At 62.1% G+C, this 57,671-nt stretch carries 43 protein-coding genes (1 of these 43 running past the window's edge); 6 read left to right on the top strand and 37 right to left on the bottom strand.

Annotated elements, in window-relative coordinates; genetic code table 11:
* Together BC443_RS14540 and BC443_RS14535 are read right to left on the bottom strand one after the other, a co-directional pair.
* Positions 1-100, bottom strand: the 5' end (the start) of a protein-coding gene (locus BC443_RS14540; protein ID WP_071232558.1) for a S4 domain-containing protein. The gene continues 293 nt to the left of window position 1, outside the view; only the first 100 of its 393 coding nucleotides appear in the window; its start codon is at positions 98-100; its stop codon lies off the left edge, out of view.
* 47 nt (positions 101-147) lie between these two features.
* Positions 148-807 carry an HAD-IA family hydrolase gene (locus BC443_RS14535; RefSeq protein WP_071232557.1) on the bottom strand — a complete coding sequence of 220 codons (660 nt, stop codon included), beginning with the start codon at positions 805-807 and terminating at the stop codon, positions 148-150.
* 141 nt (positions 808-948) lie between these two features.
* Between BC443_RS14535 and nudE the strand changes: the two genes are divergently transcribed.
* A complete protein-coding gene (gene nudE / locus BC443_RS14530; RefSeq protein ID WP_071232556.1) occupies positions 949-1,542 on the top strand; it encodes an ADP compounds hydrolase NudE in 594 nt (197 codons plus the stop codon).
* A gap of 141 nt (positions 1,543-1,683) precedes the next feature.
* Here nudE and BC443_RS14525 read toward each other — a convergent pair whose 3' ends face one another.
* Complete coding sequence (locus BC443_RS14525; RefSeq protein ID WP_071232555.1) at positions 1,684-2,049, bottom strand: hypothetical protein; 366 nt, start codon at positions 2,047-2,049, stop codon at positions 1,684-1,686.
* Positions 2,050-2,158: 109 nt separating this feature from the next.
* Entirely contained in the window at positions 2,159-3,109 is a 951-nt protein-coding gene (locus BC443_RS14520; RefSeq protein WP_071232554.1) for a LysR family transcriptional regulator, read from the bottom strand.
* Between the two features lie 210 nt (positions 3,110-3,319).
* Between BC443_RS14520 and BC443_RS14515 the strand changes: the two genes are divergently transcribed.
* Positions 3,320-4,921: an altronate dehydratase family protein gene (locus BC443_RS14515; RefSeq protein ID WP_071232553.1), complete on the top strand. Its 1,602-nt coding sequence runs from the start codon at positions 3,320-3,322 to the stop codon at positions 4,919-4,921.
* A gap of 89 nt (positions 4,922-5,010) precedes the next feature.
* Here the strand turns inward: BC443_RS14515 and BC443_RS14510 are convergent, their stop codons facing one another.
* Both BC443_RS14510 and BC443_RS14505 read right to left on the bottom strand, forming a co-directional pair.
* On the bottom strand, positions 5,011-6,060 hold the full coding sequence (locus tag BC443_RS14510; RefSeq protein ID WP_071232552.1) for an oxidoreductase: 1,050 nt from the start codon (positions 6,058-6,060) through the stop codon (positions 5,011-5,013).
* 251 nt (positions 6,061-6,311) lie between these two features.
* Positions 6,312-7,571 (bottom strand): acyltransferase, encoded by a 1,260-nt coding sequence (locus BC443_RS14505; RefSeq protein WP_071232551.1) that lies wholly within the window; start codon positions 7,569-7,571, stop codon positions 6,312-6,314.
* A gap of 454 nt (positions 7,572-8,025) precedes the next feature.
* On the opposite strand from BC443_RS14505, the gene BC443_RS14500 reads away from it, so the two are divergent.
* Together BC443_RS14500 and BC443_RS14495 are read left to right on the top strand one after the other, a co-directional pair.
* The gene (locus tag BC443_RS14500) at positions 8,026-8,793 is read left to right on the top strand and encodes an SDR family NAD(P)-dependent oxidoreductase (protein ID WP_071232550.1); all 768 of its coding nucleotides are present in this window, start codon (positions 8,026-8,028) and stop codon (positions 8,791-8,793) included.
* A gap of 179 nt (positions 8,794-8,972) precedes the next feature.
* The gene (locus tag BC443_RS14495) at positions 8,973-9,896 is read left to right on the top strand and encodes a DMT family transporter (protein ID WP_071232549.1); all 924 of its coding nucleotides are present in this window, start codon (positions 8,973-8,975) and stop codon (positions 9,894-9,896) included.
* A 43-nt stretch (positions 9,897-9,939) separates the two neighbouring features.
* Here the strand turns inward: BC443_RS14495 and BC443_RS14490 are convergent, their stop codons facing one another.
* The 11 genes from BC443_RS14490 to nrdR all read right to left on the bottom strand — a co-directional run bounded on the left by BC443_RS14490 (position 9,940) and on the right by nrdR (position 20,875).
* The gene (locus BC443_RS14490) at positions 9,940-10,557 is read right to left on the bottom strand and encodes a LysE family translocator (RefSeq protein WP_071232548.1); all 618 of its coding nucleotides are present in this window, start codon (positions 10,555-10,557) and stop codon (positions 9,940-9,942) included.
* A 103-nt stretch (positions 10,558-10,660) separates the two neighbouring features.
* Positions 10,661-10,870, bottom strand: coding sequence for a hypothetical protein (locus BC443_RS14485; protein WP_071232547.1), 210 nt, complete (start codon positions 10,868-10,870; stop codon positions 10,661-10,663).
* A gap of 224 nt (positions 10,871-11,094) precedes the next feature.
* Entirely contained in the window at positions 11,095-13,524 is a 2,430-nt protein-coding gene (lon, locus tag BC443_RS14480) for an endopeptidase La (RefSeq protein WP_071232546.1), read from the bottom strand.
* A gap of 142 nt (positions 13,525-13,666) precedes the next feature.
* Positions 13,667-14,992 carry a DUF945 family protein gene (locus BC443_RS14475; protein WP_071232545.1) on the bottom strand — a complete coding sequence of 442 codons (1,326 nt, stop codon included), beginning with the start codon at positions 14,990-14,992 and terminating at the stop codon, positions 13,667-13,669.
* A 220-nt stretch (positions 14,993-15,212) separates the two neighbouring features.
* Positions 15,213-15,686, bottom strand: a complete 474-nt coding sequence (locus BC443_RS14470; RefSeq protein WP_071232544.1) for a phosphatidylglycerophosphatase A — start codon at positions 15,684-15,686, stop codon at positions 15,213-15,215.
* Complete coding sequence (gene thiL / locus BC443_RS14465) at positions 15,683-16,654, bottom strand: thiamine-phosphate kinase (protein WP_071232543.1); 972 nt, start codon at positions 16,652-16,654, stop codon at positions 15,683-15,685. Before thiL ends, BC443_RS14470 begins: the two co-directional genes overlap by 4 nt.
* A 1-nt stretch (position 16,655) precedes the next feature.
* Positions 16,656-17,156, bottom strand: coding sequence for a transcription antitermination factor NusB (nusB, locus tag BC443_RS14460; protein WP_071232542.1), 501 nt, complete (start codon positions 17,154-17,156; stop codon positions 16,656-16,658).
* Positions 17,153-17,635, bottom strand: coding sequence for a 6,7-dimethyl-8-ribityllumazine synthase (gene ribE / locus BC443_RS14455; protein ID WP_071232541.1), 483 nt, complete (start codon positions 17,633-17,635; stop codon positions 17,153-17,155). The genes nusB and ribE overlap by 4 nt, the downstream gene beginning before the upstream one ends.
* A gap of 186 nt (positions 17,636-17,821) precedes the next feature.
* Complete coding sequence (ribBA, locus tag BC443_RS14450; protein WP_071232653.1) at positions 17,822-18,955, bottom strand: bifunctional 3,4-dihydroxy-2-butanone-4-phosphate synthase/GTP cyclohydrolase II; 1,134 nt, start codon at positions 18,953-18,955, stop codon at positions 17,822-17,824.
* 157 nt (positions 18,956-19,112) lie between these two features.
* Positions 19,113-20,237 carry a bifunctional diaminohydroxyphosphoribosylaminopyrimidine deaminase/5-amino-6-(5-phosphoribosylamino)uracil reductase RibD gene (ribD, locus tag BC443_RS14445; RefSeq protein ID WP_071232540.1) on the bottom strand — a complete coding sequence of 375 codons (1,125 nt, stop codon included), beginning with the start codon at positions 20,235-20,237 and terminating at the stop codon, positions 19,113-19,115.
* A 149-nt stretch (positions 20,238-20,386) separates the two neighbouring features.
* The gene (gene nrdR, locus BC443_RS14440; protein ID WP_071232539.1) at positions 20,387-20,875 is read right to left on the bottom strand and encodes a transcriptional regulator NrdR; all 489 of its coding nucleotides are present in this window, start codon (positions 20,873-20,875) and stop codon (positions 20,387-20,389) included.
* Positions 20,876-21,144: 269 nt separating this feature from the next.
* Here nrdR and BC443_RS19145 point away from each other — a divergent pair, with 269 nt between their 5' ends.
* On the top strand, positions 21,145-23,055 hold the full coding sequence (locus BC443_RS19145; RefSeq protein WP_247643296.1) for a sugar phosphorylase: 1,911 nt from the start codon (positions 21,145-21,147) through the stop codon (positions 23,053-23,055).
* A 111-nt stretch (positions 23,056-23,166) separates the two neighbouring features.
* Here the strand turns inward: BC443_RS19145 and BC443_RS14425 are convergent, their stop codons facing one another.
* From BC443_RS14425 to BC443_RS14340, 18 genes are all read right to left on the bottom strand, one after another.
* The gene (locus BC443_RS14425; protein WP_071232538.1) at positions 23,167-24,387 is read right to left on the bottom strand and encodes a glycosyl transferase; all 1,221 of its coding nucleotides are present in this window, start codon (positions 24,385-24,387) and stop codon (positions 23,167-23,169) included.
* A 160-nt stretch (positions 24,388-24,547) separates the two neighbouring features.
* A complete protein-coding gene (locus BC443_RS14420; RefSeq protein ID WP_083387429.1) occupies positions 24,548-25,393 on the bottom strand; it encodes an HAD-IIB family hydrolase in 846 nt (281 codons plus the stop codon).
* Positions 25,394-25,597: 204 nt separating this feature from the next.
* Positions 25,598-26,557, bottom strand: coding sequence for a 2-dehydro-3-deoxygalactonokinase (locus tag BC443_RS14415; protein ID WP_083387428.1), 960 nt, complete (start codon positions 26,555-26,557; stop codon positions 25,598-25,600).
* Positions 26,554-27,240 carry a 2-dehydro-3-deoxy-6-phosphogalactonate aldolase gene (locus BC443_RS14410; protein WP_071232537.1) on the bottom strand — a complete coding sequence of 229 codons (687 nt, stop codon included), beginning with the start codon at positions 27,238-27,240 and terminating at the stop codon, positions 26,554-26,556. Before BC443_RS14410 ends, BC443_RS14415 begins: the two co-directional genes overlap by 4 nt.
* A gap of 286 nt (positions 27,241-27,526) precedes the next feature.
* Positions 27,527-28,675, bottom strand: coding sequence for a galactonate dehydratase (gene dgoD, locus BC443_RS14405; RefSeq protein WP_071232536.1), 1,149 nt, complete (start codon positions 28,673-28,675; stop codon positions 27,527-27,529).
* A 102-nt stretch (positions 28,676-28,777) separates the two neighbouring features.
* Positions 28,778-30,082, bottom strand: a complete 1,305-nt coding sequence (locus BC443_RS14400) for a TRAP transporter large permease subunit (protein WP_071232535.1) — start codon at positions 30,080-30,082, stop codon at positions 28,778-28,780.
* A complete protein-coding gene (locus BC443_RS14395) occupies positions 30,082-30,717 on the bottom strand; it encodes a TRAP transporter small permease (RefSeq protein WP_071232534.1) in 636 nt (211 codons plus the stop codon). Before BC443_RS14395 ends, BC443_RS14400 begins: the two co-directional genes overlap by 1 nt.
* Positions 30,718-30,793: 76 nt before the next feature.
* Positions 30,794-31,813, bottom strand: a complete 1,020-nt coding sequence (locus tag BC443_RS14390) for a TRAP transporter substrate-binding protein (RefSeq protein ID WP_071232533.1) — start codon at positions 31,811-31,813, stop codon at positions 30,794-30,796.
* Positions 31,814-31,835: 22 nt separating this feature from the next.
* On the bottom strand, positions 31,836-32,615 hold the full coding sequence (locus BC443_RS14385; RefSeq protein ID WP_071232532.1) for an FCD domain-containing protein: 780 nt from the start codon (positions 32,613-32,615) through the stop codon (positions 31,836-31,838).
* 327 nt (positions 32,616-32,942) lie between these two features.
* Positions 32,943-34,331 carry an undecaprenyl-phosphate glucose phosphotransferase gene (locus tag BC443_RS14380; RefSeq protein WP_071232531.1) on the bottom strand — a complete coding sequence of 463 codons (1,389 nt, stop codon included), beginning with the start codon at positions 34,329-34,331 and terminating at the stop codon, positions 32,943-32,945.
* Positions 34,332-34,516: 185 nt separating this feature from the next.
* Positions 34,517-39,544, bottom strand: coding sequence for a cadherin domain-containing protein (locus tag BC443_RS14375; protein ID WP_071232530.1), 5,028 nt, complete (start codon positions 39,542-39,544; stop codon positions 34,517-34,519).
* A 314-nt stretch (positions 39,545-39,858) separates the two neighbouring features.
* A complete protein-coding gene (locus tag BC443_RS14370) occupies positions 39,859-41,394 on the bottom strand; it encodes a class I SAM-dependent methyltransferase (protein ID WP_071232529.1) in 1,536 nt (511 codons plus the stop codon).
* 22 nt (positions 41,395-41,416) lie between these two features.
* Complete coding sequence (locus BC443_RS14365; RefSeq protein WP_139284333.1) at positions 41,417-42,367, bottom strand: hypothetical protein; 951 nt, start codon at positions 42,365-42,367, stop codon at positions 41,417-41,419.
* A gap of 263 nt (positions 42,368-42,630) precedes the next feature.
* Positions 42,631-43,008: a GtrA family protein gene (locus BC443_RS14360; RefSeq protein ID WP_071232527.1), complete on the bottom strand. Its 378-nt coding sequence runs from the start codon at positions 43,006-43,008 to the stop codon at positions 42,631-42,633.
* The gene (locus tag BC443_RS14355; protein WP_071232526.1) at positions 43,005-44,036 is read right to left on the bottom strand and encodes a glycosyltransferase family 2 protein; all 1,032 of its coding nucleotides are present in this window, start codon (positions 44,034-44,036) and stop codon (positions 43,005-43,007) included. The genes BC443_RS14360 and BC443_RS14355 overlap by 4 nt, the downstream gene beginning before the upstream one ends.
* Before the next feature lie 109 nt (positions 44,037-44,145).
* A complete protein-coding gene (locus BC443_RS14350; RefSeq protein ID WP_139284332.1) occupies positions 44,146-45,771 on the bottom strand; it encodes a hypothetical protein in 1,626 nt (541 codons plus the stop codon).
* 93 nt (positions 45,772-45,864) lie between these two features.
* Entirely contained in the window at positions 45,865-47,592 is a 1,728-nt protein-coding gene (locus BC443_RS14345; RefSeq protein ID WP_071232524.1) for a DUF6311 domain-containing protein, read from the bottom strand.
* 4 nt (positions 47,593-47,596) lie between these two features.
* A complete protein-coding gene (locus tag BC443_RS14340) occupies positions 47,597-49,315 on the bottom strand; it encodes a DUF6311 domain-containing protein (protein WP_071232523.1) in 1,719 nt (572 codons plus the stop codon).
* A gap of 356 nt (positions 49,316-49,671) precedes the next feature.
* Between BC443_RS14340 and BC443_RS14335 the strand changes: the two genes are divergently transcribed.
* Positions 49,672-50,805, top strand: coding sequence for a DUF4214 domain-containing protein (locus BC443_RS14335; RefSeq protein WP_071232522.1), 1,134 nt, complete (start codon positions 49,672-49,674; stop codon positions 50,803-50,805).
* A 77-nt stretch (positions 50,806-50,882) separates the two neighbouring features.
* On the opposite strand, the gene BC443_RS14330 is transcribed toward BC443_RS14335, so the two are convergent.
* Together BC443_RS14330 and BC443_RS14325 are read right to left on the bottom strand one after the other, a co-directional pair.
* Positions 50,883-52,871, bottom strand: a complete 1,989-nt coding sequence (locus tag BC443_RS14330; protein ID WP_071232521.1) for a DUF4214 domain-containing protein — start codon at positions 52,869-52,871, stop codon at positions 50,883-50,885.
* Between the two features lie 477 nt (positions 52,872-53,348).
* Positions 53,349-57,344, bottom strand: coding sequence for a DUF4214 domain-containing protein (locus BC443_RS14325; protein ID WP_071232520.1), 3,996 nt, complete (start codon positions 57,342-57,344; stop codon positions 53,349-53,351).
* Positions 57,345-57,671: the final 327 nt, after the last annotated feature.

The raw sequence follows: 57,671 nt of genomic DNA, 5'->3' as shown, positions 1-57,671 counted from the left end.
AGCGGACCTTGCCGCCTTCGATCGCTTTCTTGGCCAGCTGGCGCGTCTTGAAGAATCGCGCCGCCCACAACCATTTATCGATACGAACCGTTTCACTCATGGATCTGTCACCTCGACCTGCGTAGATGGGGGTCGCTGTCCATGGCTTCAAGCCGGCGTTTCGGGCAGCAGTGACGCGAAGCGATCGACGACGGTGAATGCCGGATGCGAACTACCGGGCTTGCGGCTGTCGGGCTGATGGATGCCCAGCAGGTGGCGAATGCCGTAATCCCGGGCGCACGCCAGCACGTCGGCATTGTCATCGACGAACAGGCTGCGTGCGGGGTCGAACGGATGCAAGGCCTGCATCGCGTCCCAGAACGCCGGCTGCTCCTTGGGCGCCCCCACGTCCGCGGAAGAGACGATACGGTCGACATAGCGGTCCAGGCCGGTCAACGGCAGCTTGAGCCCGAGACTCTCGCGGTCGGCGTTGGTCGCCAGCACGACATCCACCGGCGCGGCCTTGAGCCACTCCATGAATGCCAGCGCGTCGGCGCGCCAGCCGATCAGGTGCGCAACCTCGCGTTTGAGCGCGACGATATCCAGCGACAGTTCGCGACTCCAGTGCGCCAGGCTGTACCAGTCCAGCGTTCCGCGGGACTCGAGAATCCGAGTCTCCAGCGCGGTGCGATGCGAGTCGTCGAGACGATGCAGCTCGACGTAGCGACGCGGCAGATGCTCCAGCCAGAAATGGCTATCGAAGTGCAGATCGAGCAACGTACCGTCCATATCCAGAAAAACGGTATCGATGGCATTCCAGTCGATCATTGGGCGATACCTCGGCAATCGGACGGAAAGGGAATCCCGTTGGGTGTCGTCATTGTCGCTTAGGCGAAGAATGGACATTTCCCACACGGGCAGGCGTCGATTATTGTACCCAGTGCAACCCGCCCGATGCACGGAGGCCCCATGGCGCCGACAGACTCTCCCTCGTTACCCTTGACCAAGCCGACGATTCTCGAGCGGCGCCATATGGCCCAGAGCGAACTGTTTGCGATCGAATCACTCGATTTGCGCTTCGCCAATGGCGAGCAGCGAACATTCGAACGTTTGAAAGGCAAGGGACGCGGTGCGGTGATGGTGGTGGCGATACCGGACCCCGATCATGTACTGCTGATCCGCGAATACGCAGCGGGTTTCGATGAATATATGCTCACCCTGCCCAAGGGATTGGTCGACCCGGGCGAAGACATCATCACGGCCGCCAATCGGGAACTCATGGAAGAGTGCGGCTTCGGCGCCAACCGCATCGAGCCGCTGGTAGAGCTGTCGCTGGCACCCAACTACATGAATCACCGCATGCAGGTGATGCTGGCCAGCGATCTCTACGAAAGGCGGCTGGAGGGAGACGAGCCCGAACCATTGATCGTCGAAACGCACGCCATCGACGACATAACCGGCTTGCTGGCTCGCGACGATTTCCACGAAGGGCGCGCCGTCGCAGCACTTTTCATCGCCCGAGAGAAGCTGCGCAGCGAACGCGAGTCCGACAACTGGTGGTGAGGACATCGCCGCAGCCGCGAGCGGTCCATCTCTCCGGTCTCCCGACACATAACAAGAAAACGACCCCCGCCCCGCTGAGCGGGACGAGGGTCGAACAGTAATACTAGTTTCGAACGCTTCTATCGCGAAGCGATAATCCTATCAGTCGGGATTCACATCCTGCGCGGAGTCGATGCCGTGGTTACCTTCCATATCGTCTTCCATCGGCCCTTGCGCAGCGGAAGTATCCTGGGCGGTACCGCCTTCGGCCTTCAGGCTGCCCGGCTGGGTATTGGCAGAACCCGTCTGAGCATTGTCGTCGTCAGGCAGGTTGTTCTCCGACGGCAGCGAACCATTCGTCTCGCCGGCAGCGGAACCTCCCTGAACCTTGGTGGGCGAAGAGCCACCAGACTGGGTATTGGCCGAACCCGTTTCCGGGCTGACGCTTGGCGCCTGCTCCTGAGCGAAGGCGCCAGCAGTCGGCAGAGCAATCAAGGCGGCAAAAATGGCTGCGTTAAGCTTTTTCATGTGAATCCTCCATAATTCATCCTGGCTCGCAACACGATCCCGGCAACCGTTGCCAATGCTGCCCGTGTCACAAGAGCTTACCCTAAGCAATCTATACAAAACCTAGACATTAATCCGGCACTTGGCAAATGTTGGCGGCCACTTTCCTCTCGTTGTCATAACATTCGATAAATCGCCGGGCTGCCGGCGACAGCTCCCGATCACGACGCCAGAGCAGCTCGAAAGCGGGATTGCGCGTTTTGAAAAGATAGTTCACCCGCGCCACGTGACCCCGCGCCACCTGCTCCCGCGCGATACGTTCCGGCAGCAGCGCCAGCACCCCATCGTCCCGTTCCAGCATGGCCAGGATGGCGTAGGTCGACGAGATCTCGATCGACTGTACCGGCTGCGAGAGGCCCGCCGCGACGAACTCCTGCTCCAGCATCCTCGGCATGCTGACGGGATAAACGATCCATGCCTGCCTGGCCAGGGCGATGAAATCGGGCGCTTCGACCTTCACCAGCGGGTGCGCAGGATTGGCGACCACCCAGAGCGGTTCGGGAAAATACCCGTGGCAATGGTAATCGCCCGGACGCCGCCCGAAGTTGGAACGACACAGGGCGACATCGATCCGCCCCTGATCGAGCAGGCGCAGCAGCCCCTCGCTGGTATCCTCGATCACCTGCAACGACAGCGAAGGCTGCTCGGCGCGCACCTTGACGACGGCCTCGACTATCGCCGCGATGGCGCCCATCGTTCCCCCCACCGCCAGATGCCCGCCGAAGCCCTGCTGGATACCGATCATCTCCTCGCGCAGATGCGCCACATCGGTCTGGATCAGCCTCGCGTAGCGCACCACGCAGCGCCCCAGATCGTTGGCTTCCAATCCCCGTGCGCTGCGCAGGAACAATGGCGCGCCCAGCGTCGACTCGATCTCGTTCAGCGCCCGTGTCGCGCCGGGCTGGGAAATCGCCACCTGCTCGGCGGCCTTGTGAATGGAGCCGCACTCGTCGAGCGCCATCAGCAGGCGCAGCTGGCGCAAGCGCAGACGCGACATCAGGGTTTCCAGCGTCGGGGGCATCGACGACTCCTCTCGCTTGCGACGCGATCAAGAATTGAGACTTTGGGCGAATGCACGATCGTTATCACTCGATCAGCAACTCTCAGTGGTGGAGCGCACCGTGACCGGATAGGGTGTGGCTACCGAATCATAATAAATAACTGATTAGAAAAGGCTTTGAGCCGAAGCCGCATAGACCAAAGTGGCACAAGCCGCCCGAGGAGCCAACTCATGGCACTGATCGAACACACCACCGAGGCCCCCGCCTCGATCATCCGCTTGCACGAACGCGATGATGTCGTCATCGCACGCACGCCATTGCCCAAGGGTACCGAAGTCCTGCCGGACGTCATCCTGACAGATGCCGTGCCTGCCGCCCACAAGATCGCCATTCGCGCCCTGAACAGCGGGGACATGATTCGCCGCTACGGTCAGATCATCGGCTGCGCCACCCGCCCCATCGCGCCCGGCGATCATGTCCACGTCCATAACCTCAGCATCGGCGACCTGGAAGGCGCCGGTCAGGAACAGGGCGATGTGGAGGGCTATTCGAAGGGCTATTCGAAAGACTATGCCATCGGCAGCGAGGTCACGCCCGTCGAGCGGATCTCCCCGGCGGCCACCTTCATGGGGATTCAACGAGCGGATGGCCGTGTCGCCACGCGCAATTACATCGGCATTCTCACCTCGGTCAACTGCTCCGCCACGGTCGCTCACGCCATCGCCGACCATTTCCGGCGCGACGTTCATCCCGCGGCGATGGCGCCCTACCCCAACGTGGATGGCGTGGTCGCACTGACTCACGGCGTAGGCTGCGCGGTGGCCGCGGATGGCGAAGCGCTGGAGATGCTGCGGCGTACGCTCGCCGGCTACGCGCGCCACGTCAACTTCGCTGCCGTGCTGGTCATCGGCCTCGGCTGCGAGACCAATCAGATCGACGCGCTGATCGAGTCCCAGGGGCTGAAGCCCGGCCCCAGGCTGCATCCCTTTACTATCCAGCAGATCGGCGGCACCACCAAAGCGATCGCCGAGGGCATCCGCCATATCGAGCAACTGCTGAACGAAGCCAACCAGGTCGAACGGACACCCTGCTCGGTCGAACATCTGCGGGTCGCGCTGCAGTGCGGTGGCTCCGACGGCTACTCCGGCATCACCGCCAACCCTGCCTTGGGCGCCGCCGTGGACCGGCTGATCGCCCACGGCGGGAGTGCGGTGCTGGCCGAAACACCGGAAGTCTACGGCGCCGAACACCTGCTGACGCGCCGGGCGGTCACCCCCGCCGTGGCCCACAAGCTGATCGAGCGTATCCACTGGTGGGAGGAGTTCTGCCGGGTTCGCGGCGCTTCGCTCGACAACAACCCGTCGGCCGGCAACAAGGCCGGCGGCCTGACCACGATTCTCGAGAAGTCGCTGGGCGCGGTGGCCAAGGCCGGCACCACACCGCTGGTCGAGGTTCTCGAGTACGCCGAACCCATGCGCGAACGCGGCCTGGCCTTCATGGACTCCCCCGGCTTCGATCCGGTATCGGTTACCGGCCAGGTCGCCAGCGGCTGCAACCTCATCGCCTTCACCACCGGCCGCGGCAGCGCCTTCGGCTGCGCGCCGGTCCCCTCCATGAAGCTTTCCACCAACAGCGCGCTGTGGCGCCATCAATCGGACGACATGGATATCAACTGCGGGGCACTGATCGACGGTGAGATCGAGATGGAACAGCTGGGCGAGCAGATATTTCAGCGCTTTCTGACGCTGGCCTCCGGCGAGCGCAGCCGCAGCGAACGTCATGGCTACGGCCAACAGGAGTTCGTGCCCTGGCAGATCGGCGTCATTACCTGAGATGCAAGTCCGTCGAGAGCAAACGACCCGAGCCAGCAGATGCTGGCTCGGGTCGTTTCGGATACACCACAACCATTTCGAAGGGCGCGTTACGTCAGGCTGACGAACTGCCCCGACTCGGCGCTCTGGATGCCGGCCTCCAGCACCCGTATCACCTCCAGCGCGGCTTCCGCCGTCACAGGAAGCGGCGAGCCGTTGCGAATGGCATCGCGAACGCCGGCGTAGTAGGCCAGGTAGTCCCCGGGCAGGGTCGGCACCTCGTGCAGTTCCGGCTGAATGCCCTCGCGTACCTGGCCGATCGTCATCATGCCGTGACGCCAATCCTCTCCCCAGTGCGGCGAGGGCAAGCGGTCGCCGCGCTTGAGCATGTCCTCCTGCGGGTCGAGGCCGTGCTTGACGTAGCTGGCCCGCGTGCCGTGTATCGTGAAGCGCGCTCCCGGCGCCGACACCAGCGTACCGCCATGCAGGATCACCCGGCATTCCCGGTAACGCAGGATCGCATGGAAGTAGTCGTCGACCTTGGCCCCCTCGCGCTGGCAGGCCAGGTCGAGCGAGATCGCCTCCGGCGTACCGAACAGCACCAGGGCCTGATCGAGCAGGTGGGAGCCGAGATCGAACCAGGCGCCGGCGCCGGGGGCAGGGTCTTCACGCCAGCGCTGCGCGACATCCGGGCGGAAGCGATCGAAATGCGACTCGAAATGCACGATTCGGCCCAGCGACTGGCTGTCGATGAGATTGCGCACAGTCAGGAAATCCGAGTCCCAGCGCCGGTTGTGAAAGACCGACAGCAAGCGCTTGGTCTTGGCGGCCTGATCGCACAGCTTGCGAGCTTCATCCAGCGTCACGGTGAACGGCTTGTCGACGACGACGTGTTTGCCTGCAGCCAGCGCCTCGCTGACCAGCGAGTAGTGCGTCGCATTCGGCGTGGGAATGACGACCAGATCGATATCGTCGCGAGCGAACAGCGCCTGCGGCGTTGGTTCTACCGGCACGCTCGGCCAGTCGGCATGAACCTTGTCGGCGTCCCGGCTCGCCACGGCAACCAGTGAAAGCCCGTCCTGCGCGGTGATCAAAGGCGCGTGGAACCGTTTGCTGGCCATGCCATAGCCGACCAACCCCACACGGATGCATCCCTTCATGCTGCGTCCCTTAGAGATGAATTTCTGATGGCTTCGCTGAAAAACCCAGCGAGGCGTGAGTGTTTCTTAGGGTATCGCATCCACGAAAGTAATGATTTACCCCAAACGGTGGAGTTGGCTCACAGGATTCAACGCTCGCCGACTCTCCTCCCTGAGGACATCGCCAGTGGCCGAAGTAGTGCTGAACAAACTAGCTCTGAAAGAAGGGGCTCTGAAAGAAGTGGCGCTGAAAACAGAGACAGCGTGAGGCCTCAAGCCTTGGCGGTCGCCAATGGCGGCCGTCGCTGCTGCCAAGCCGTGGGCAATCTCGCCTCCAGCCAATGGCGTATCGGCGCCACCACGAAGCGCTGCATCAGAAGCGCCAGGACGACGATCAGCGCCAGATGAAACGCCATCGTCCACAGCGGAATCGCGAACTTGAGCGCCAAGTTGCTGCTATCGGCGATCCAGCTTTCGTGCCATCGCTGCAGCAGCCAGCGCGTTCCTCTCGCCATCGGGCCGATCAGCGGCGTGTGCAATGCGAAGATACACAGTGCCGACTCTCCCAACCGCTGCGCCCAGGCCCGTATCGTCGCGCTGCTCGGCGCAGCGAATGCACAAACGCTGAGTAGCACCAGTGCCTGGAATGGCAGTAGCAATCCGTTGTGGGTCAAGTAATACAGATGCAGGCCATCCATCTTGAGCAACCAGACTCCGATCGGCACACCGCACAAACCGAGCGCCAGCAGCGGGTAGCGGAAGCGCCGAAACAGCGAGCTCACCGGTTCCGATTGCCAGGCCCGGTAGAGCAGGATGCCGGCCAGGAACTCCGGAAGCCGAAACAGCGGGTTGCGGTGGAGAATGCCCACCGTCACATAGTCGAACGAGCCTGCCAGCGTCGCCACGAGTGGCCCCAAGGCGTAGAGCCCCCAGACGCCCAGCAGCACCAGCCCCCAGCGCTGAACCCGCATCAGCCTCGGCGCCAGCCACGGGAAGCAGGCATAGAAGAAGAGTAACGCGGAGATTGACCAGGACGCGCCGTTCAGCCACAGGAAACGCGGCTCCCAGGCCTGCAGCAGCGTGAGCTGCAGTGCGATATGGCCCAACGCACTCGGCCAGGATAGACGCTCCGAAAACGCGGCTCGCGCTTCATCGCTCAGCGGGTAATAGGGGTGCGAGTTGAAGTAGACGTAAACCCCTTCCGGACGAATGGGGTACTGCAGCAACAGCAGCCCGATCGACAGCAGCATCGTCAGCACATGAATCGGGTAGAGATTGCACAGCCGCTTGGCAACGAAGGCCGGGCCGTGCATCTTCATCTCCCCCGCATGGTCCAGCGCCACGTGGGCGAGCAGGAAGCCGGACAGCATGAAGAACGTGCTGGTGGCGAAGAAGCCCATGCCGACGAAACTTCTCACCATGTCGGGCATGTCGCTGTAGATGCCGCCGAAGTGATAGGCGACCATCCACAGCGCCATCAGGAAGCGAAGCCACTCCAGCCCGTAATATCGTTGCCGCTTGATCGTGGACATGACGCCATCTCCTTTCACATCGATCGCCGGATCGTGTCTGACGCCCCGAGCGACCCAATAAGACCCAAGAGGCAACCTGTACATGAGTGATATCGCGGCGAGCGGCGATGAAGCAGCCAGCCAGTCGAGTCGATAGCGAGGAATCAGCGGAAAAAGCGGTACCGGGATCGGTCGAACCGCAGTCATCGGGGAGTGCCCCGCTATCGTCGCCAAAGCGTAACCAAACGGCAACGGAAATCATCAGACTGTGTCGTCAATCACGGGGTTTTACACAAAGCCTTGGTCCTTGTCGGCAGAAGGCGACAGGCTTCTCGCGACTCGACCTGACAACTCCCGGCAAAGATGCGCTAAGCTCTGTCTGAAAACGCGACCGACCCGATCGTCGCTCAGGACATCATCTCTGTCTCTTCGCTCGGCGTCGGCGCTTCTCACCTATTCCGGATCAGGAGCCAGCATGAGTCACAATCCCCCCGTCGCTTTCATTACCGGTGCCACCTCAGGGTTCGGGCGTGCCTGCGCCCATCGCTTTGCCGAGGCGGGCTGGGCCCTGGTGCTGACCGGCCGCCGGCAGGAGCGTCTGGAAGCGGTCAAGCAGCAGCTGGAAGATCAGGTCCCGGTTCATGTCGCCACGCTGGACGTGCGCGAGCGCGACGCCGTCGCCCAAGTGGTCGAGGCACTGCCGCCAGCGTTCAAGGCCGTCAAGGTGCTGGTGAACAATGCCGGGCTGGCGCTGGGTGCCGGCCCGGCCCAGGAAGCGAATCTGGACGACTGGCAGACCGTCATCGACACCAACATCACCGGCCTGGTCAACGTGACGCGTACGCTGCTGCCGACGCTGATCGAGGTCGGCCGCGGCGCCGCCATCATCAACATCAGTTCCACCGCCGCGCTATGGCCCTATCCGGGCAGCCACGTCTACGGCGCGTCCAAGGCGTTCGTCAACCAGTTCTCCTACAACCTGCGCTGCGATCTCAAGGGCACCGGCGTTCGCGTCACCGACATCGCGCCCGGCATGGCAGAAACCGAGTTCACCCTGGTGCGGATGAAAGGCGACCAGAGCGCCCACGACAAGCTCTATGGCGGCGTGGAGCCGATCCAGCCGGAAGATGTCGCCGAACAGGTCTTTCTCGCCGCGACGCTGCCGCCGCACCTCAACATCAACCGGCTCGAGCTCATGCCCGTTTGCCAGTCGTGGGGCGGGCTCTCGATAGATCGGGACTGACTGACGGCGACGACAAACCGGCAAGCCCCGACGTCGCTGGCAATATTACGGCGGTCGGGGCACTCTCGAAGACGGGTAACGCCCGCCACCGGGTGCCATATCCACAATCACGGCCTCTCCACGATTACAGCCATCTCCACAATCACAGCTATCTTCATAATCACAACAATGAGATCGACATGTCTGACGTTTCTCCCGCTGCCGCGACGACCGCTCACGAGCGGCCACCTCTGTGGCTGACCGCCGCCCCCGGCCTGTTCCTTCTGTTGTGGTCGCTGGGATTCCCGGTCGCGAAGATCGGCACCCTTCACGTGGACCCGTTGCTGTTTCTGGGTCTACGGTTCGTGCTCGTGCTGGCGATCATGCTGCCGATCTGGCTGTGGCTGCGCCCGCCGATGCCGGCCCGGCCGAGCGCCTGGGGCCATCAGGCGGTGGTCGGGTTCCTGATCCAGACCGTCTACTTCGGCTGCTGCTACAGTGCTTTCGCCCTCGGCAGTTCCGCCGGCGTCGTGGCACTGATCGTGTCGCTGCAGCCGATCCTGGTCGCCCTCGCCGCCCCGGCGATGGTGGGAGAAACCATCGGCACGCGACGCTGGCTCGGTTTCGGGCTGGGTTTCGTCGGCGCCGTGGTGGTGATTCTCGGTCGTTCGACGGTGGAAGGCGTCACGCTCAGTGGCCTGCTGCTGACCATCGCCGCCCTGCTCGGGATGAGCGGCGCGACACTCTACGAAAAGCGCTACGGCCAGCCGCTGCATCCGGTCAGCGCCAACCTGATTCAATACGCCACCGGCCTGATCACGACACTGCCACTGATCCTGCTGTTCGGGCATTTCACGCTCGACTGGGACGGCGCGCTCGCCGGATCGCTGGCCTACCTGGTCATCGGCAATTCCCTGATCGCCATCTCGCTGCTGTTGGCGATGATCCGACGTGGCGAAGCCTCGCGGGTATCGGCACTTTTCTACCTGGTGCCGCCCTGCGCCGCGCTGTTCTCCTGGTGGCTGATCGACGAGCCCATGCCGCCGATCTCGTGGCTGGGCATGGGCATCGCCGCCGCCGGTGTCGCCCTGGTCAGCCGCAAGCCCCGCAACCGGCAAGCGTAAGGGCGGTGGCGGCATTCGGCGCCTGGCGGTCAGCGCCTGGCAATCAACTCTTGGCGATCAGCAGCGCCCCGGCGCCGATCATCAACGACCCGGCACCCCGATTGAGGCGCCGCTGGGCGTGGGAGGAGCGAAAGATCCGCCGCGCCCGCGCCGCGCCGGCCGCGACCAGGCAGAGCCCGCCCATCAGGCCAACGACGGTCAGCGCCACCAGCAGCGTCAGCGAAGAACCACCGAGCCGATCCAGATCGACGAAGGTCGGCAGGAACGCGATATAGAACAGGATCACCTTGGGGTTGGAGGCGGAGATCAGAAAGCCCTGCATCATGCCGGCAAGCGCCCCGCCGCTGGCGCCGGCCGCGGGCATCTCGTCGTCCTGCGTCGGGCTCGTCCACAGCTTCCAGCCGAGATAGAACAGATAGAGCGCGCCCAGAACCCGGATCACGCCGAAGACTTCTCCCCAATGCTCGGCGAGGGTCGCCAGGCCGAAGGTGGCGAGCAGCAGGTAGAGCACGTCACTCAGCGTCATGCCCACCGTCAGCGAGAGGCAGCGGCGGAAGCCGGCATTCATGCCGGTGGCGATCAGGGCGAACACGCCCGGGCCGGGCGTGATGGCGAACAGGAAGATCGCCAGAAGATAGGTAACGGCACTTTCGAATGTCATGTGGGTTCACAGGTCCGAGGTCGACGAGCGTCGATTGTCTACCTCGAAAAAGCGGCAGCGCAAGTGCGCTGCCGCTCGGGGTCGTTGCCGCGAACCGGTAGGCTCAGCAATTGCCCTTCTTGGCCTGACCCGGCGGGCAGAAGTCACCGTCGCCGTGACCATGGCCGTGATCGCCATCGCCGATGATGACCGGCGGTTCCGGATCGATCCGCGCCGGGTGATAACTGCAGGCGCTCAACAGCACCATCGCCAGCAGCCCCCAGATCGCCGCGATCATGTAGCGCGGCCGCTGTTTCTTCTCGCTCTTGGACACACCTTGCTCCTTGTTTTCATGCCGGTCGATGTCACGCCGGCCTCGTCGATCAGCGTAACACGAAGCTAGCCTCCAGCATCTCAGAGCCAGTTTATGATCTCGCGAGCTAGGATCAAACTAGGCGAAAACGACTGAGGAAACGGAGTTTACATAGGGGTAAATGAGTATTCCGAAGTCGTTTTCAACAACGTTTGGCCGACGCGCAGCAGATTGTAAACAGGCTCTCAGCGGCCGAACACGACCTTGGCCACATCCGGATAAACCCTGGCGAAGTGCACGGTCATCCCTTTCTTGAGGTAGGCCGGCAGCTCGTCGTAGTCGCGCTTGTTGGCCTCCGGCAGGATCAGCTCGAAGATATCGCTGCGGCGCGCGGCGATCACCTTCTCGCGGATACCGCCCACCGGCAGTACCTGGCCGGTCAGCGTCAGCTCGCCGGTCATCGCCAGCGGGCGATCGATGCTCTGGTTCCGGGCCAATGACATCAGCGCCGTGGTCATGGTGACGCCGGCAGACGGCCCGTCCTTCGGCGTCGCGCCCTCGGGAACATGGAGGTGAATGAACGCCTCGTTGAAGAAGTCCGCATCGGCCCCGTACTCGCCCAGATGCCCCAGCGTGTAGCTGTAGGCGATGTTGGCGGACTCCTGCATCACCTCGCCCAGCTTGCCGGTGAGCTTGAAGCCGCGGGTCAATGCGTGAACCTTGGTCGCCTCGATGGGCAAGGTGGCGCCGCCCATCGCCGTCCAGGCCAGGCCAGTGACCACGCCGACGCCCTTGAGCACCTTCTCCTTGCGGAACAGCGGCGCGCCAAGGAACTCTTCCAGGTTGTTGACCGAGACCTTGACCGTCTCCTGCTTCTCCTCGAGCATCTTGACCGCCGCCTTGCGCACGATCCGGTGGAGCTGCTTTTCCAGCTGGCGCACGCCGGCTTCTCGGGCATAGCCCTCGATCACCTGCTTGAGCGCGGCATCGGTCAGGTTGATGCGCTTCTTGGGAATGCGGTCACGCTCCAGCAGCTTCGGCCACAGATGATGCTTGGCGATCGCCATCTTCTCTTCGGCGATATAGCCCGAAAGCCGGATCTGCTCCATGCGGTCGAGCAGCGGCCCCGGAATGGTATCGAGCTGGTTGGCCGTACACACGAACAGCACCTTGGAGAGATCCAGGCGCACGTCGAGGTAATGATCGAGAAAGTCGACGTTCTGCTCCGGGTCCAGCACCTCGAGCAGCGCCGAGGCGGGATCGCCCTGGAACGACTGCCCCATCTTGTCGATCTCGTCGAGCATGATCACCGGGTTCTCGACCTCGACCTCCTTGAGCGCCTGCACCAGCTTGCCTGGCATGGCGCCGATGTAGGTGCGGCGGTGCCCCTTGATCTCGGCCTCGTCGCGCATGCCGCCCACCGAGAAGCGGTAGAACTTGCGCCCCAGGGCATCGGCGATCGAGCGTCCGACCGAGGTCTTGCCCACCCCGGGCGGGCCGACCAGCAGCACGATGGAGCCGCCGACATCGCCCTTGAACGACCCTTCGGCCAGGAACTCGATGATCCGTTCCTTGACGTCGGTGAGACCGTCGTGGTCACGGTCCAGCACGCCGCGGGCGCGCTTGAGATCGAGCTGGTCCTCCGAGGTAATGCCCCAGGGCAGCGAAGTCAGCCAGTCGAGATAGTTGCGCGTGGTGCCGTACTCAGGCGAGCCGGTTTCCAGCACCGACAGCTTGCCCAGCTCGTCGTCGATACGCTCCTGAACCCGCTCCGGCACTTCCAGATTCTCGAGCCGGCCGCGGAAGGTATCGACGTCGCTCTCGCGGTCGTCCTTGGAGATGCCCAGCTCTTTCTGGATCACCTTGAGCTGCTCGCGCAGGAAGAATTCGCGCTGGCGCTCCTGCATCTGCGAGTTGACCTGCTCGCTGATCTGGTTCTGCAGCTGCGCGACCTCGATCTCCTTGCGCAGCAACGGCAGCACCTTCTGCATGCGATCCATGATCGGCAGCGTCTCGAGCACGCCCTGCAGCTCGCGACCCTTGGCCGAGGTAATGGCGGCGGCGAAGTCGGTCAGCGGGCCCGGCTCGTGGGGGCTGAAGCGGTTGAGGTAGCTCTTCAGTTCCTCGCCGTAGAGCGGGTTGATCGGCAGCAGTTCCTTGATGCCGTTTATCAGCGACATCGCATAGGCGCGGGCTTCTTCGGCCTCGGCATCGACCGGCTCGCGCGGATAGGAGACCTCGACCAGATACGGCGGGGTCTTCGACAGCCAGCGCTGGATGCGGAAGCGACGCATGCCCTGGGCGATGAACTGGATCTGCTGCTCTTCGTTCTGGGCGCGGTGAACCTTCACCGCGGTACCGATCTCGGGGAAGCTGCCCGGGTTGAGTTCCTCGACCCCGACATCACCGACGAATGCCACCCCCACCATGTGGTGCGGCGTGTTGGCGACCCGTTTCATGGTCTCTTCCCAGCGCTGGCGCTGAATGATCAGCGGCTGCACCTGGGCCGGGAAGAACGGACGATTATGGATGGGGAGGAGATAGATTCGCTCCGGCAGATAATCGCCGGAGGGAACGACGGCGCCACTGGCCGATGAATGTGACATCTGATCATTGCCAGGTGTCTCCTGGCTGGCTTCGAAATAGTCCGCGGAATCCCGGTTATGATCGCTCATTATTCACCCTGAGTTCGTGGCCAGTGCTGGCCGAATGACCTAGGGATGCGGGCGCCGGGGCGGGAGTTCAAGTCGATGAAGGGAGATTGGTTCAGAAAACCGTGCCAGGCGCGAGAGCCTGGCACGGCCGGACCTTCGGATATCAGCCCGGATCGACCAGCAGCGGCACCAGCGGTATCTGCTGGCCATTGATGTCGAGCACGCCATCCGTCAGTTCGAGCTGCAGAGGGTCGCTGGTCAACGGCAGGCCCAGGAACATCATCAATAGCGCCGGCGCACCCTCCAGGGTCAGTCGCCCTTCCAGCCGCCGAACGACTTCGCGCTGAAGCGTATCGGCCGCCATCGTATCGAGATTCCAGTCTTCGATGCCCGCACCGTCGACGCCGAGCTCGCCACTGCCGCGCATGTTCATGCCCAGCACCGGGCTATTGGCGGTCAGGCTATCCAGCGAAAGATGCGGCGAGCCCGCCAGCAGCGCCTGGATCGACGGCTGCAAGGGCTGCAGCGCTGCCCGGATCCTGGCATCGTCCTCGCTATCGATGGCAGTCTGGATATCGGCCAGATGCTCGTCCAGCGCCGCTACCAGCGCTCGGTAGGCGTCGCCATCGACATGGTCCAGCGTCAGCGCGAAGCCGCCGTCGAAAATCGACTGGTCCTGCACCTGGGTCTCGCCCACGTTCGCCTGTAGCTGCATCACCAGCCGCTCGGCGTCGAGGTTGGCTTCCACGGCGTAGCGGAGATCCCGGGTGACCACGCTCGGATTGCCCTCGGGCGTGACCGTGGTGGTCGGGATGTTCAGCGACATCGCCTGCTTGAAGGCCTGGTCGTCGCCTTCGAACGTGCCGGACAGCGTGGTCCCTTCGATCAGGATATCGGTCTGGTCATCGGCCATTCGCAGTCGCGGCGCGTCTCCCTGAACGGTGACCTTGCCGTCGGCCTGCTCGAGATCGAGCGTCATGCCGTCGAAATCCAGCTGCATGTCGCGGGCCGTGGTGATCTCTCCAGCCGGGTCCTGCGTCGGCACGCTGACGGTCTGCGAGAAGCCCGGCAGCATGAAGTGCGCTTCCAGCTTCTGCTCGCGGGTCAGGAAACGTCCGGTCCAGGTCATCGGGCCTTCGCTCGCGAGCACATCGCCGAACAGCGTCTCGCCGCCACTGCCCCGTACCTGCGCTTCACCGTTCAGCGTCGTCTCGAGCAGGCCGTGCCCCGCCTGATACGGCACCTCGACGGCGACCGGGTCGGCATTCTGGGCCACCGCCACGTAACGCGCTTCGATGCGGCCGCTGGAATGGAACCAGCCACTGTCGACGTCATCGCGCGTGACCTGCCAATCGGGACTGGCATCGAGCCGCGTGACCAGCTTTTCGATCTCGCTATCGAAGCGCTGGCTCGAATAAGCCTGAGCGCCCAGATAGCCGCCCCCCGCCAACACGATCACCACCGCCCCGGCGATCAATCCTTTACGCATGTGTTGCTCCTGACGCTGAAATTAGGTGCTGTCCGGAAGTCGACGAGCAAAGGCCAGTCCCAGGCCCGCTCCCTACGGGCCAACGCACTTCCCGCATGCCTGTGGATCGCAAGGCAAAAGCCAACGAATAGAGAGAAGTTTACGGGATACGAAGGGGCCGTGGCTCGTGGCTCGTGGCTCGTGGCTCGTGGCTCGTGGCTCGTGGCTCGTGGCTCGTGGCTCAATGCAGCCAGAACCACAGATGCATCGTGCTCCAGGCGTACACCCCGGCGAGGATATCGTCGAACATGATGCCGATGCCCCCGGCGACACGGCGGTCGACCCAGCGAATCGGCCAGGGTTTGAGGATGTCGAAGACGCGGAATACCACGAAGCCCCACAGCGCGGCCTCCCAGGAGAACGGCACTGCTGCCATGGTCAGCCAGTAGCCGACGAATTCGTCCCAGACGATCCCGGAATGGTCGTGGACGCCGAGATCGCGGGAGGTCGTCTCGCAGAGCCAGATGCCGACCAGCGTCGCCACGCCCAGCAGCCCCATGTAGATCGTCAGCGGCAGCCCCGACAGCAGCCAGTAGAACGGGATCGCGGCCAGGGTACCGAAGGTCCCCGGCGCGAACGGCACGGCGCCGCTGCCCAGCCCGAACGCCAGGAAATGCGTCGGCCGACGCCATACACTCGTGGGCGCCCGGTTCATGAGGCGGTCTCCGGAAAGTGGTCCCACCCGCTGCGCTCGAGGTAGCGCGGAGGAATGCCCTGAATGCCTTCGCCCTCGATGATCCGCCCGATCGGCGTCAGCGGCAGATGTAGCGGAGCCAGGCGGCGCTGGGCTTCGGCAAGATCCGACTCCGCCAGCGTCACCAGCAGTTCATAGTCGTCACCGCCGTTGAGTACCCGCCCCCGGATCTCGTCCAGTTCGAGCGTCGCGCGCAGCGGTGTCGCCAGCGGCAACGACTCGAGATCGAGACGCGCCCCCACGCCGGAGGCCACCAGCACGTGCTGCAGGTCCGCCAGCAGGCCATCGGAAACATCGATCGCGCTACTGGCCAGCCCTCTCAGCGCTTCTCCCGCCGCCAGGCGCGGTTCGGGGCGAAGATAGGCCTCGAGCAGCGGATGCCCCGCCTCGCGTTCGCCCTGCTGCCAGCGCGCCAGCCCCGTGATCGCCCGCCCCGGATAGCCGGTTACCGCGACCAGATCCCCCGCCCGCGCCCCGCTGCGTCGTAACGCCTGGCCGGCCGGCAGCTCGCCATGCACCGTCACCCCGATCGTCAGCGCGCCGCGGGTCACGTCGCCGCCGACCAGCTCGCAGCCGCTGCGGGCGGCCAGTTCACGGAAGCCCTCGGCGAACGCCTCGAGCCACTCGGGGTCGGCCGCCGGCAGAGTCAGCGCCATGCAGCACCAGCGCGCCCTGGCACCCATCGCCGCGAGATCGCTCAAGGCGACGGCCAGCGCACGGTGGCCAATGGCCGCCGGCGGCGCGTCATGGGGGAAATGGACATCGACGACGGACGTATCGACGCTGATCGCGAGCTGATGCCCCGGGGTGGGCGCAAGCACCGCACAGTCGTCGCCGTTGCCGACGACGACATCGCTCCGCTCGGCCGCCGCCGGGCGCGACAGATAGCGAGCGATCAGCTCGAATTCGCTCAACGAAGCGCGAGTCATGTCAACGACGGCGAGCAGCGACCTCGGCGCCCCGCAGCCGCGAGGCGAGCTTGTCGAGGATGCCGTTGACGTATTTATGACCATCGGTCGCGCCGAATATCTTGGCCAGCTCGACCCCCTCGTTGATGACGGCACGATAGGGCACTTCGGGCCGGCGCGACAATTCGTAGGTCCCGAGACGCAGGATCGCCAGCTCGATGCGATCCAGGTCTTCCAGCCGCCGGTCGAGCAGCGGCGCAATGGTGGCGTCCAGCTCGGCGCGATGGTTGGCCGTGTTGTGCAGCAGATCATGGAACAGCGCCTTGTCGGCGATCTCCATCACCTTGTGCCAGTTTTCGTGATCCTCGAGATCGTCATCGGCGATCTGCGAGCGGAACTCGGCCTCGACGGCAGTGACCGACTTGCCAGTCATCTGCCACTGGTAGAGCCCCTGGACCGCCAGTTCGCGGGCGGCGCGACGCGACTCCTGAGCCGGCGTCGGCTGTCGTGACGGTGAACTCATGCCTCGCCTCCCAGTCGCTTGAATAGAGATACCATTTCCATGGCCGCCATGGCCGCCTCGGTGCCCTTGTTGCCCGCCTTGGTGCCGGCGCGCTCGATGGCCTGATCGATCGAATTGACCGTCAGCACCCCGTTGGCGATGGGGGTCGAGAACTCCAGCTGCAGGCTGCTCAGCGAGGAATTGCAGTTGCCCGCCACGTATTCGAAGTGCGGCGTACCGCCACGAATGACCGCACCCAGCGCGACGACCGCGTCGGGTCGGGACACCTGCAGCACGCGCTTGACCGCCAACGGCAGTTCCCAGGCGCCGGGGACATGAATCAGCTCGATGTTCTCCTCGCTGACGCCGTGGCGCATCAGGCTATCGATGGCGCCTTCCACCAGGCTATCGACGACGTGATGATTGAAACGGCCCACGACGATGGCATAGCGGCCATCGACATCGGTGAACTGGCCTTCCAGTTGAGCGATCGGTTGCATTATCGGGTTCCGGATACACTGCGCCAGAGTCGTCACGAATACGAATCTGGACGCGAAAAAACAGTCTGATTGGCCGGCGCCAGAACCTAGGGCCTAGCGCGCGAAGCCGGCCATCTTACCATGGCCGCGCGGCCTTACCACGCTCGCGACGGTTCCGGCTCGCGACAGTCGGGGCTCGAATCCCGCTCAGGCGTCGCCGCTGACCAGCTCGACCACCTCCAGATCGAAACCGGAGAGCGCCGAGAAACGCCACGGCGAACTCAGCAGACGCATCTTGCCGACGCCGAGCTGGCGCAGGATCTGCGCCCCGGTGCCGATCGACAGGAAGTTCCCCGATCCGTCGGCAGCGCTGGAACGCGGCGCCGGGCGATGCCCCAGCAGGACATCGAGCTGCTGCTTGAAATCCCCCTGAGGGCGCGTCTCGTCGAGCAGCACGAAGACGCCCGCCTCCGCCTGGCCGATCTCGGCCAGCGCGGTGTGAGCCGTCCAGTGGCTTTCCGCGCGACACAGCGCGAGCAGGTCGCGCAGCGTGTCGCCGCCATGCACGCGCACCGTCGTCGGCGTGGCGTGTTCGGGCTCGCCCTTTACCAGCGCCAGATGGTGCCGATCCTGAATGGTGTCGTGGAAGACATGCAGGGTCATCTCGCCGAACGCGGTCTGCACCGGCGTCTGCTCGATCGCCTCGACGGTACGCTCGTTGAGCATGCGATAGTGGATCAGGTCGGCGATGGTGCCGATCTTGATGTCATGCTCGGCGGCGAAGCGTTCGAGTTCCGGCCGGCGCGCCATGCTGCCGTCCTCGTTCATGATCTCGCAGATCACGCCGGTGGCCTCGAAGCCGGCCATGGCGGCCAGGTCGCAGGCCGCCTCGGTGTGGCCGGCACGACGCAGGACGCCACCCGGTTCCGCCATCAGCGGGAAGATATGACCGGGCTGGACGATATCTTCCGGTCGCGCCCCACGCGCCGCCGCGGCACGCACCGTGAGCGCGCGATCCGCCGCGGAGATCCCGGTGGTGACGCCGGTGGCCGCCTCGATCGAGACGGTGAACTTGGTGCCGTAGCCGGAGCCATTGTCGCTGACCATCAGCGGCAGCTTCAGCTGCTGGCAGCGCGCCTTCGACATCGGCTGGCAGATCAGCCCGCGAGCGTGACGCGCCATGAAATTGATATGGTCGGCCTCGACACACTCGGCCGCCATGATGATATCGCCTTCGTTCTCGCGGTCCTCGTCATCCATGAGGATGACCATCCTGCCTTGCCGAATCTCTTCGACCAGGACCTCGATACTGGCCAGCTGGTTCGATTGCGTTGTCGTCATTGCTGATTCATCCACGGAAACCGCCATCTGCTGAAACCATCGTTCAACGAGGCCAGAGAGGCTCGATGCGGCACAGCCTACCTGTCGCGGGACACGGACGCTACTGTCGGATGACAGCGACACGTCCCGGCCATTTCGGTGTGCGCGGCCTGTCCGCTCACCTCAGCTCGCCTCGATCGGACGCCCTGACGGGTCGTGCCGAAATATGCCAATCCTCGCCCACCGCGCGGATATCGTCGATCTCCAGCCGCCGCTGCTGGCTCATCGATACCAATCCCGGCAGGGCGAAGAGCGGCCGCGCCTCGCTGCCCAGCAGCGTCGGCGCCATGAACAGTTCGAGCCGATCGACGCAGTCCGCCTCCAGCAAGGCCCCGGCCAGGGTGGCGCCGGTCTCGATGAGGACTTCGTTGCATGCTTCCCGCGTCGCCAGATAGCGCAGCACGCCCGCGAACTCGACGCGCCCCTCGCCATTGGCCGGCATGAAGATCACCTCGGCGCCCGCCGCTTCGAGCTTGCGTCGGCGCTCGGTCATCTCCGGCTGGATCGTGAAGACCAGCGTCCGCCCCGGCTCGCTCAGGCAGGCCGCCGCCAGCGGCAGCCGCAGCTGGCTGTCGAGGATCACCCGCAACGGCTGGCGCCGGGCAATCGCCTCGGCATCATCCAGCCCCAACTGCCCGGCACGCACCGTCAGCCGGGAATCGTCGAAGATGATCGACTCCACCCCGGAGAGCACCGCGCTGGACGCGGCACGCAGACGCTGCACCTGCTGCCGCGCGGCCGGTCCGGTGATCCACTGGGATTCACCGTTGGCCATTGCCGTGCGCCCGTCGAGGCTCATCGCCATCTTCAGCGTGACCCGCGGCAGCCCGTCGCGCATGCGGCGAATGAAGCCGGGGTTGAGTCGTCGCGCGTCCTCCTCGAGCAGCCCGACCTCGACCTCGATGCCGGCGTCGCGCAGCATCGCGAAGCCTCGCCCGGAGACCTGCGGATTGGGATCTTCCATCGCCGCGACCACCTTCGCCACGCCGGCATCGATCAGCGCCTGGCTGCAAGGGCCGGTGCGCCCGGTATGCGAGCAGGGCTCGAGGGTGACGTATGCCGTCGCGCCACGGGCGGCCTCGCCGGCCATGCGCAGCGCGTTGACCTCGGCATGCGCCTCGCCGGCGCGCGCATGGAACCCTTCACCGACGATGCGGCTCTCCTTGACCAGCACGCAGCCGACCCGCGGGTTGGGATCGCAGGTGTATTGCCCGCGCCAGGCAAGCTGAATCGCCCGCGCCATCCAGACCGCCGGAGTCGAAGACCCGGCGCGGGGGGTGTCAGGGAAATGGGAAACAGACTCGGAACGGGACTGAGGCTCGGAACGGGAAAAGGGCATGGCGGCTCGCTCGAAAAGACGGGGAGTCTGGCAACGAAAACAGCGGCGCCATCTCAGCGAGGGTCGCCGTTGTCCTCCGAAGACGCTGCCGGCTCCTGGGAAAGCCGATCGATCTCGGCACGAAACTCGTCGAGATCCTGGAAACGGCGGTAGACCGAGGCAAAACGAATGTAGGCCACGTGATCGAGACGCTGGAGGGCTTCCATTACCTCTTCCCCCACGGCACGCGCTTCGACTTCCCGATCGCCGCGTGCCCGCAGTCGCTGGCGAATACGTTCGACAGCCGCCTCGAAGGACTCCACGCTGACCGGACGCTTCTCCAGTGCCAACGCCATGCCGGCACGCATCTTCTGCTCGTCGAAGCTCTCCCGGGAGCCATCGGACTTGATGACCCGTGGCATCACCAGTTCGGCGGTTTCGTAGGTCGTGAAGCGCTCGCCGCATCCGGCGCATTGACGACGACGACGCACCTGATCCCCTTCGGCCACCAGGCGGGAGTCGGTCACCTTGGTATCATGCGTACCGCAGAAAGGGCAATGCATCGTCGGAATCTACCTTCAGCGTGGGCGATCTGGACAACCGCCGCTATTGTTTAATGAACAGAATGAAGTACTGAACGTGAAGTACTGAACGTGAAGTACTGAATGCCCCATAGAGTGTAACGGTTTGGTCAACATAGCGGAAATACGCTGAAAATCAGCAGCCGTTTTCATGTTGGCCCATCTTCTGCAAGGATATCGTGACGATCGATCACGACGAGACCTCGATACGCAGGCCACGTACGCCAACCGCTGAGACCAGGAATCCCGCCATGCCGAGCCGTGCCGCGAACTACTCCGCGCTTTCCGAAGCGGATTTCATCGAGCGCGCCAACGCGCGCCTGGAAGAGGTATACGGCCCCCGGCGCGACGAAATCATGCGCCGCCTGATGACGCTGCTGATGCACCAGCGTAGTGCATTGGATACGTCGCCGAAGCCGACATGGAGCGAGCGCGACCAGGTTCTGATCACCTACGGCGATACCATCATCGACGGCGACCGACCGCCGCTGGAAGTGCTGGACGACTTTCTCGCCACGCGTCTCAACGGCACGTTCAGCGGTCTGCATATCCTGCCGTTCTTTCCCTGGAGCAGCGACGACGGCTTCTCGGTGATCCACTATCGCGAAGTGAACCCCAGCCTCGGCGACTGGCAGGACATCCGCCGGCTGGCGTCGCGGGTCGACCTGATGGTCGATCTGGTCATCAATCATGTCTCCCGCGATTCGCTGTGGTTCACTGACTACCTCTCCGGCACGCAGCCGGGGCGCGACTACTTCATCGAGATGGACCCGGAAACGGATCTCTCCATGGTCACGCGGCCGCGCAATTCGCCGTTGCTGGTGCCGGTCTCGACGCGACGGGGCACCCGCTACCTGTGGGCGACCTTCTCCGAGGACCAGATCGATCTCAACTTCGCCAACCCGGACGTGCTGCTGGAGTTCGTCGGCATCCTGCTCTATTACGTCCAACAGGGCGCGCGCATCATCCGTCTCGACGCGGTCACGTACCTATGGAAGGAAGTCGGCACCAACTGCGTCCACCTGCCCCAGACCCATGCCATCGTACGGCTGCTGCGAGCGATTCTGGATTTCATGGCGCCGGGCACGCTGCTGATCACCGAGACCAACGTGCCGCATCACGAAAACATGAGCTACTTTGGTCTCGAAAGGCTGGGTCTCGAAAGGCTGGGTCTCGAAAGGCTGGGTCTCGAAAGGCCGGGTCTTGAAAGGCTGGGTCTCGAAAGGCCGGGCCCCGAACGACTGGATCCCGAACGGTCGGGTCTAGAACGACAGAGCCCCGACCGTCTGGAAGACAAGCGCTCGATGCCCGACGAAGCGCACATGATCTACCAGTTCACGCTGCCGCCCCTGCTCGTGCATACCCTGACCAGCGGCGATGCCACCACCCTGAGCGACTGGGCGCGGAGCCTGCCGACGCTGCCGCCGGGTTGTACCTACTTCAACTTCACCGCCAGCCACGACGGCATCGGGGTCAGGGCGCTCGAGGGGCTGCTGCCGCAGCACGAGCTGGACATCATGCTCGAACTGATGCACCGCTTCGGCGGCTACGTCAGCATGAAGACCAACCCGGACGGCAGCGACTCGCCCTACGAGATCAACATCACCTATTACGACGCCATGAAGGGCACCCGCCGAGGCGCCGATGCCTGGCAAGTCGAACGCTTCCTGTGCAGCCAGAACCTGATGCTGGCGCTGCAAGGCATTCCCGGCGTCTATATTCACAGCCTGACCGCGACGCTCAACGACCACGGCGGCGTCGAACGCAGCGGCAAGCTGCGTTCGATCAATCGCCGCCGCTGGCCCAAGGAGGAACTGGACGAGCTCATCGACAGCCGCAGCACGCCGACCCGCGAGGCGTTCACCTCGCTCAAGCGGCGGCTCAACATCCGTGCCAACGAGCCCTGCTTTCATCCCGAAGCCACCCAGCGCGTGCTCGACACCCCGCCCGGCATCTTTGCCATCGAGCGCGGCCCGCTGGCCAACGGGCGGCGTCTGCTGGCGATCTACAACATCAGCGACAAGCGCCAGCCGCTGGAGATCGCCGAGCTCTGCGAGGGCGAATGGTACGACGTGCTCAAGGATGGCAAGCGCTGGAACCCGCATCCGGAAGAACGCGATATCCTGCGCCCCTACCGCAGCCTGTGGCTGGTGCAGCCCTGACGCGTATCGGGGCGCGGTCGTGAAGGAAACGGCAACAGACCCGACGCGGGCGGTGAATCGAAACGATGGCACCGCCCGCCCAGGCTGCCGTTCGGTCGGCGGCAGCGGCGCCTACACGTCGCCGCTGTTATCCAGCTCCACCGCCTCGTAGAGCCGGTCCTGCAGGTCGGGAATGGCGGCCTGCACCCGGTTCCAGCTGGGGATGAACGGCTTGTCGCGGGGTGATTCGAAGAACGCGGCGCCGGCCTGCATGATGTTGTCGGCGAACAGCTCCACCGCTGCCTCCTCGCTGTGGCGGTCGAGCTTGAGCCCGTTCATCGCCGCGTCGTGATCGTAGGCTTCGATCAGATCCAGCGCCACGCGATAGTAGGTCGCCTTGACGGTACGGAAGCTCTCGACGCTCATCTCCACGCCGAGCGTCGCCAGCTTGCGGTACATCGCCTTGGCGATATCCATGCTCATGCGGTTCAGACCACCCGACGGATCGTCTTCCGACACCGGCTGATGCTTGTGATCGTAGGCATCGGCGATATCGACCTGGCACAGCCGCTTGGTCGAGAAGTTGCGATGCACCTCGGAAAGCACGCCGATTTCCAGCCCCCAGTCGCTGGGAATGCGAATGCCATCGAGCACATCGGCCCGCATCGAGAACTCGCCGGAGATCGGATAGCGGAAACTGTCGAGATAGTCCAGATAAGGCAGCGGCCCGTAGATCATCTTGAACGCCCGGATCAGCGGCGTGACCATCAGCCGCGCCACACGACCGTTGAGCTTGCCGGAGGCGATCCGTGAGTAGTAGCCCTTGCAGAACTCGTAGTGGAATCGCGGGTTCGCCACCGGATAGATCAGCCGCGCCAGCAGGCCGCGATCGTAGGTGACGATATCGCAGTCATGCAGCGCCACCGCCTCGGTCTTGCCGGAAGCGCGCACGTAACCGGAGCAATACCACACATTGCAGCCCTTGCCCGGCTCCAGCGGCGCCAGATTTTCCCCGGCCAGTTCCTGCTGCAGCGCCTGGAGACGCGGGCCATCGTTCCACAGGATGCGGTGATGCTGCGGCAGGCGCGAGAAGAACTCGCGTGCCTTCAAGAACTGCTCGCGATCGGCGCGATCCAGGCCGATGACGATCTCGCTGAGATAAGGCACCTTGCACAGCTCGTCGACGATGTGCGAAAGCGCCGGCCCTTCCAGCTCCGAATACAGCGACGGCAGGATCAACCCCATCGGCCGGCTGCGCGAGAACTGCTTGAGATCGGTTTCCAGCGCCTCCACCGAGCGGCGGGTGAGGTTGTGGAAGTTGGTAACGATACCGTTCTGATAAAAGTCACTCATGAGGAGTCCTCGTGATGTTGTCGTCCTGGCGTCAGTCCCTGACGCCTGCTATCGGACTATCCGTTCAACCTCATTCATCTCGACCCCATTCGTCTCGACCTCGTTCATCTCGACTCGATTCATCTCAACGCCATCCGTTTCAGGGCGAGCCGTTCGCTTATCACCCCAGCGCTTGGGTCAACCAGTGGGATACGCCTTCCGACCACCCCGCCGGTCCCTGGGCCCGGGTCCGATAGACCTGCGAACCTTCCAGCGGCATCGGTTGGCCGTGACTGGCGGCGATGACGACCGCCATGTCGGTGGCCGCCAGCAGCGCCAGATCGTTGGGGCCATCGCCCAGGCCGATCGTCCGCGGGCGATAGCCGCGCAGCGCCTCGAAGCGCGCCACCAGCCAGTCCGACGCCTGGCCCTTGTCGACCGCGCCCATCACGTGCCAGAAGCGTCCGCCGCGGGTCAGGCGCAGGCCGTCGACACGCAGTGTCTCGTGCAATGCCTGCAGTTTGATGTCGTCGTCTTCCCACACCAGCGGCTCGCTGCCTTCTCGGGCCATGGCCTGCTCGGCACCGGCGGCGCTGAGGCCGGTCAGCGCCTGAACTTCGGCCAGATCCATTTCGCCCATGCGCCGAAAGCGCAGATCGTGACGTTCACGGACCACGTCCAGGCGCCGCCGTATATAGTCGACGTCCATGCTCGGCGTCTTGACCACCAGGCCATCCGGCGAGGCAGGATCACGATCCAGCCGGGCGTGCTGCCAGGAAGGCGGCAGCCCGATCACCGCGCCGTTTTCGGCAATGAACGGGGTCTGTTCGAGCCCCAGTTCCTGGCGCAGCGCCAACAGTTCGGCGCGCGTCTTGCTGGTGGTGGGAATGACCGGAATCGCCTGCTGCTCGAGACGCGAGAGCCAGGCCGAGGCCGGCTGCCAGTCGTAGGTGTCGTGATCCAGCAGCGACCCATCGAGATCGGTAAACACCAGCATGGGTGGCTTGTTCAGAGCCGGCTGTGTCATGGCATCACCCGCATCGCTTCACCTCGTCATGTCGTACGCGATCGGCTGCTTGTCAGCAGACGTATAGGTGAAGGTAGCACGGATCATGCCAAACACGACGGCCCGGGATATTCGTGAATATCCCGGGCCGTCGTCATCGATTTCGTGGTACCGGAACGCGCAGCAATGCACCATGATGGTGCGCCGTCGCGTACGTGCGCGCCGTTATCGCCCGGCGTGGCGTGCAGCGACCGCCATTACCCCGGCCAGCGTGGCCCGGTCGCTGTCGACCGCCTCGACACGGATGCCGGCGGCTTCCAGCGCGAGGGTATAGCTCTCGCGCAGCGAATCGGCGCCGACCAGCCGCACGGTATCGAGCCCGGGGCGAGCCTTTCGCATGGCGTGTACCTCTTCCCCGATCAGCACGCCGGAGAGGAAGCTGCCCACCTGCCCTGCTTCGAGCCCGGCATAGAGATGCCGGCTGCGCGCCTCGAACAGCGCATGCATCACGCCGCCGGGGCAACCCGCCCGGGAAACGCCCAGCCGGAACGCCGACTCGTCGAACGGCGCCTCGTCGCGGGCCGGCTCCCCCGGCAAGGTGTGGAAGCGCACGGCGTGATAGAGCTCGCCGGTCATTACCGTGGTGAACTCGGTCATTCGACCGCCCTCGAGCCGCGCCCACTTGCTGTGGGTGCCCGGTAGGCAGCAATCGCCGCTGTCGACGCCCGCCAGCGCCAGCGCGCCGAACGCCTGGACCTCTTCGCCGCGCATCACGTCGACATGCTCCGGCGTCACCTGCTTGACGCCCGGCACGATCCAGACGTTATCGAGCCCGGGCGCGGCGACCACGTTGTCCGCCAGGTCGGCGGCCGTGGCCGGCAGCTCCAGCTGCGGCGCCTCGAACCAGCCCCGCGCCGAACCCACCATCCCGGCCAGATAGACCGGGACTGTTTCAGCGCCCGAAGCCGCGCCCTCGGCGCCCGAAGCCGCGCCGCCGCCATTCCGCCAGTCGTCGGTCTGCGACGCGCAGTAGTGGGGGAATTCGCTCTGGCTCAGCGCGCGCAGGCCGGAGGCCGAACGCCGGCTGTCCAGCACCTCGCCGCTGGCCGTGTCGACCAGAAACGCCCGGAAGTTGCTGGTGCCCCAGTCGATGACGATCAGACGATCGGGTGCCGCACCGCTCATGCGTCGGCCTCGCGTTCCAGCTGCTCCGCGTGGCTGGCGACTTCGCGCAGGCGGCGCCACTCCTCGACCAGCTCGGCGGCGATCCGGCCCACCTCGTCGGCGCTGCGTCCCGGCTTGTAGAGATTGCTGCCGAAGCCGAAGCCGGCCACGCCATGAGCATGCCACTCGCTCATGTTGCTCTTGTCGATACCGCCGACCGCCAGCACCGGCAAGCCCTTGGGCAGGATCGCGTTGATGGACTTGAAATAGCCCGTCCCCAGGTCCGCCGCCGGGAACAGCTTGAGCGCCGTCGCTCCCGCCCTGGCTGCCGCCAGCGCCTCGCTCGGCGTCATGCAGCCGATCATCGGCGCCAGGCCGTGCTCGACGCCCGCCCGGATCACTTCAGGGTCGGTGTTGGGCGTGATCAGCAGCGGCGCCTCGAGCGTCGCCAACCGCTCGGCATGAACCGGATCCAGCACCGTGCCGGCGCCAATCACCACGTCGTCCGGGCAACGCCTGGCGATCGCCGCAATGCTGTCCCACGCCCGCGGCGAATTGAGCGGAATCTCGATCAGCTTGAAGCCCGACGCCACCAGCGCATCGAACACCGCATCGATCTCTTCCGGCGTGATCCCGCGCAGAATGGCGACCAGCGGCCGCTCGCGCAGCGCCGATTCCAGGGCGAACTTGCGTGTCTCGTTCATTTCTCTCTCCTCGTTTCGGCCGGTCTAAATCGCATGATCGAGCGTAGCCAGCAGAGCGCCAGGTACGGAGCGCTCAAAAACCAGCCAAGCCGCGCATTTCTGGGCGCTCTGCGTCGGCGAGCGAAGACGGCTGAGCGCCAAGTACGGTGCGCTCGAGAGCCAGCCGAGCGAGCTGAAGCGCAAGGCGCCCGGCGCACAGAACCCGGAGCATATGGGGTATATGTGAGGAGTTCGCGCACCGGGCAACACTGCGATTCACTCGCGCAGGCGGCTATCGAGCGTGCCGTTACCATTCCGCGATCGAACCATCCTCATGCGTCCACACCGGATTTCTCCAGCGATGGCCGACCTTGGAACGCTCCTCGACGAAGTCCTCGTCGATCTCGACGCCAAGCCCCGGCCCCTGCGGGATCGCGCAGTACCCGTCCTCGATCGCCAGGGCGTTCTTGTCCACCAGGTAATCGAGCACGTCGTTGTCCCGATTGTAGTGGATACCCATGCTCTGCTCCTGGATGAAGGCGTTGTGATTGACCGCATCCACGTGCAGCGAGGCGGCCAGGGTCAACGGCCCCAGCGGGCAGTGCGGCGCTAGCGCCACGTCGAAGCAGGACGCCAGCGTGGCGATCTTCATGCCTTCGCTGATCCCGCCGCAGTGGGAAAGATCGGGCTGGACGATATCGACCATGCCCTCGGCGAGCAGGTCACGGAACTGGTAGCGGGTGTGCAGCCGCTCGCCCGTGGCGATGGGATACCCCAGGCCGCTGGCGATGTGCTTGAGGCTCGGCAGATGTTCCGGCAGCACCGGCTCTTCGACGAACATCGGATGATACGGCTCCAGCTCGCGCAGCAGCGCCTTGGCCATGGGTCGATGCACGCGGCCGTGGAAATCGATGCCGATGCCCACGTCCGGCCCTACCGCATCGCGCGCCTCGGCGACACGGGCCACCGCTTCGTCCACCTTGGCGTGGGAATCGACGATCGCCATCTCGGCGGTGCCGTTCATCTTGAAGGCGGTGAAGCCCTTGTCGACCAGCGCCTTGGCGCCGGCGCCGACATCGCTCGGCTTGTCGCCGCCGGTCCAGGCGTACATGCGCATCCTGTCGCGGCAGGCGCCACCCAGCAGCTGGTGAACCGGCACGCCGAGATCGCGCCCCTTGAGATCCCACAGCGCCTGGTCGATACCGGCAATGGCGCTCATCAGGATCGGCCCGCCGCGATAGAAACCGGCACGGTACATGATGTTCCACAGATGCTCGATGCGGTGCGGATCCTGGCCGATCAGATAGTCGGACAGCTCATGCACCGCCGCTTCGACAGTGGCTGCGCGCCCTTCGACCACGGGCTCGCCCCAGCCGTAGCAACCTTCATCGGTCTCGATCTTGAGAAACAGCCAGCGCGGCGGAACCTGCCAGGTTTTCAAACGGGTAATTTTCACGGATCACCTACACTTTTCGCTCTGGGGTTGAGTCGCTCGGCGCTCCCGGTCATGCCATGACGCCGGGAGCGCCTCGAGCGGAAGTCGGACGTTTACGACACCTTATACCAGCCACATTGCCAGATTCGGCCATACCAGCAGCAGCGCCAGCACGCAGAGCTGAATGGCGATGAACGGCAGCAGGGAAACGAAGATATCCTTCAGGCTGATCGACGGTGGCGCCACGCCCTTGAGGTAGAACGCAGCCGGCCCGAACGGCGGCGTCAGGAACGACACCTGCATGTTGACGGCAAACAGGATGCCGAACCACACCGGATCGTAACCGAGCTGGGTGACGATCGGCACGAAGATCGGCAGCGTCAGCATCGCGACGCCGATCCAGTCGAGGAACATCCCCAGCACCAGCAGGATCAGCATCATCACCAGCATGATCACGATGGGCGCGACATCCAGCCCCATGATCATCTGCGAGATGAAGCGATTGCCGCCCATCAGGTTGTAGACCCCCACCAGCGCAGCAGCCCCGATGCCGATCCAGATGATCATGCCGCAGGTGCTCAGGGTCTGGTTGAGGCTGGCATGCAGTGTCTTGATCGAGAACTCGCCGCGCAGAATGATCGCCACGAACACGCCGAAGACCCCCATGGCCGCCGCTTCGGTGACCGACGCGACACCGCCGTAGATCGTGCCCAGCACCAGAAACGCGATCAGTCCGGGTACCAGGATCGCCTTGAGCGCCTGCCCCCTGGTCTTGATCTCGTTGTTCTCCCGCTCTTCCGCGGTCAGCGGCGGCCCCAGCTTCGGGTTCTTCAGGCACCGCAGCAGCACGTAGAGGATGTAGCTGCCCATCAGCACCAGAGCCGGCGTGATGGCCGCAGTGAACAGATCCGCGATCGACTGGCTGGCGATCAGGCCGTAGATGATCAGCACGATCGACGGCGGCATCATCGTGCCCAGCGAGCCACCGGCACAGACCACACCGATGGAAAGATGCTTGTCATAGCCCAGGCGCAGCATCTGCGGCAGCGCCAGAATCCCCAGCAGCACGATCTCGCCGCCGATGATCCCCGACAGCGCCGCGAGGAAGAACGCCACGACCACGGTCTGGATCGCCACGCCGCCAGGCAGACGCCCGGCAAAGACCCGCATGGCGTTGAACAGATCCTTGGCGATGCCGGATCGATCCAACAGCGACGCCATCAGCACGAACATGGGCACCGCGACCAGCGAATACTCGGTAATGAAACTGTAGACGCGACTGGTGACCAGCGGCAGCGCCATCGGCCCGAACCAGCCGAACGTGAAGCCGAGCGCCACCAGACCGGTAATGAACGCCAGCGGCAGACCGGTGATCAGAAGCGCGAAGATGGCCCCGACCAGCAGCCAGGTTCCCGTTGCGATATCCATCAGACGTTCTCCCCGCGGTCATGGTTGGCCGCCGGGCGTCGCCCGGTCACGCTCTGGTAGAGATGCCACAGAGCCTGCAGCGTCATCAGCACCAGCGCCGCCAGAATCACCGTCTTCACCAGTGCCGGGAACGGCGGGTTCCACGAGGTTCCCGAACGCTCCAGACGCCAGTCCCCCATGGGGCCATGGGTCGCCGTCCAGCTCATGGTGAAGGCGGCATAGCTCATACCGAGACAAAAGCCCAGCGTGACCAGATCATTGAAGACATCCAGAGCACGCTTCAGGCGCGGGCCGGCGATGTCGTACAGCACGCGAACGCGAATGTGGCGATTGCTCGCCATCGCGACGGGGCCACCGACCGCAAAGGTCAGCGCCACCAGCATCACTACGGATTCATGCACCCAGGAGGTCGGCGAATCGAAGCCGTAACGCATGATCACCTCGAACACGCTGATCGCCATGGCGATGAAGACCAGCCAGGCGGCATAACGGCCGCCCCGACGCACCCAGCGGTCCAGCGGCGTGCGGATCTCGTCGTTGCTTTCCTCTTCCGGAACCTGGTTCTGAATCGGTTCCGGCGGCCCTTCCTGCACCGGCATCGTGACCTCGTCCGTATTACGGGTCGGTTGTGTCATCGTGGGTTCCCTAGAACGCCAGCCGCACATCGCCGCCCCGGGCGAACCGGAGCGGCGATGTCGGCCACGGGCGTCGTTACATCAGGTTGTTGTCTTGCAGGTAGCCCACGACCGAGTCGTAGAATTCCTGAGTGACGTCGTTGCGGCCGGCCCAGTCCTTCCACTCTTCCTGGGCGATGTGACGGAACTTGGCACGCTCTTCATTGGACATGTCGACGAGGTGGATATTGGGATCCTTGCGCGCTTCGCTCACGGCCTCGAGATCCAGCGTCTTCAGCTTGGCGACCATTTCGTAGGCCATCTGATCGACCGAGACTTCCAGAATCGACTTGAGATCGTCCGGCAGGCCATCCCAGATCTGCTTGTTGAGCGAGACGGCGACCATCGGCAGCGAGTGGAAGCCCGGATAGTTGGGATAGTTGGCGAACTCATACAGGCCCTGGGCGTAGTTGGTCGCGAAGACCGTGTAGTCCGCCGCGTCGATTACCCCTTTTTCCAGCGAGGTATACACTTCCGAGCCCGGCAGGTTGACCGGCGTCGCCCCCGCCTTTTCGAAGATGTTGTAGACCATACCTTCCGGCGCACGCACCTTGAGGCCTTTCAGGTCTTCGACCTTCTCGATCGGGCGCGAGGTCGGGAAGGATTCCAGCCCGGTCGCCGCGGCACCGATCAGGTGAACGCCATAGGGCTCGACCAGCTCGTTGTAGATCTGCTCGCCGCCGTGATACTTCATGTAGTCGAGGAACTGGTACGGATCGCTCCAGGCACCGACCAGATTACCGATCATGCCGAAGGCCGGATCCTGGCCCGAGAAATAGCTGGGATCGGTCAGGTGCCCCTGCAGAATGCCGGAACTCACCGCCTGCAGGGTCTGGTTGGCCTGCACCACGGCATTGACCGGCAGGATCTCGATGGCGATACGCCCGTTCGACATCTTCTCGACGTTCTCGGCCCATTCCTTCTTGATCTCGAACTGCGGTTCGCCGGCGGTTTCGGACGTCTGGAAGGTCCATTCATAGTCGGCAGCCTGAGCATTGAGCGCGAACGCGCCAAGCGCAGCGATGGCCAGCCCTTGAAGTGGCATGCGTAAAGTCATTGTGAGTCTCCAGTAGCGTTTGTTATCGCTCGAATGTCGGTGGGGACAGCGTGATCGAAGGCGATCGTTGCATGATGTCCTCCATTCCCAGATCCCGGCCGGTACGTTCCAGCACCGAGAGCGCCGCCTGCTCGGCGGCTTCCGGCTGACGCAGGCGAATCGCCTCCATCATCCGAAAATGGCGCGCCATGCTGTCGTCGAGCTCATCGGCACTGTGGTTGGAACGCTCGACGATCAGGGCAATGGCGGGTCTGAGCACGTGGCTGATCTGTGCCCAGATGAGGTTGTGGGAGGCCGCGAATATCGCCTCGTGGAAGGCCACGTCGTAGTCGTCGTGGCTCTGGCCCTGCCAGCGCAGATCAGCCTGCTCGAGGGCACGGATCATGCCTTCGTAGGCGGTCTCGATGGCGAGCAGATCCGAAGCCGTGGCATGGGTCGCGGCCAGGCCGGCCACGAACGGCTCGACGGCCACGCGAAAGGCGAAGACTTCCCGCTGCAGCCGCGGATTGGGCTGGGCGTAGCGCGCCATCCAGGCACTGACTTGAGGATCGAGCAGATGCCAGGCCGAAAGCTCGCGCACCCGTGTGCCCTGCCCGGAAACCCGCACCAGCAAGCCGACGTTGACCAGTTTCTGCAGCGCGCTTCGCACGGTGCTTCGGCTGACACCGAAGCGCTCGCAGAGGTCGATTTCCCGCGGGATCGTCTCGCCGATCGCGTACTGGCCGCTGAAAACGGCCTCGGCGAGGGCTTCGGCGATGTCCGGTCGCTGACTACGACTCGTGGCGGCCGTGGCATGACTCATGGGGATCCCGCGCTTCCTTGTAGGACTAGGTACAGGTTATGTCCGACATAGGATCAACCAAACGCCGCCAACTTGCCTTTAGACTTTGGTCGGCAGAGACAGGATGGGGGAAGTTCTAGGGCGGAAAAATTACAGGATAGGGAATAGAACAGAAGCGAGATCACCTTCGCCCAAGGCGTCAGGATCGAATGCAGGCAGGCGCCCGTGCCCCAAGGCAATGACGCTCGAGGATCAAGGCGACGTCGTTCGAGGATCAAGGATAAAAAGGAGAGACATGGCTATTGCCAAGAAAAAGTCCACGGCCGCGATGACAGGTGCAACGCCTTGTCAAAACGCATTCGGATGGCAGAATCCTCTGACGACGGTCAGAGCGATGATCCGCAGATCCAGCCAAAGCGACCAGTTGTCGATGTACCAGAGATCGTGTTCCACACGCAGCCGCATCTTTTCAACATCCTCCGTCCCTCCGCGAAGGCCATTGACTTGCGCCCAGCCAGTGATCCCCGGCTTCACCTTGTGACGCTTCATGTAGGACTCGACGACATCCTTGTAATACTCGTTGTGAGCCAGCGCATGGGGCCGTGGCCCGACGATGGACATGCGACCCTGCAATACGTTGTAGAATTGCGGCAGCTCGTCCAGCGATGTACGCCGGAGAAAGGCACCGAATCTGGTCACGCGAGGATCACCCTGCCTGGCCTGGGTCACGGCGCCATCGGCCTCCGTATGCACTTCCATCGAACGGAACTTGTAGACCTTGAAGCGACGGCCGTTGCTGCCCATGCGGTACTGCTTGAAAAGGACCGGCCCGGACGACTGCATTTTCAGGATAACCGCGATGATGGCGCAGGCAGGCAGCGACAAGAGCAGGAACAAGCTACCCAGTACCAGGTCCTCTACCCGCTTCAGGAAGCGCGACGTTTCCCCCATGGAGGTCACGCTCAAATCGAGCGCGAAGTTCCCCGCCACCTCGCTGATACGGTGATTGAGAAGCCGCATATCCTGAAACTCGGGAATGAAACGCACCTCCGCCGTCTGGTGGCGCAGCGCATGCATGATCTCGCGCACCGCCCCTCCCATTTCCAAAGGCAGACAGAGCCACACCTCGCGGGCCCCGGAATCCTGCACCCGGCGGGCAAGACAGCTGAGGAAGGCTGAATCCGGTGCCTCCTTCAAGCGCTGCACCCCGGAAATCGCGAAGCCCTCCCCCGGCGTCTTGCGCATGCTTCTGGCCACCTTGAGCAGGTTCGGGGCAGGCCCCACGAGAAAGACGCCCCGAAGGTTCTTGCCCGATCGCCTCGCGCTTTTGAGCAGCAGCATCACGAGTACGCGAAAGCCGGCCGCCAGCCCCAGCGAGAACAGCAGTGTCATCCCCAGCCACAAGCGCGAATAGCGAACCGAGGCTTCGGCCAGGTAGATGATCGACGTCGCCAACAACGCAACGATGCCCCAAACGGCCACCAGTCGAAACAGAATGTTGGAGAGCCGGGTGGTGCGCCAACGCACGTAAGCGCCAGCGATGAAGTTGGCCATCACGACGAAGATGGCCATGATCATCATCGCCAGCAGAAAACGATCATGTACAGCCAGCGTACCGAACCGGATACAGTGGGCCAGGAAACCCGACAACAGCACAGCGCCGGCATCGATCAAGGGTACGAATATCTGAGCCGGATATCGCTCGGTAATACTTCTCTGTTGTCTCGAAACGCTCATCGTCCGTTCAAGTCATCCAGTGACGGAAATGTCAGCGACTCTATAACAACATAGTGCGCGGCGCGATGACCTGGAACTTAAAGTAAGGGGAAATACTGAAGCGAAGGGAATGCTGGAAGCGAAGGGAATACTGCAAGCGAGGGCTGGCACGCCCTGGTCTTCTCGACGTGCCAGTCCAACCCTTGCTAGCCGATGAAGCTCCACTCGGTCGCGGTCAGGTCATGGGTACTCATCTCCGCCGAGTCCATGAAGCCACCGACCACGTCACGCAGCGATGTCCCGCGCTCCAGTTCGTTCGCCCAGTAGGCCTTGCCCGACACATCCGCGTCGCGTCCGAGCAGGAATTGATAGAGCGTATCCAGTGTGGCATCGATGCCGCTGCCCGACCCATCGAGCTGCTGCCCGGCCTCCGACGAGGTCAGGAACGACATGGCAATATCGGTCTTGCTCATGCCGTCGGTATTCCGCTGCGCCCAGTACTGGATGCCGTCGACATCCGCCTGGCGCCCCAGCACCTGCTGGTAGAGCCCGGCGATCCAGTTCAGGTCGCTGGTGTACTCGACCGTTTCGTTGTCATCGGCGAAGGCGAGCGTTTCGACATTGATCAGGGTATCGACGTCGCTGGGGTCGGCCTTGGACTGGATGGTGATCACGCTGTGATCCTGGGTGACGATGTAATCGTCGCGGTTGCCGTCGTAGCGCGCCGTATCCGTATCACTCCCCCCATGCAGCCGGTCGGCTCCTGCACCGCCGAATACGGTGTCGTTACCGGCTTCGCCATAGATGAGGTCGTCCCCGCCCTTCGAACCCACGGTGTCGTCGCCGCCGCCGCCGTGCAGTTCGTCATCGTCGGCGCCGAGCACGATGGTCTGTGCGGCGTCGTCGGCGATGACCACGTTGTCGCCGTCGCCGCCGCTGAGCGTGGTGGCGCCGATGATGCTGGCGAAGTCGATGTTGTCGAGCTGCAGCTGGTTGCCGCCGGGCAGTGCACTGGTGTCGATGACGAACGCTTCCTGGTGACTGCTACCCGAGGAACTGTCATTGGCGATGCCCGTGATCTGGATGGGCGTGCTCGCCGAGGCGTTGCCGCTGTCACCCAGCACCAGCGTGCGAATATCGAGCAGCGTGCCGTCGGGGCGATTGGTGAGCCACTGGCTGGCCACGCCGGTCTGGTCATTCAGGTTGGTGGGCTGCTTGGCATCGATGCTGTCGATCAGATCGGCCAGCGCCTGCTGGGTATCGACGGCACTGCGCGCGCCCTGGTTGACCAGGCTGACACCGCCCGGCAGCGTCGCGGTCACCTCGTTGGCGTTGCCGGTGTTCTCGACCAGCTTGGCGGTACCGGCCTGACTTCCCGTATTGGTGATCGTCTCGCTCACCGAAGGCTTGCCGGACGGCGTGTTCGGCTGCGGGTCGGAGGGCGTGACCGTGATCGGATCCGGGTCGGGCGTTGGGGGGCGAGTCTCGTTGACGTCGGTTACCGTGATCGCCAGTGTCAGCGGTGTCGTGCCGCCGTGACCATCATTCGCTGTCACCGTGAGATCGTAGATATTGTCCTTGTTTTGATCCTTGGGCGCTTCGAAGTCGGGGGCGCTGGTGAACGTCAACGCCCCGCTGTTGGCATCCAGTGTGAACAGTCCTTTATCGGCGCCGCCAGAAAGCGAATAGGTCAGCGTATCGCCGTCGGCATCGGTGGCGTCCAAGGTGGTCACCGCCTTGGTGTTTTCCTTCACACCTAAAGACGGGGAAGTGGAGAACATCGGCGCGTCGTTGGTATTGGTCACGCTAATCGCCAGCGCCTGTGCGCTGCTGCTCAGCTTACCGTCGCTGGCCGTGAGGGTGACGTCATAAACGTTGTCACCGCCCGCATCCGCCGGCGTCTCGAAGTCCGGCGCGACTTTGAAACTCAACGCACCACTCTTGGCATCGAGAGTGAACTGCGCCGCGTCGGTGCCGCCCAGCGTATAGGTCAGCGTATCGCTTTCGGGATCACTGCCCGAGACCGTATAGACCGTGCCGGTGGTGTTTTCGGCCACGCTCGCCTTGGTATCACTGCCCAGCGTCGGCGCCTCGTTGACGTCGGTGACTGTCACCGATAGCGTTTGAGAGGTTTGGTCCATCCCATCACTAGCTGTGACATCTACTTCATATACACCGTCATGATCGGCATCGGCAGGTAGTTCATAGTTTGGCGCACTCTTGAAACTCAGCGCCCCGCTGTTGGCATCCAGCGTGAACAGCGCCGCGTCGGTGCCACCGGTGATGCTGTAGTGCAGCGTATCACCTTCGGCGTCAGTAGCGGCCAGCGTCGCCACCGTCTTGGTGTTCTCGGCTACGCTCGCCTTGGTCGAGGTGTTGAACACCGGCGCATCGTTGGTATCGGTCACGCTAATCGCCAGCGCCTGTGCGCTGCTGCTCAGGCTGCCATCGCTGGCCGTGAGGATAACGTCATACACGTTGTCGCCGCCGACATCCGCTGGTGCCTCATAGTTCGGCGCACTCTTGAAGCTCAACGCGCCGCTGTTGGCATCGAGAGTGAACTGCGCCGCGTCGGCGCCGCCCAGCGTGTAGGTCAGCGTATCGCTGTCGGGATCATTACCCGAGGCGGTATAGACCTTCCCGGTGGTGTTTTCGGCTACGCTCGCCTTGGTATCACTGCCCAGTGTCGGCGCCTCGTTGATATCGGCGACTGTCACCGCCAGCGTTTGAGAGGTTTGATCCATTCCGTCACTAGCTGTGACATCCACCTCATATACACCATCATGATCGGCATCGGCGGGTAGTTCGTAGTTTGGCGCACTCTGGAAACTCAGCGCGCCACTATTGGCATCCAGCGTGAACAGTCCTTTATCGGCGCCGCCAGAAAGCGAATAGGTCAGCGTACCACCGTCGGTATCGGTGGCCGCCAGTGTCGCCACCGCTGTGGTGTTCTCGGCTACGCTCGCCTTGGTCGACGTGGTGAATACCGGCGCATCGTTGGCATTGGTCACGCTAATCGCCAGCGCCTGTATATTGCTGCCCAGCTTACCGTCGCTGGCCGTGAGGATAACGTCATAGACATTGTCGCCGCCGGTATCCGTCGGCGCCTCATAGTCCGGCGCGACTTTGAAACTCAACGCGCCGCTGTTGGTATCGAGGGTGAACTGCGCCGCATCGGTGCCGCTCAACGTATAGGTCAACGTATCGCCATCAGGATCACTACCCGCGGCGGTATGGACCGTGCCGGTGGTGTTTTCGGCTACGCTCGCCTTGGTAGCGCCACCCAAGGTCGGCGCCTCGTTGACATCGGTGACGCTCATCGCCAGCGTTAGCGGAGTGTCACCGCCCTGGCCGTCGCTCGCGGTCACTTCAACGTTGTAGACGTTGTTCCCATTGCTATCCTTCGGTGCCTCAAAGTTCGGCGCGTCTCTGAAACTCAGCGCCCCGCTGTTGGCATCGAGGGCGAACAGCGCCTGATCGGCGCCACCGGTCAGAGAATAGGTCAGCGTACCGCCGTCGGCATCGGTGGCCGCCAGTGTCGCCACCGCTGTGGTGTTCTCGGCTATGCTCGCCTTGGTCGAGGTGTTGAACACCGGCGCATCGTTGGCATTGGTCACGCTAATTGCCAGCGCCTGTATATTGCTGCTCAGGCTACCGTCGCTGGCCGTAAGGGTGACGTCATAAATATTGTCGCCGTTGGTATCCGCCGGCGCCTCGAAGTCCGGCACATTCTTGAAACTCAACGCGCCGCTGTTGGTATCGAGAGTGAACTGCGCGGCGTCAGCACCGCCCAGCGTGTAGGTCAACGCATCGCTTTCCGGGTCGCTGCCCGAGGCGCTATAGACCTTGCCGGTGGTATTTTCGGCCACGCTCGCCTTGGTATCACTACCCAGTGTCGGCGCCTCGTTGACATCGGTGACTGTCACCGCCAGCGTCAGCGGCGTCGTGCCGCCCTGGCCGTCGCTCGCTGTCACTTCAACGTCGTAGATGTTGTCGTCATTGCTATCCGCCGGCAGTTCGTAGTTCGGCGCGCTGGTGAACGTCAGCGCTCCGCTGTTGGTATCCAGCATGAACAGCGACTGATCGGCCCCACCGGCCAGCGAATAGGTCACCGTACCGCCGTCGGCATCGGTGGCCGCCAGTGTCGCCACCGCTGTGGTGTTCTCGGCCACGCTCGCCTTGGTCGAGGTGGTGAACACCGGCGCGTTGTTGACCAGCGTCGGTTCCGAGAAATCGATATTGTCGAGGAAGCCAACAACCCATTTATTATTATCGCTTGTGAACCTAACCGTATCGATATTGTTCCAATTACTCCCAAACGTTAATGCACCTCCGGCTGCCTCAGACGTATTGCTATAATCAATCGCATTATTTCCCGAACCATAAGTCTGTGATAAATCGAAATTGACCGAGGATACGCTAACCTTCAGCACTCCATCATCGTAGCCACTGATCGTATATTGATTTTCGACACTGCCCTCACTTCCCCACACCTCGGCGCTGAGACTTTCCAAGCGGAAATTATTACTTAAGTCCGAAGAAGAGAATTGAAAGTACTTTGTGCCAGTGCCAGAATTCACATTGAAAGCAATGGCATTGCCACTCGCAAAATCCGTGTTGCTGGTCATATCCTTGGTATCAATAACAATATCACCACCTGTATCCTCGGAATAGTCCACGCCATCCAGGGTATAGGTATTGGCACCATTACTGCTCACAGGAGTGGCAACTCCCTCAAAATCCTGATCCTGTGGCGCGGCAAACACCCCGGCATAGTCCGCAGCCTGCAGCGTGGCGTGGCGCGGGTTGCCCACCGTCATGTCCAGCGTCCAGTCGCCGCCCAGTGCCGGCGCGCCTACCTTGTGCGTGGCAGCCGCCACGTTGGCGCCCGTGGCGTTGGCCAGTGTCGCGACGAATTCACGCCCCTGCGGTCCTTCGGCCACGTCGCAGCCATACAGGAACACGTCCGCATCGGGGGCCAGCGCGCGGCCGATGGCGGCAAGCGTGGCGGCCTGCGAGGCCAGCTCGGCCTGGGTGACCCAGCCGTCGCCCAGTTGCAGCGCACCGGAGCGACCATGCGAAACAAGATGAATGGCCGCCAGATCGCGGTAGCCCGCCAGCACCGTCGCCAGTTGCTTCAGGCCGGGTTGCGTAGCGTCCAGCACAACGGTCTCGAGCGTAGGATCGAATCCGGCCAGCAGACCGGGCAAATCGTCGACGCCCGAGTCGATCAACAACAGTTCGTGATAACGCCTTGTCTCATCAGCGAGGCAGGCAGCAGGAGCGGACATCATCGACTGACAGCCAAGGTTATTCACTGTGGTATCTCCCTTGAGATGGCGCCTGTCGTGCTTTGTACATCGAACCTGCGCCGCCGAAACACCGCCCAGCGTCACGGAGCTGGACAGCGTGTCACTGTAGATTTGTGTGGTACTGGATGCCGGCGCAGCATCAGCTGTCAAATAAGACGTTATGAGGGAGCACCCATGACCTGCTGCTTCTATCGGCAGGTTCTCATGCTTTCTGAATACGTCTTTTGTCGATAGCGCTACACCACCTGCAACCTTTCCAGCAGCGGCAGACGGTTATCCATGAAATGCCGGGCCTGTTCGACGAGGGCGTTGCGGTTTTCCGCCTCCGTTGCCAGCGGCTGGCCGTCGCGCATCAGGCGCTGGCCGCGGGCAACCAGCGCGCGCCAGGCCGCTTCTGCCCACGCTTCGGGCTGGGTCAGGCCGGCACGGCGGGCATCGAGAAAGCATTGCTCGACCGGGGCGACGCTCACCCCGCCTCCGGTGACCGGGCTGGCCAGATAACCCACCTCGCCACCCAGCGCCGCCTGGCTGCATAGGTACTCGTTGAACCGCGCACATTGTGGGCGCACGCGATCGGCCGCTTCCGGTGCCTGCGCCGGTGCGACCGCGCCCTTGCCGATCAACACCTTCAACGCCTCGCGCAGCTGGTTGAACGTCACCCCCGCCTTGTCGACCTCCGCTTCCAGCTCAGCGATCGTCCGCGACCGCTGGCCCTCGAGTGCCGCCAGCACCGGCTGGTAGATCTGCGGCTGCAAGGCCGCCGAACCGTGCGCCCCTTTCACCTCCAACGTCACCTCCGCCGCGGGCTGCAGCAGCACGACATGCTCACGACGCAGTTGCGCAGCCACTTCCAGCGCATTGAGCCGGCGGGCGCCTTTCAGCCAGTAGTCACGGCGGAAGCGCTGATTGACCATCACGTCGCGGGTGGCGGCCTGCAACAGCGGATGACCGATCTCCTCGAGCAAGGCCTGCTGTGACGAACTGAGCTGCAGCCCAGCGATGTCATCGAGAGGCTGTGCCGAGCCGGCCAGGCTCAGGCGCGCTTCGCCCAGCCAGTCGCCCATCTGGGTCACGCTCATCGGCGTCCAGTCACGGTTGAGGAATTCATGGGCCAGATAGCGGCGATCCTGTGTCTTGAGCTGCGCCAGTGCCTGCTGAAGTTGCGGGTGGGCACGAGCGAAGGCCGGATCGCTCTGCCACAGCCGCTCCACAAAGGCGAACGCCTCGTCCCACTGTGCTGCCGACCCGGCGGCAGGCGCGCCCAGCACATCGGCATGCGCCCTGATCAGCTCGCGCACCGGCAGCATCGCCGCCCAGCCCGGCAAGGTGTTGTAGCTGACATACACCGCACCGCCGGGATTGAGGCGGCGGCGGATAAAGTCGACCAGCGTGCGCCGGTTGGCATCGCCGACCCAGCTCCAGATGCCGTGCAGGCCAATGTAATCGAACATCGGCAGGTCATCGCGCGCGCAGAATGTCGCGAAATTCTCGTCGGCCAGATGAAGGTCGGCGCCGCTGGCCGTCGCCATTTCACGGGCATGCACGACCTGGGCGGCATTGAAGTCGGTACCGTGCCAGGCCACCGGCGAAGCGGCGGCATGCAGGTTGACGCTCACGCCCTGACCGAAGCCCAATTCACAGGCATGCGCAATGACCGGCGGCTTCAACCTCGCATTGAGCAGCGCCAGACGCAGGCGCAACGGGTTCAGCTCGGCGTAATAGCCGTGGGTATATTCCTGGTCGGTCACATAGCCTGTTTCCGGCGATGCCATGGCAACTCTCCTGCGATTGGTGTCATCCATCATTGCGGGCAAGAACACCCTGTGGCCTCGCCCCCTCACTCGCCTCCACCCGGAAACGCGCCAGTTCGCCATTGACCCGCAAGACGGCTTTCACGGCCGTATCGCGCCGCTGCGTATCTTCCATGATCTCCTGCTCCCGATACGTCTGGCACATCGCGAGCGCAGCAGCCCGCCCCGCTTCGGGATGGGCCGCCAATGCGACGGGCAGCGCGCAGGGCTGTGAAGAAAGGCGTTGACGGAGAAGACCGAACAGACTGGCGTTCATTGGCGCCTCCGCCAGCACGGTTTCAGCGGGGCGGAAGGCGCCGGCCAGCGTGAGCGCGATCATGTAGTTGGACGCCGCCTGCAGCTGCACGAACCCGGCCGCCGTCACGGTGAGCAAGGGGAAGAAAGGCGCCAGTTCAGGAAACAGATGATTGGGATAGACCCGCGCCTGCCAGTAGCGGGCCGCGACGCGGGCAAAGTGGCGATAATCGGCAACCGGGACGAGACGTGACGCCGCGAACGGCAGCACCTCGACCGGCGGCTTGGCCGGATCGACGGTATCGTTGGCGACATCGACATAGAGCGTGCCGATCAGAAAGGCGTTCTGAAAATACTCGCCGCGCAGATCGCCCCAGACCTGCCGGACATTGCCGCCGTGCTTCATGAACGCCGCCAGCGCCCGGTAACCCTGCGCCGCCTCGCCACCGAGTGTCGCCGAGTCGAGCTGCTGCAACTGGCGCTGCACCGCCTGGGAAATTTCCAGGCACTGGCCCAGCGGAAACGGCTTGCCCTGCTTGACCGGCCGGGCCTGGCGCAATGCCGGGTCGAGTTCGGCACGCAGCGCCAGAAACAGCGACTCCAGCGCCGCCAATGCGGGCGATAGAAAGCGCGCGGTCAGCGCCTGTTCGCGCTGCTCATCGGGAATGCGGGGCTCGTTGGGGAGCAAGGGGCTAGCCACGATGCAATGCACCTTAAATTGCCGATACTGGATATCGGCTAGTTATTGCTCGTCAGCAGTCGAAACGTTTCGAGACCGCCTCAACCCCTAGCCGTGGCGAAGTACGGATCCATCGTGCCGCGAGCGGCGACCTGCAGCAACAGATTGCCAGGCTGATCGATAGTGCCTGCCGTAGGCTGAGCTGCGAATGCCGGCAGGCGCCAGGATAGCGGATCATGACATCAAGCCAGTGAAAGTTTTGATCTTGCGAAAGACCCGTCGAATCAGGCAAAAGCCCATAACCGAGCGGCCACGAACATCGCCAACGGGACAAGTAATGTCGAGATGGCGACAGCCGGCAACCCCGAGATCGAAGTCGTGGCCAAAAGGCTGGCCAGTATCCCGTTGTTGGCCGCAAAGCCCGCTAACGCGATCAGGAAGAAACGCCCCGAGCGCCCTTGGCGTCGGAAGGTGAACCGTCGATGTCCCCACAGTGAAACCTGAAAAGCGACCAGGAAGGCCAACACATTAGCCAGGAAGGGAGAGACCGAAGCCCAACACCAGAACACCGCGGCGGCAACAGCGATATGCACCAGTGTCGCGAGCACCCCCACACCGCCAAACCGCATCAGCGTGGCCAGCTCCTCGGTCCAACGCCTCATCGTTCACGCTCCCCGTGAGCGGGATCGTCTGCATCCTCTATGCGCTTGTCGCTTCCTTCGAAGGTTTTGCCGTGCTGTATCGACTCGGCCTTGTTGCTACCCAGGCTATCCACTTCCACCAGATACAGCGGGCGTTGCTTGACCTCCACGAACAGCCGCGCCATGTACTCCCCCAGCACGCCGATCGACAGCAGTTGCATACCGCCGAAAAACAGCACTGCCGACATGACAGACGCATAGCCCGGCGTATCGCGTCCGAACACCAGCGCCTTGAAAACGATCACCAATATGTAGACGAAAGACAGTAGCGCAACGCCACCACCGATATAGCTCCAGACTCGTAACGGGAGCGTCGAGAACCCCACCAGGCCATCGAGCGCGAAGTTCCAGAGCTTCCAGAGATTGAACTTCGACTCCCCGACCTGCCGAGCCGGGCGTTCGTAAGGCACACCCACCGACCGATAGCCGGACCAGGCAAACAACCCTTTCATGAAACGGTTTCGCTCGGGCAGACGTTTAAGCGCCTCGACGACCTGGCGGTCCAGCAAACGAAAGTCGCCGGCATTATCCGGGATAGGCGTCGGAGAAATACGATTGAAAAGGCGATAGAAGAGATTCGCCGAGGTGCGTTTACGACGCGTGTCTTCGTGGCGCGATACGCGAACGCCGTAGACCATGGCGTAGCTCTCATCGAGCCATAGTCGGATGAAATCGTTGATCAACACCGGTGGATCCTGCAGGTCGACATCCATGGGGATCACCCCATCGCCACGAGCGTGATCGATGCCGGCCGTCATTGCCGCTTCCTTGCCGAAGTTGCGAGACAACTTCAACCAGCGTACGCGGCTATCCCGCTCCGCGGCCAACTGCAGGGCCTGCAGCGTGCTATCGGTGGAGCCATCGTCGACGAAGAGAATTTCAAGTTCGACACCCGGATAATCGACTTCGCGGTCAATAGCCTCGAGGAACGGCGCTATCGCCTCATCCTCATTCTTTACGGCCACAACCAATGTGACTAATTTGCTCATAATTCCTTGGCCTTAAACTACGATTCGACGTCCGGCGATGCAGTCAGCCAGAATGAAGCCTTGCTCGGCAACGCTTGACGAGCGCCATCTCGCCCGGCGGGCAAATGGCTCACTCGACCAGGCAGAGGACAAACGTCTTGATTGCCGCCTGGCGCTCACACGCCGGACCGGGTGCGCCCTGATTCAATAACACGACATCGCCAGCCCGAGCATCTCGATAGCCCGAACGGCGCTCGACATCCTGCGGCGCGAGTCGCGCACCGTGGACGACCTCGAAATGGCGGGCGCCAAAGTCCACGAGCAGGCGATCGATCAACCGCTGCTGTTCAAGCTCGAAATACCCGACATCCTTGTAAACGCGCCCTGACCAGTCTCGACCCTCGAGTACACTGGCGACAGCCTTGCGCTGTTCTTCAGCATCGGCGAGCCAATCCCCTGGCGGGCTTTTGGTACCCGCATGCCGAGCATCGAGAAGCTGCAAGACGATAGCCAGACATGCCACGCTCGCCCAGACCCATTTAGGCATACAAGCACGTCGGGAAGACCAGGCCAAGCCAGCCAGGACGATCAGCAGAAACGCCATCGGCGCAGCAAAGCGGCCGGTCACCCGGAAGCGGTCGTAAAGCGCAAGCGTCAACGATGGGAAATCCAGCGACAGCAGCCGGTGCCCTGCCACGCGAAGATCGAAGGCCATCGCATAAATCACCAGCAGTAGCGCTGCGACCAGCAACACGAGCAGACGCCGCTTCCTGGGATCCTGTCCCTTGATGGCAGCGCCGAACCAGTCTCTCGGATACCAAGCTGGCCACGTGCGTTGTTTAACCAGCGTTGCCGCCCCCATCGCCAGGCTTGCCAGCAGCAATAACCACGCCCCGGTGCCCAGATAGAGAATGGCATCACTTTGCGTCGGCTCGTCGATAGCGTAGAGATTCGGCGTGATGGCCCACCCAAGGGATTCTGCAAACGCCAGCAAGTCCAGCGAGTACGCCTTCGCCCCTTCGGTCGTGGAGTGTTCGCCATGAAACACTCCCACCACGTACAGCAATAGCAGCGGCCAGAGAGCAGCGAGCGCCGCGGCCACCCAGCGGCGTTCGGAAAGCAACACGATACCGACGATGGCAATCGCCATCGCACCCAGATAGGCATGACTGAGAATCGCCAGGCCGGTGGTGGCAAGGAACTCCCAGCGCCTCCACCAGAGGCGGCTTGCAGTTCCAACGGGTACGCAACACATCGCCCATAGCACGACCCAGTAACTGCCCAGCGCAATATGCTGGGCACCAATCATTCGAACCGGCATGATCAGACTGAAGACGAGCAACGCACAGACCAGCCAGCGGATCGTCTCCTCAGCGACAAGGCATCTCGCCAGGCGATAGGCCATGACGGCAAACAGCAAGATGTTGACGATCACCAGAGTATGAAAAGGAATATAGAAGCCCGTGAGGCCGTTGATGGCCTTGGCGAACAAGGCAAGCCATGGCGCCCCGTCACTGAAGAAAATGTTGACGCCGCCGAAGTTCGGGCTTTCTCCCAACGGCCAGTGCCATTGGTCGCGTACGAAAATCTCGAAGGCCGCCGCCGCATTGGGATAATCGGTATCGATCATCAAGCCGCCCGCCAGGACATGAGCCGGCGATCCGCATACGATCCAGAGGCAAAACATGCCCAACGCAATGGCGGGGATATAACCCAGCCAACCGTCAATAGAGATTCTTGCGCGCCGTTCAGCCATCAGAGTTTCACTACCTGTCGAGTTCATTCGATACCGGATCCAATCGTCGAAGCCACGCCATAACCAAGCGTCATCAAAGTGCGTGTACCAACATCAAGGTGCGCGTACCGCGATCGTCACCTTGTCGACCACGAAGCACTCCACACCTACGGCACCACATGCCTGATCCGCCAGCTGGTTGTCGGTAATCGCGTAGACTCGATTCGCTTCCAGTTCGCCACGGGCCACTCGCGCCACTTCAGCCGTCGTCGCCTCTTTCAATACCTGCGCATTGATACGCGCGAAATACGCCACATTCAATGCCACGTCATGGCGCACCGCCAGCCAGGCATAAGGCTTCAGCGTGCCCAGGTCGTCTCCCGGCAGGTAGCTAAGCGACTCGTGCGAGTCCAGCAAGGCGGCCAGCCGGGCGTCTTCCAACGCAGGATAGGGAGAGCCATTCGCCACGGATGCCACACGGCCGGCCAATCCCGCGTGCACGAAATGATGAAAGGGCTTCAGATCCGCCCACTGCACCAGCCATGCGATGACCAACAGGGCGACCAGGTTTCGACTGAGGACCGTTCTGGAGAGATAAACCATGCCGAGAAGCATGAGCCCGTACAGCAGCGGCCACACCATGCGACCACTGGAGCGGATGTATTCTGTCAACGGCGCCAGCAGTGCGGGGTAGTCCACCGACCAGACCAGCTTGCCGATCACCCACCGGTCGCCAAGGGCGAAGACGAACAAACCGAGAAGCGCCACGGCGACCAGCCAGACTTCCCCGGGCAGAGGACGCAGTTGTGCCCACCGCAGCCGGCGTACCGCAACCAGGAACCCCGCCAGGAGAAACAATAACGCCCCGATTCCGGCATAAGCCTGGCCCTCGTATTGACCGGCAATCGGCGTCAACCAGCCGGGCAGCACACGCGACGCACCGCTCACGCCCGTTCCATTGAAGAACCAGGCCTCGGACAGCGGATTGATGTAAGTCATGGCCTCGGCGGAAAAATAGCCGAAACCCGAACCCGGGCCGACCTCCAGCCCATACTGGAAATACCCCGCCAGCCACATAGTCGCCAGGACACAAGCCACACTGATGACAGCCCCCAGCCCCAAGCTCACGCCGGTATCGATTCGTCGGCCTGTCACCGACCTGAACAACTGGCAGACCCACCAGGCGGCCCACAGCGTCCCGACCATGAAAAAGAGATAGAAATGCACCAGGACGGCGATCAGCATCAGGATCAGCCAGTGCGCCATGGCGCCGACATGACTACCGTCACGGTCTCCGGGGCGCAGCGCCAACCCCAGCCCCCACAGAATGAGCCAGTGCGCCGTCAACGCCTCATGCCCATGGGCCCCCAGGCCTCGCATCGCGACGATAGGCAGCATGATGACCAACGCAGCGAAAAGCACCGAAGCCACCGGGCGACACCGCAACCGCAGCGCCAATCCACAGGCGAATGCCGCATTCAGGATATGATTCAACAGCATCACCAGACCCTGATACTGGAACGGATCCGGCAAAACGTCGTGAAACAGCTTGAGCGGAAACGCCAGAAGCGGTATCGAATCGGTAAAGACGATACTCGAATCGATGAACGTGCCGAACTGCGGAATAGCGCCCAATGGCCAGCGCCACTCGTCGCGGCGAAACGCATCCCAACCGATAAAGTGCTGAAACGGGTCGCCCTCGGTGAGCAACCACCGCACCTGGGTCGGGTCGATCGCCGCCCAGCCGTATAAATGAAGCGCCAGCCAAGCCCCCAACAGAGCGGAAGCAGCAATCGCCAACGCCTGATCATGACGCGCCATGGCCGAGCCAAGCCGCGCCATGCCGCTATTTTTCGCTGTCATTGTCGGCTCGCTCCCAACCGGCAAAAGTGATCTTGTCCACGGCAATGCAGCGCATTTCCGGCAACTGGCATACAGACCCGACCCATGACTCATCGGTCAAGACATACAACGTATCGTGATTCAGCTCGCGCTCGGCGAACGCCTTGCGCGCCGGCCCGGCGGCCTGGTAGAGAACGCCCTGGTTGACGCGGGCAAAATAGGCCACGTTGATCGACATATCATGGCGTGCCGCCAGCCATGTCGCCGCCTTGAGATGGTACATGTCATCCCCGGGCAAGTAACTCAGTTGGCGTCGCCCCTCGGCCAGCGCATTCAAGTCCTCGCGAGCGATCCAGGGGAAAGGCTCGTAGGAATGTCTGGCGGGCGTCAGCGCCTGCATGTTGCCGCGCACGAAGCCGTGCCAAGGTGCCAGATCCCACCACTGAAGTGCCACACAGACCGCCAACACCGCAGCCAGTACGCGAGCAGGCATTCGCCGCATCAACGACAGCAGCGACAGGAATACGACGACATAAAGCAACGGCCAGGCCATGCGGCCGCTGGAACGCAGATATTGCGTCACCGGCTCCAGCAATGCCGGATATCGCCACTCGAACGACCCGTGGCTGAAAACCCAGCGATCACCCAGCGCAAAAATGAAAAGCGCTAACGGGGCCAGCACCCAAACCACGCGGTTTGGCCAGCCAGGAACGGCACCGGACGCCAAACCTCGGCCCGCCAATTTACAGGCAAGTGCCAGACCCGCCAACAGCAGCACCCCCAACCCGGCGTAGGCAAAGCCTTCATACTGCCCCTGAACCGGGGAAAGCCACCCCGGCACCACTCGGGACACACCATGAAAATCCGCCCCGCCAAAGAACAGGCCGGCCGAACCAGGATTGAAGAACGTCAGCAGCCCCGCACTATAAAGCCCAAAGCCAGTATCGCCTTCGATCTCGACACCGAACTGAAAGTAACCCGCGGCCAGCATGACACCGCAGGTGACCGCTACCGTCGCCAGCATCCAGCCGCTAAGCCCGACCAATGCCCTGCCCCGTAGCGACCAGGCCCCGCGCAGGCACCAGGCAACCCAGAGCACACCGACCATGAAGAACAGATAGAAATGGATCAGTACCGCCAGATTGAGCAGCAGTGCCCAGCGCAGCAGTCCTTGGCGCGTAACCGAGCGTTCCAGCCCCAGCCACAGGCCGAGCAAGATCAACCAGTGTGCCGATAATGCCTCATGCCCCAGCGCGCCGGGGCCGCGCATCGTCACGGCCGGCAGCGCCAATACCAGCAGGCCAACCAGCAGCGCAATGGAACGTGTAGCCTGCAGCCGCAATGCCAGACCCACCGCCACCGACGCATTCAAGGCCAGATTGAGCGCCATCACCATACCGACGTACTGGAAAGGATCGGGCAACACTCCATGCAGCAGCTTGAGCGGCAAGGCGATCAGCGGAATCGAATCGCTGAATACCACACTCGAGTCGATAGCGCTGCCCAATGTCGGCACCGCGCCCAACGGCCAGTGCCACACATCGCGCCGAAACAGATCCCAGCCGCTGAAGTGCTGAAAACTGTCTCCTTCTGCCAGCAGCCAGGTCACATTGAGTGGATTCAGCGCCGGGCCATAAAGCCAGACAGCCATTACCAGACCCGCCAGTGCCGCCAATAACCACAGACCGGCATCCAGCCAGGCCGCGCTCTGGCCTGGGCTCATTCCAAGGTCCGTTTTCCTATGCGCGTGGTTTCTCAGATCACACCTATTCAATGATGAACGAATCAATGATGAACGAATCAATGTCGAACGAATGCTTCGCTACTGAGCGAGCGCACTTCATGGCGGGCCGGCCTGCCGAGCGGGCAGGCATTATAGCCAGACCGATCACCAGGAGAAACGCCACGGGCCGGAGCCAGCAGCCATGCCCTTCTCGACGAGTTTGACAGCCCGCCTTCGGTCGACAGCCGAGTCATGCCGCCAGCTAGCCCTTGGTCGGATTTGCCACCCAATGGCCGACGCCTTAAGTTTGTAACGTTTTGATACAAAAATCGGAAGCATCGACGGAGGAACGGCAAATGGCCAGCAAATATTACATCACCCCGGGGAGTTACCGGTTCGGTACCCAGGGGAACGATCTGCTCGACACCTACCAGAGCGACATGCTCATCGGGCTGGATGGCGATGACACGCTTACCAGCCTGGGGCTGATCACCGGCCTGGCGGGAGGCAACGGCAACGACGACTATCGCATCGGCGCCGCCATCACGACCGTGGTCGATGCCGGCGGGCAGGATGCCATGACCCTGAGCGGCCACGCCAACGATTACATGGCCGGCATTCTCGATGGGCAGCACCTGATACTGGTCGATGCCTGGACAGGACAGACCACGGTCGTTGTCGACTTCAAGGGCGCGGGGCGCATCGAATCCTTCAGCGACAGTTACGGCAACCATTACAGTGCCGACGAGGTCGAGAATCTCGCCTACGACACCGGGCTTGGAAACATCGACGCCCAGACACTGCTGAACCTGTCGGGCGCAACCGGCATCGACGTCGCCACTTTCCGGGCAGCGACGGAGCTCGATCAGGCTTTCGGCCAACTCGACTGGGCCGGCGTGTTCGAACGGGTCGGCTCGGTCTTCGAACTCGACAATGCCACGCTCGCCGAGGCCATCCGCGCCGAAGCCTTCGAGCGAGTCGACGGCGACACTCAGGCCCGCTGGGACGAATTCGGTATCCAGCAAGCGCTGATCAACAGCACGTACAGCGGCGTCGAGGCCAACCTGCCGGACGGCACCATGGCCGGGCAAGGGGTGGCATCGAACAGCAAGGCTGAAGAGATCGCTCTGCTCTATGCCGCGGCGCTCGACCGCCAGCCCGATCACGACGGGCTCAATTATTGGCTCGACCAATTCGAGCAAGGCATGACGGTAAGGGAGATCGGCAAGCGCTTTCTGGCGTCCGACGAGTTTCAGTCACGCTTCGATGTCGAGAACGATCAGGACTTCATCACCCAGCTCTACGCCAACGTGCTCGACCGCACCCCGGATAGCAGCGGCGAGAGCTACTGGCTCGGTGAACTCGATAACGGCAAGGCACCGACGGATGTCCTGCTGGGTTTCTCCAACTCCGACGAAAACCGCATCAACGCTGGCGACTGGTTGCATGGCTTGCAGACCGACAACCACCAGGACTGGTGGATTGCCTGACCCGCAAACTGTCAGCTGACAAAAAAACCCGAGGCCGGAGGCCTCGGGCTTCATCCTTCGCTTAGTCTAACGAGTCATCAGGCTACAGCGTCAGCCGCCGTGGATTCCTGAACGCCCAGCTTCAGTGCGAAGTCATCAGCCGTCACACCTTCCTCGCCGTCGTTATTCGAGTAGACATAAGTCGCATCTTCAAACTCGAAGGAGACGTAGCCGGAATCGGCAGCTGCCTCAGTACCCGCGGCAGCGGCGAACGCAGCGTCTATATCGGCACCATCACTCACACTATTGGTCACATCCGTCGGAGCAACGGCATCACCATTGAGATCGGTCAGCGTATCGTCGCCATCGAGATCGAAACCGGTCACGACATCCATGTTTTCGTAGCTGGAAGTAGCGACGACATTGCCCGTAGCAACACCCTCGTCATCGGTATCTTCCATCTCGACCGACATCGTCGTGGCGCCGCTACCCAGCTCGATCGTTTCCTGTGCGTAATCGGCACCGGCATACGTCAAGTCGCCTTCCAGTCCAGAAGCATCGAAATCATCGAACTGGCGGCCGGACTCTTCATAATTGACGTTGGCATCACCCGTCAGATTCATCGTGCCACTTTCGAAGTCTGCACTGGTTTTCAGCACCTTCAGGTCGAGCGTACTATCCGCCCCTTCGGCATTGACCGCTTCGACATTCACCGAATCCGCGGCATCACGCAGGATCATCGGGGAGCCGCCTTCACCAACACCGGCGGCCGTGGCGATCACATTCTGATCGGCAGTCAGATGAGCGAGATCCCCACCGGATTGGAAGTTGAAAGTCTGCGCGTCAGACAGCTGTTCGGCATCGACCTTGGAATAGCCTTCGAACGTAAAGGATTCGAAACCGCTGACATCGCTGTCGATGTAATCGTCAGGCGACATGCTGTCCGTCACCGTCAGCGAATCGTTACCTTCGCCGCCGTCGATAGCCAGTGCAGTATCGCCACCGCTGATCTTGTCGACCGTGAGCGTGTCGTCACCGCTACCGGTCGTAACGCTCGTGGCATTATCGAGCACGCCGTCACCGATCGTGACATCGCCACCATACCCAGACGCATCGATCTCAGCGCCGTCTTCGGCAGAACCGACAACGGCACCGGTCAGCTCAAAACTACCGCTATCACCGGTAATCTCCAGATTCTGCAGCGGGCTGGCAATGGAGGCATTCATGTTTAGCGAAGCGCTGCCTGCCGCGTCCACGGCCAGAGACGTCAATGTGCTGTCCTGCTGAATACCCGAAAGCGTCACGGCGGAATCTTCGATTGCCAATTGGCCTGACGCAGCCGAGCCAGTGTCCAGGTTGAGGGTGATATTTTCGCTGCCCTCGACCATGAGAGTCTTGTCGGCGGTCAAACCATCGACATTGATCGTTTCATCACTATTGACGCCAGTGAAACGAATGGCCTGGTTATCGCCGAGCGAGAAACTCCTGTTGTCAGCAGTAATCTCGCTTCCATCGACAACCTGAACCTGCTCATCGGCCGGAGGTGTCTGCTCGTCACCACCATCGGACGGCGGTGTCTGCTCATCACCAGTCGAGGCATCGACCTGAGCCTTGGCGGCAGCGATTTCCTGCTCGGAGGTCTCGCCGTCGACTTCAGCGACCAGGCTCTGCGCCTCATCCACGTCGTACTCGTCTTCCGCCACATTATCTGTGTAGTACTGGGCGACTTCCGTCTTGGCGTCGATGGCATCGACGTCAGAACCCTGCGCGGCATTCATGATGGTGACAGCGATTTCCGACAGCGACTTGTCACCGCTGGCCAGCACCCCCGCGTAATAGCTCTGCCCTGCCGCGTCAGCGCTACGACCGAACAGCTGCTGATACAGCGAATCGACGAGCTCTTCGTTCCCGAGATCGCCATATTCCTGAGTGAATTCTTCTGAATTGCCGAAAGCGTCCAGAATCGCGCCCTGGCCTTCGGCATCGGCACGCTCTGCCCAGTACATCTGGCCGGCTGAATCGGCCGGGCGACCGTAGTACGCCACGTAGAGGCTCTGCACGAAGTCGAGGGAAGTTTGTGATGCCATGCGGTTGATCTCCATATCCGGGCGCATGAATGCGGCTGGCCGAGAGCCCGAAACGAACTGCCCGGGTGATCTGGCGTGCTGCTAGCCCTATCAGGCCCATCCATGTGCCTTGGGTAAATACAGGCTACGTCATGTAACCCAGAAGCCAGTCTAGTTGCCATGCCCCACCCTGCAATGTCTTTCACATGCCGAAAAGTTATGAAAAAGCAGGTGGACAGACTAGCGAGTCATAGGAGAGCCCATCGAACGCAGGGATCAAGGCGATATTTGGCGGCCTGCACCGATGTGTCAGAACGGCCGATCCGAGTATAAAAAAGAGAATCGAGCGTCATTGAGACGAACGGCTGTCCTCTTTTATCAATGAGACGGGGTGCCCTCTTTCGTCACGAGACAATATCCACGCGCAATTCATCGCGCCTCAAACAAAAAACGCCCCGCACGAAGCGGGGCGCATATCATGGCTAGGTGAGCGATAAATCAGCCACCGTAAAGGATGGCATTGTGGTCCCAGTTAACGTCAATATTGCCGCCCACTAGAATGACTTGCATGTCCGCCACATCATCGAACTGGCCGTCCTGATCGGCAATGTCGACCAGAATCCGGGTAGCATCAGTGAGTGCATTACCGTTCCAGTTCAACACCTGAACGTCTTTCTCGTAGCGAATCGACAGACCCAATGTACCGGGGTCAACGGCAGAAGCATTGGCAGAACCACTTCCAAAATATTGTACGCTGTCAGCTTCCGAGAATACGATCCTATCTCCTAGACCGAAATTCGTGATGTAATCGCGAGTCGATTGGGTCGTCCCGGACTCGTTGATCAACGAGCTACGATCACTTCCCGCATAATAGAACGTATCGAAGTAGGTGCTGCCGTACATGTTGTCACCGCCCTCGCCCCCGGTGATTTGGTTAGCGCCATAATAACGGGCGGTGTCATAGACCGTATTGGCAGCGGCATCGGCGGCGTAAATCGTATCCCGGCCGCTGCCACCGTAGAGGTAGTCGACATCGCTATCGTCACCACCATAGATCGTATCGTCGCCGTCGCCACCATAAAGCTGGTCGTAACCGGCATCACCGCGGATAGTATCGTTGCCAGCCTTACCATCAACCCAGTCGTTATCGGCGCCGACATTAATCGTATCGCTACCCGGCGCACCTGTAATTGTTTGACTGCCGGTACTCCCCGTAACACGGATATAGTCGCTGTAGCGGCTATTCATCAGCGCGAAGATATCGTCAAAACCGGCTGTCGAACCATTCTGTGCGGCATAGATATCAGCAGCAGTGCCACTAACACCCAACTGATCGGACTTCGTTATCCAATCTTGCGCAACAGTTTCGTCGTCGTAGCTCCCAATCGCATCGTCAATACGATAGTCCGTCTTGCCAGCGGTAGTCTCGACATTGCTATCAAAGACCGGGTTAATGGCGACCCAGAACGCTTCGGACTGGCCGACAGTGAATGTGTCCGTTACGTGGATTTGCGCGACAGATTGGTCGCCCTCGATCCCGATATCAGCATTGCCCTTTGCAAAATAGAGATTATCCGCTGAAGCGTCGCCGATCTGGGTAATGATATTTGCTGCCGTGTCCTCTACATAGAAGTCATAGTGTAGTGTTCCATTTTCTTGATTAGTACTAACAAAGCTATTGATAGCGGCAGCACTATCACGAATGTAGGGTATAGAGGTCAGCCCAGTGTTGGTGAAATCAACGACATCTCCTGCTTGGGTAGTCGTCAAGTAATCACCACTCCAGTTGACAGTCACATCCTTAGCACTATTCACACCGACGCTATTAGCCGTCAGGCTGGCATAGGTATCCGCCACGTTATAAGTCAGCGTACCCACTGAGCCATCACGCCCGGCAATAGTCGTGGCTTGTGCCGCAGTCGCGGTGGTTGTTGCGGTCAAATCGCCAGCCTGCGTTACTGCAGCAGCACTGTCACCATTCGCCAGACTGGACGCAGAATCACTGATGTTATAAGTAGCTGCATTATCCCGTGCATAGATCGTTTTGGCCTGACTGACGGAGGCATCAGTAGACGCGGTTACAGAAGTCGCCTGTGCCAGAATGGAATCCATATCATCAGAAGAAGATGCAAGATTGGCAGCGGTATCTTTGAGCGTATAGGACAGATCTTCCACGTCTAAAGCACCGCCGTTCCTATCTTCCATATGATTCAGCGCCAGTAACGCCTGAATATCGGCTACGCTACGTTCACCGATAGTGTAGTCACTTAATTGAATAGCTGTGGCATCGCTCAAGTAATCGAAGCTATCGTCGGCCAGATCGTCGGCAATCTCGCTGTAACTATCCGTAAGGGCATAGGTCAGCTCGCCGTCGCCATTTTGCGCATCGATGGCAGCAATTTGGTCAATCGTGACGGAATCAGTGACAGTGACATCAACCCCATCAGTGACATAATCGCTGACATCATTACCAGTAGGCACCAACGCCGAAACGGAATCCTCAATCGCTCCCACCGTCAATGTGGCGTCACTACCGATCAAGCCTTTCAACGTGTTGAGCTGATCGACAGTGGCCGCGTCGGTAACGACTACATTGACGCCGCTTTTCACATGCCCAGCGCTATTGGCCACCAACTCCGCCGCCGTACCGCTAACGGTGGTATAACTCAAATCACCAGCACCGTTGGCGTTATTGAGTTCGTCAAGCTGGGTAAGTGAAGCCTCGCCGGTCACGACGACATTCTTGCCATCGGTAACGTAAGTCCCCGCACCGGCGTTGCTATTTGCATCCTCTACCAGAGCACTGGCCGTGCCGCTGACGGTGGTGTAAGTCAATGCACCACCACCATTGGCCGTATCGAGAGAGCCAAGTTGAGCAAGCGTGATCGCATCGGTGATAGTTACATCGATACCATCTTTGATATAACCGCTGACGCCATCTGCAGTGACTAAATTGGCCACGCTATCTTCGATGGCAGAGACCGTCAAATCGCCATTGCCGTTTTTGTCATCGATGGCTTTGATCTGTTCGATGGTGGCGGAACCAGTGACGGTAACGTTCGTACCCTCTCCTACATACGCAATCACTACCTCGTCGGGCATCAGCTCAGCGATGCTACCTTCGATAGCTTGCGCCGTGACCGTACCATCACCAATTTCAGCTTTCACGCCGTCAAGTTCGGTAATGGCAATGCTATCGGTTACAACGACATTTACGCCATCGACGATGTAGGTAACGTCATCCATGCCCTTGGCATTAGCAACCAGCTCTGCCGCCGTACCGCTGACAGTGGTGTAAGTCAATGCACCGTCGCCATTGGCACTGTCCAGTGCTTGCAGTTGATTGAGAGATACCGCGCCGGTCACGGCAACATTGATGCCATCGGCTACGGCAGTAACAACCTGTACGGTATCAGTATCCGGCGCCAGATTGTCGGCAGTATCTTCCAGCGCGTAGCTGCCATCGCCGCTGCGTGCGATGTCGTTATACTGCGCAACCGTCATGGTCACGACAGTGCCCGCCGCCAGATCGAGGTTATCGATCCAACTGCTGTCCAGACCGGTAATATCGAGCGATTCAGTGACTTCAAGTGTCACGTTCAGGGCGTTATCGACGGAAAGGCTGGACAGGTCTACATCTTTAGCGACATCTGTAATCGTCAGGTTCCCCGACCCGTTAATGCCCAGGGTCAGCAAGCTCACCTCACTACCGGGAACTCGAATGTCGGCGGCGCCCAAATTGACGGAAGTAACGTTGACAGACTCAGCCGGTTCCAGCGTCGTGGTTACACCGCCACGGGTGAAATTGTATTCACCGATACTCGTCCCTGCGCTGACGGAGATTTCGCCTGTGGCGGTGCCGCCGAAAGTCAGCACACCACTATCGTCGACGGCCAGCGTGAACGTTGGCGCCGGCGTGCCACCACCGCCGCCGCCAGTACCGCCATCGCCCGGCGTGGTGGGCAGCAGAGTCGCGACGGTTTCGATGGTCTTGTTGAGCACCTTCGTTGCGGTGTTGGTGACCGTCACTTCTTCCAGATAATTCTTGCCGATGCCGATGCCGCGCTCCGTTGAATAGGCGGCGATCTCCTCGGCGGTATCCAGCTCCTTGGTAAAGGCGTCGGCTACCTCGACTCGACCGGCAAACACTTCACTGTCGCTACCCTGAGCGGCGTTGCTGATGGTCAGCGCGATCTCGGCCAGGCTTTTCTCGCCACTCTCGAGCATGTTCACGTAGAAGTCGCGGCCGGTATCCTCGGCATCACGACCAAACAGCTGCCGATAAAGGTTGTTGACCAGCGTTGCGCTATCGGAATCCGAGAACCGATCGACGTACTCGGCGGAATCGCCGAACGCCTTGATGATGGCTGTAGTATCACCGCCGTTGTCTTCGAGCCGCTGAGCCCAGTAAGACAGACCTGCCGGATCTGCCGGACGACCGTAGTAGGCCACGTAAAGAGATTGCACTGTCGAAAGAGAGATTGACGTTGCCATGAAGGAACCCTGCCGTAGATCACAAATTTAATTAGCTTTCTTGCCGACAGAGCGTTGATTCGAAGTGCAAAGGCACCTGCCACTCCGCCCATGGATCGGACGGACAAAAATTACGACTTTGGTAACCAAGTGGCAACAAAAATAATCCATTTATCGTTGAAATTAGCGTTAAGTATTAGTAATAAAAGATTAGCAATCTAATCCATATGGCTAACGATTTTTTATTATAAAAACAAAATTCGGAAAGCTTGGCGGTCTCAATGACCAAGTGCAACACGTGAGCCATCAGGTACGGTGTTGCCATGACTTACTGCTATCGCCATCTCT

This window comes from Salinicola sp. MIT1003, from assembly GCF_001858555.1.
Classification (GTDB): Bacteria; Pseudomonadota; Gammaproteobacteria; order Pseudomonadales; family Halomonadaceae; genus Salinicola; species Salinicola salarius.
Note: the sequence above shows the minus strand (reverse complement) of the source record. Positions and strands in the feature narration are given on the sequence as shown.

Bases quoted from the DNA above. Each gene is read 5' to 3' on its own strand.
- BC443_RS14535 (WP_071232557.1), bottom strand. From the start codon at position 807: ATGATCGACTGGAATGCCATCGATACCGTTTTTCTGGATATGGACGGT.
- nudE (WP_071232556.1), top strand. From the start codon at position 949: ATGGCGCCGACAGACTCTCCCTCGTTACCCTTGACCAAGCCGACGATT.
- BC443_RS14525 (WP_071232555.1), bottom strand. From the start codon at position 2,049: ATGAAAAAGCTTAACGCAGCCATTTTTGCCGCCTTGATTGCTCTGCCG.
- BC443_RS14520 (WP_071232554.1), bottom strand. From the start codon at position 3,109: ATGCCCCCGACGCTGGAAACCCTGATGTCGCGTCTGCGCTTGCGCCAG.
- BC443_RS14515 (WP_071232553.1), top strand. From the start codon at position 3,320: ATGGCACTGATCGAACACACCACCGAGGCCCCCGCCTCGATCATCCGC.
- BC443_RS14510 (WP_071232552.1), bottom strand. From the start codon at position 6,060: ATGAAGGGATGCATCCGTGTGGGGTTGGTCGGCTATGGCATGGCCAGC.
- BC443_RS14505 (WP_071232551.1), bottom strand. From the start codon at position 7,571: ATGTCCACGATCAAGCGGCAACGATATTACGGGCTGGAGTGGCTTCGC.
- BC443_RS14500 (WP_071232550.1), top strand. From the start codon at position 8,026: ATGAGTCACAATCCCCCCGTCGCTTTCATTACCGGTGCCACCTCAGGG.
- BC443_RS14495 (WP_071232549.1), top strand. From the start codon at position 8,973: ATGTCTGACGTTTCTCCCGCTGCCGCGACGACCGCTCACGAGCGGCCA.
- BC443_RS14490 (WP_071232548.1), bottom strand. From the start codon at position 10,557: ATGACATTCGAAAGTGCCGTTACCTATCTTCTGGCGATCTTCCTGTTC.
- lon (WP_071232546.1), bottom strand. From the start codon at position 13,524: ATGAGCGATCATAACCGGGATTCCGCGGACTATTTCGAAGCCAGCCAG.
- BC443_RS14475 (WP_071232545.1), bottom strand. From the start codon at position 14,992: ATGCGTAAAGGATTGATCGCCGGGGCGGTGGTGATCGTGTTGGCGGGG.
- BC443_RS14470 (WP_071232544.1), bottom strand. From the start codon at position 15,686: ATGAACCGGGCGCCCACGAGTGTATGGCGTCGGCCGACGCATTTCCTG.
- thiL (WP_071232543.1), bottom strand. From the start codon at position 16,654: ATGACTCGCGCTTCGTTGAGCGAATTCGAGCTGATCGCTCGCTATCTG.
- nusB (WP_071232542.1), bottom strand. From the start codon at position 17,156: ATGAGTTCACCGTCACGACAGCCGACGCCGGCTCAGGAGTCGCGTCGC.
- ribE (WP_071232541.1), bottom strand. From the start codon at position 17,635: ATGCAACCGATCGCTCAACTGGAAGGCCAGTTCACCGATGTCGATGGC.
- ribBA (WP_071232653.1), bottom strand. From the start codon at position 18,955: ATGACGACAACGCAATCGAACCAGCTGGCCAGTATCGAGGTCCTGGTC.
- ribD (WP_071232540.1), bottom strand. From the start codon at position 20,237: ATGGCGCGGGCGATTCAGCTTGCCTGGCGCGGGCAATACACCTGCGAT.
- nrdR (WP_071232539.1), bottom strand. From the start codon at position 20,875: ATGCATTGCCCTTTCTGCGGTACGCATGATACCAAGGTGACCGACTCC.
- BC443_RS19145 (WP_247643296.1), top strand. From the start codon at position 21,145: ATGCCGAGCCGTGCCGCGAACTACTCCGCGCTTTCCGAAGCGGATTTC.
- BC443_RS14425 (WP_071232538.1), bottom strand. From the start codon at position 24,387: ATGAGTGACTTTTATCAGAACGGTATCGTTACCAACTTCCACAACCTC.
- BC443_RS14420 (WP_083387429.1), bottom strand. From the start codon at position 25,393: ATGACACAGCCGGCTCTGAACAAGCCACCCATGCTGGTGTTTACCGAT.
- BC443_RS14415 (WP_083387428.1), bottom strand. From the start codon at position 26,557: ATGAGCGGTGCGGCACCCGATCGTCTGATCGTCATCGACTGGGGCACC.
- BC443_RS14410 (WP_071232537.1), bottom strand. From the start codon at position 27,240: ATGAACGAGACACGCAAGTTCGCCCTGGAATCGGCGCTGCGCGAGCGG.
- BC443_RS14400 (WP_071232535.1), bottom strand. From the start codon at position 30,082: ATGGATATCGCAACGGGAACCTGGCTGCTGGTCGGGGCCATCTTCGCG.
- BC443_RS14395 (WP_071232534.1), bottom strand. From the start codon at position 30,717: ATGACACAACCGACCCGTAATACGGACGAGGTCACGATGCCGGTGCAG.
- BC443_RS14390 (WP_071232533.1), bottom strand. From the start codon at position 31,813: ATGACTTTACGCATGCCACTTCAAGGGCTGGCCATCGCTGCGCTTGGC.
- BC443_RS14385 (WP_071232532.1), bottom strand. From the start codon at position 32,615: ATGAGTCATGCCACGGCCGCCACGAGTCGTAGTCAGCGACCGGACATC.
- BC443_RS14380 (WP_071232531.1), bottom strand. From the start codon at position 34,331: ATGAGCGTTTCGAGACAACAGAGAAGTATTACCGAGCGATATCCGGCT.
- BC443_RS14370 (WP_071232529.1), bottom strand. From the start codon at position 41,394: ATGGCATCGCCGGAAACAGGCTATGTGACCGACCAGGAATATACCCAC.
- BC443_RS14360 (WP_071232527.1), bottom strand. From the start codon at position 43,008: ATGAGGCGTTGGACCGAGGAGCTGGCCACGCTGATGCGGTTTGGCGGT.
- BC443_RS14355 (WP_071232526.1), bottom strand. From the start codon at position 44,036: ATGAGCAAATTAGTCACATTGGTTGTGGCCGTAAAGAATGAGGATGAG.
- BC443_RS14350 (WP_139284332.1), bottom strand. From the start codon at position 45,771: ATGGCTGAACGGCGCGCAAGAATCTCTATTGACGGTTGGCTGGGTTAT.
- BC443_RS14345 (WP_071232524.1), bottom strand. From the start codon at position 47,592: ATGGCGCGGCTTGGCTCGGCCATGGCGCGTCATGATCAGGCGTTGGCG.
- BC443_RS14340 (WP_071232523.1), bottom strand. From the start codon at position 49,315: ATGAGCCCAGGCCAGAGCGCGGCCTGGCTGGATGCCGGTCTGTGGTTA.
- BC443_RS14335 (WP_071232522.1), top strand. From the start codon at position 49,672: ATGGCCAGCAAATATTACATCACCCCGGGGAGTTACCGGTTCGGTACC.
- BC443_RS14330 (WP_071232521.1), bottom strand. From the start codon at position 52,871: ATGGCATCACAAACTTCCCTCGACTTCGTGCAGAGCCTCTACGTGGCG.
- BC443_RS14325 (WP_071232520.1), bottom strand. From the start codon at position 57,344: ATGGCAACGTCAATCTCTCTTTCGACAGTGCAATCTCTTTACGTGGCC.